The 57,070-nt window shown below is 63.0% G+C and carries 50 protein-coding genes and 1 tRNA gene (2 of these 51 running past the window's edge); 28 read left to right on the top strand and 23 right to left on the bottom strand.

The genetic code is table 11. The features are described 5' to 3' along the window. From DCO45_RS10225 to DCO45_RS10210, 4 genes are all read left to right on the top strand, one after another. A protein-coding gene (locus DCO45_RS10225; protein WP_116925732.1) for an acyl-CoA carboxylase subunit beta crosses the window boundary here: on the top strand, positions 1–974 show its 3' portion. The gene continues 559 nt to the left of window position 1, outside the view; the window shows 974 of its 1,533 coding nt (coding positions 560–1,533); its start codon lies beyond the left edge, outside the window; it ends in the stop codon at positions 972–974. A gap of 15 nt (positions 975–989) precedes the next feature. Next, the gene (locus DCO45_RS10220; RefSeq protein ID WP_116925731.1) at positions 990–2,180 is read left to right on the top strand and encodes a hypothetical protein; all 1,191 of its coding nucleotides are present in this window, start codon (positions 990–992) and stop codon (positions 2,178–2,180) included. A gap of 50 nt (positions 2,181–2,230) precedes the next feature. Beyond that, positions 2,231–4,279 (top strand): acetyl/propionyl/methylcrotonyl-CoA carboxylase subunit alpha, encoded by a 2,049-nt coding sequence (locus DCO45_RS10215; protein WP_116925730.1) that lies wholly within the window; start codon positions 2,231–2,233, stop codon positions 4,277–4,279. Between the two features lie 83 nt (positions 4,280–4,362). After that, on the top strand, positions 4,363–5,133 hold the full coding sequence (locus DCO45_RS10210) for a YdcF family protein (protein WP_116925729.1): 771 nt from the start codon (positions 4,363–4,365) through the stop codon (positions 5,131–5,133). A gap of 18 nt (positions 5,134–5,151) precedes the next feature. Here DCO45_RS10210 and DCO45_RS10205 read toward each other — a convergent pair whose 3' ends face one another. Beyond that, complete coding sequence (locus DCO45_RS10205) at positions 5,152–6,219, bottom strand: LacI family DNA-binding transcriptional regulator (RefSeq protein WP_232539678.1); 1,068 nt, start codon at positions 6,217–6,219, stop codon at positions 5,152–5,154. Positions 6,220–6,411: 192 nt separating this feature from the next. On the opposite strand from DCO45_RS10205, the gene DCO45_RS10200 reads away from it, so the two are divergent. The 3 genes from DCO45_RS10200 (at position 6,412) to eda (ending at position 9,538) form a co-directional block, all read left to right on the top strand. Then, entirely contained in the window at positions 6,412–6,951 is a 540-nt protein-coding gene (locus DCO45_RS10200) for a gluconokinase (protein ID WP_232539347.1), read from the top strand. 113 nt (positions 6,952–7,064) lie between these two features. Beyond that, entirely contained in the window at positions 7,065–8,912 is a 1,848-nt protein-coding gene (edd, locus tag DCO45_RS10195) for a phosphogluconate dehydratase (RefSeq protein WP_116925777.1), read from the top strand. Further along, entirely contained in the window at positions 8,897–9,538 is a 642-nt protein-coding gene (gene eda, locus DCO45_RS10190) for a bifunctional 4-hydroxy-2-oxoglutarate aldolase/2-dehydro-3-deoxy-phosphogluconate aldolase (RefSeq protein ID WP_116925727.1), read from the top strand. Before edd ends, eda begins: the two co-directional genes overlap by 16 nt. 281 nt (positions 9,539–9,819) lie before the next feature. Here eda and DCO45_RS10185 read toward each other — a convergent pair whose 3' ends face one another. Then, positions 9,820–10,089: a DNA-directed RNA polymerase subunit alpha C-terminal domain-containing protein gene (locus tag DCO45_RS10185; protein WP_021028115.1), complete on the bottom strand. Its 270-nt coding sequence runs from the start codon at positions 10,087–10,089 to the stop codon at positions 9,820–9,822. A gap of 572 nt (positions 10,090–10,661) precedes the next feature. Here DCO45_RS10185 and DCO45_RS10180 point away from each other — a divergent pair. Then, complete coding sequence (locus DCO45_RS10180; RefSeq protein ID WP_116925726.1) at positions 10,662–12,386, top strand: diguanylate cyclase; 1,725 nt, start codon at positions 10,662–10,664, stop codon at positions 12,384–12,386. Positions 12,387–12,487: 101 nt separating this feature from the next. On the opposite strand, the gene gloA is transcribed toward DCO45_RS10180, so the two are convergent. The 6 genes from gloA to DCO45_RS10150 form a co-directional block, all read right to left on the bottom strand. Beyond that, positions 12,488–12,901 (bottom strand): lactoylglutathione lyase, encoded by a 414-nt coding sequence (gene gloA, locus DCO45_RS10175; RefSeq protein ID WP_116925725.1) that lies wholly within the window; start codon positions 12,899–12,901, stop codon positions 12,488–12,490. A gap of 177 nt (positions 12,902–13,078) precedes the next feature. Then, complete coding sequence (locus tag DCO45_RS10170; protein ID WP_116925724.1) at positions 13,079–13,864, bottom strand: peptidylprolyl isomerase; 786 nt, start codon at positions 13,862–13,864, stop codon at positions 13,079–13,081. Positions 13,865–13,911: 47 nt separating this feature from the next. Next, the gene (locus DCO45_RS10165) at positions 13,912–14,196 is read right to left on the bottom strand and encodes a BolA family protein (RefSeq protein ID WP_021028111.1); all 285 of its coding nucleotides are present in this window, start codon (positions 14,194–14,196) and stop codon (positions 13,912–13,914) included. A 76-nt stretch (positions 14,197–14,272) separates the two neighbouring features. Further along, on the bottom strand, positions 14,273–14,818 hold the full coding sequence (locus tag DCO45_RS10160; protein WP_116925723.1) for a septation protein A: 546 nt from the start codon (positions 14,816–14,818) through the stop codon (positions 14,273–14,275). 272 nt (positions 14,819–15,090) lie between these two features. Continuing rightward, positions 15,091–15,501, bottom strand: a complete 411-nt coding sequence (msrB, locus tag DCO45_RS10155) for a peptide-methionine (R)-S-oxide reductase MsrB (protein ID WP_021028109.1) — start codon at positions 15,499–15,501, stop codon at positions 15,091–15,093. Then, entirely contained in the window at positions 15,498–17,039 is a 1,542-nt protein-coding gene (locus DCO45_RS10150; protein ID WP_116925722.1) for a protein adenylyltransferase SelO, read from the bottom strand. Before DCO45_RS10150 ends, msrB begins: the two co-directional genes overlap by 4 nt. 342 nt (positions 17,040–17,381) lie before the next feature. Here DCO45_RS10150 and smc point away from each other — a divergent pair, with 342 nt between their 5' ends. From smc to DCO45_RS10130, 4 genes are all read left to right on the top strand, one after another. Then, positions 17,382–20,909: a chromosome segregation protein SMC gene (gene smc, locus DCO45_RS10145; protein ID WP_116925721.1), complete on the top strand. Its 3,528-nt coding sequence runs from the start codon at positions 17,382–17,384 to the stop codon at positions 20,907–20,909. Positions 20,910–20,932: 23 nt separating this feature from the next. Next, positions 20,933–22,066 (top strand): cell division protein ZipA C-terminal FtsZ-binding domain-containing protein, encoded by a 1,134-nt coding sequence (locus DCO45_RS10140; protein ID WP_116925720.1) that lies wholly within the window; start codon positions 20,933–20,935, stop codon positions 22,064–22,066. A gap of 153 nt (positions 22,067–22,219) precedes the next feature. After that, the gene (gene ligA, locus DCO45_RS10135) at positions 22,220–24,313 is read left to right on the top strand and encodes an NAD-dependent DNA ligase LigA (RefSeq protein WP_116925719.1); all 2,094 of its coding nucleotides are present in this window, start codon (positions 22,220–22,222) and stop codon (positions 24,311–24,313) included. Positions 24,314–24,474: 161 nt separating this feature from the next. Next, positions 24,475–25,281, top strand: coding sequence for a hypothetical protein (locus DCO45_RS10130; RefSeq protein ID WP_133248129.1), 807 nt, complete (start codon positions 24,475–24,477; stop codon positions 25,279–25,281). A 108-nt stretch (positions 25,282–25,389) separates the two neighbouring features. Here the strand turns inward: DCO45_RS10130 and DCO45_RS10125 are convergent, their stop codons facing one another. From DCO45_RS10125 to DCO45_RS10115, 3 genes are all read right to left on the bottom strand, one after another. Continuing rightward, complete coding sequence (locus DCO45_RS10125) at positions 25,390–25,938, bottom strand: hypothetical protein (RefSeq protein ID WP_116925717.1); 549 nt, start codon at positions 25,936–25,938, stop codon at positions 25,390–25,392. 14 nt (positions 25,939–25,952) lie between these two features. Next, on the bottom strand, positions 25,953–26,564 hold the full coding sequence (locus DCO45_RS10120; RefSeq protein ID WP_116925716.1) for an NUDIX hydrolase: 612 nt from the start codon (positions 26,562–26,564) through the stop codon (positions 25,953–25,955). 86 nt (positions 26,565–26,650) lie between these two features. Continuing rightward, the gene (locus DCO45_RS10115; RefSeq protein ID WP_116925715.1) at positions 26,651–27,349 is read right to left on the bottom strand and encodes a fumarylacetoacetate hydrolase family protein; all 699 of its coding nucleotides are present in this window, start codon (positions 27,347–27,349) and stop codon (positions 26,651–26,653) included. Positions 27,350–27,540: 191 nt separating this feature from the next. On the opposite strand from DCO45_RS10115, the gene maiA reads away from it, so the two are divergent. The 7 genes from maiA (at position 27,541) to DCO45_RS10080 (ending at position 33,474) form a co-directional block, all read left to right on the top strand. After that, positions 27,541–28,212, top strand: coding sequence for a maleylacetoacetate isomerase (gene maiA, locus DCO45_RS10110; RefSeq protein WP_116925714.1), 672 nt, complete (start codon positions 27,541–27,543; stop codon positions 28,210–28,212). Then, on the top strand, positions 28,209–29,090 hold the full coding sequence (locus DCO45_RS10105) for a polyphenol oxidase family protein (RefSeq protein WP_116925713.1): 882 nt from the start codon (positions 28,209–28,211) through the stop codon (positions 29,088–29,090). The genes maiA and DCO45_RS10105 overlap by 4 nt, the downstream gene beginning before the upstream one ends. A gap of 133 nt (positions 29,091–29,223) precedes the next feature. Continuing rightward, positions 29,224–29,535: a helix-turn-helix transcriptional regulator gene (locus tag DCO45_RS10100; protein WP_116925776.1), complete on the top strand. Its 312-nt coding sequence runs from the start codon at positions 29,224–29,226 to the stop codon at positions 29,533–29,535. A gap of 29 nt (positions 29,536–29,564) precedes the next feature. Next, positions 29,565–30,878, top strand: a complete 1,314-nt coding sequence (locus tag DCO45_RS10095; RefSeq protein ID WP_116925712.1) for a HipA domain-containing protein — start codon at positions 29,565–29,567, stop codon at positions 30,876–30,878. A gap of 126 nt (positions 30,879–31,004) precedes the next feature. Continuing rightward, positions 31,005–31,433, top strand: coding sequence for a PaaI family thioesterase (locus DCO45_RS10090; RefSeq protein WP_116925711.1), 429 nt, complete (start codon positions 31,005–31,007; stop codon positions 31,431–31,433). Between the two features lie 82 nt (positions 31,434–31,515). After that, the gene (locus DCO45_RS10085; protein ID WP_116925710.1) at positions 31,516–32,019 is read left to right on the top strand and encodes a GNAT family N-acetyltransferase; all 504 of its coding nucleotides are present in this window, start codon (positions 31,516–31,518) and stop codon (positions 32,017–32,019) included. A gap of 48 nt (positions 32,020–32,067) precedes the next feature. Beyond that, on the top strand, positions 32,068–33,474 hold the full coding sequence (locus DCO45_RS10080; protein ID WP_116925709.1) for an MFS transporter: 1,407 nt from the start codon (positions 32,068–32,070) through the stop codon (positions 33,472–33,474). On the opposite strand, the gene DCO45_RS10075 is transcribed toward DCO45_RS10080, so the two are convergent. Next, positions 33,471–33,752, bottom strand: a complete 282-nt coding sequence (locus DCO45_RS10075) for a hypothetical protein (protein WP_232539346.1) — start codon at positions 33,750–33,752, stop codon at positions 33,471–33,473. The two genes, DCO45_RS10080 and DCO45_RS10075, sit on opposite strands and share 4 nt — an antisense overlap. Positions 33,753–33,814: 62 nt before the next feature. On the opposite strand from DCO45_RS10075, the gene phaC reads away from it, so the two are divergent. From phaC to phbB, 3 genes are all read left to right on the top strand, one after another. Beyond that, positions 33,815–35,572, top strand: coding sequence for a class I poly(R)-hydroxyalkanoic acid synthase (gene phaC / locus DCO45_RS10070; protein ID WP_116925708.1), 1,758 nt, complete (start codon positions 33,815–33,817; stop codon positions 35,570–35,572). A gap of 138 nt (positions 35,573–35,710) precedes the next feature. Continuing rightward, positions 35,711–36,892 (top strand): acetyl-CoA C-acetyltransferase, encoded by a 1,182-nt coding sequence (locus DCO45_RS10065; RefSeq protein ID WP_116925707.1) that lies wholly within the window; start codon positions 35,711–35,713, stop codon positions 36,890–36,892. 371 nt (positions 36,893–37,263) lie between these two features. Then, positions 37,264–38,001, top strand: coding sequence for an acetoacetyl-CoA reductase (phbB, locus tag DCO45_RS10060; protein WP_116925775.1), 738 nt, complete (start codon positions 37,264–37,266; stop codon positions 37,999–38,001). Positions 38,002–38,056: 55 nt separating this feature from the next. On the opposite strand, the gene DCO45_RS10055 is transcribed toward phbB, so the two are convergent. From DCO45_RS10055 to DCO45_RS10045, 3 genes are all read right to left on the bottom strand, one after another. Further along, positions 38,057–38,130, bottom strand: a tRNA-Gly gene (locus DCO45_RS10055). A 76-nt stretch (positions 38,131–38,206) separates the two neighbouring features. Continuing rightward, entirely contained in the window at positions 38,207–38,773 is a 567-nt protein-coding gene (locus tag DCO45_RS10050; protein ID WP_232539345.1) for a GAF domain-containing protein, read from the bottom strand. A gap of 198 nt (positions 38,774–38,971) precedes the next feature. After that, positions 38,972–39,565 carry a YigZ family protein gene (locus DCO45_RS10045; RefSeq protein ID WP_116925705.1) on the bottom strand — a complete coding sequence of 198 codons (594 nt, stop codon included), beginning with the start codon at positions 39,563–39,565 and terminating at the stop codon, positions 38,972–38,974. A 216-nt stretch (positions 39,566–39,781) separates the two neighbouring features. On the opposite strand from DCO45_RS10045, the gene DCO45_RS10040 reads away from it, so the two are divergent. Together DCO45_RS10040 and DCO45_RS10035 are read left to right on the top strand one after the other, a co-directional pair. Then, a complete protein-coding gene (locus DCO45_RS10040; RefSeq protein ID WP_021028080.1) occupies positions 39,782–39,964 on the top strand; it encodes a hypothetical protein in 183 nt (60 codons plus the stop codon). 403 nt (positions 39,965–40,367) lie between these two features. After that, on the top strand, positions 40,368–42,881 hold the full coding sequence (locus DCO45_RS10035; protein ID WP_116925704.1) for a YgiQ family radical SAM protein: 2,514 nt from the start codon (positions 40,368–40,370) through the stop codon (positions 42,879–42,881). A 171-nt stretch (positions 42,882–43,052) separates the two neighbouring features. Here the strand turns inward: DCO45_RS10035 and DCO45_RS10030 are convergent, their stop codons facing one another. Both DCO45_RS10030 and DCO45_RS10025 read right to left on the bottom strand, forming a co-directional pair. Continuing rightward, on the bottom strand, positions 43,053–44,207 hold the full coding sequence (locus DCO45_RS10030) for a YncE family protein (RefSeq protein WP_165841172.1): 1,155 nt from the start codon (positions 44,205–44,207) through the stop codon (positions 43,053–43,055). Between the two features lie 291 nt (positions 44,208–44,498). Beyond that, positions 44,499–47,027, bottom strand: a complete 2,529-nt coding sequence (locus DCO45_RS10025) for an EAL domain-containing protein (protein WP_116925702.1) — start codon at positions 47,025–47,027, stop codon at positions 44,499–44,501. 386 nt (positions 47,028–47,413) lie between these two features. Between DCO45_RS10025 and DCO45_RS10020 the strand changes: the two genes are divergently transcribed. The 3 genes from DCO45_RS10020 (at position 47,414) to bioB (ending at position 49,829) form a co-directional block, all read left to right on the top strand. Next, a complete protein-coding gene (locus DCO45_RS10020; RefSeq protein ID WP_116925774.1) occupies positions 47,414–47,881 on the top strand; it encodes a VOC family protein in 468 nt (155 codons plus the stop codon). A 14-nt stretch (positions 47,882–47,895) separates the two neighbouring features. Beyond that, entirely contained in the window at positions 47,896–48,315 is a 420-nt protein-coding gene (locus tag DCO45_RS10015; RefSeq protein ID WP_116925701.1) for a glyoxalase superfamily protein, read from the top strand. Positions 48,316–48,794: 479 nt separating this feature from the next. Continuing rightward, complete coding sequence (gene bioB, locus DCO45_RS10010; protein WP_116925700.1) at positions 48,795–49,829, top strand: biotin synthase BioB; 1,035 nt, start codon at positions 48,795–48,797, stop codon at positions 49,827–49,829. An 87-nt stretch (positions 49,830–49,916) separates the two neighbouring features. Here the strand turns inward: bioB and DCO45_RS10005 are convergent, their stop codons facing one another. Further along, positions 49,917–50,972, bottom strand: coding sequence for a quinone-dependent dihydroorotate dehydrogenase (locus DCO45_RS10005; RefSeq protein WP_116925699.1), 1,056 nt, complete (start codon positions 50,970–50,972; stop codon positions 49,917–49,919). Between the two features lie 54 nt (positions 50,973–51,026). Here DCO45_RS10005 and rpiA point away from each other — a divergent pair, with 54 nt between their 5' ends. Beyond that, positions 51,027–51,698, top strand: a complete 672-nt coding sequence (rpiA, locus tag DCO45_RS10000; RefSeq protein WP_116925698.1) for a ribose-5-phosphate isomerase RpiA — start codon at positions 51,027–51,029, stop codon at positions 51,696–51,698. A gap of 89 nt (positions 51,699–51,787) precedes the next feature. Here rpiA and DCO45_RS09995 read toward each other — a convergent pair whose 3' ends face one another. The 5 genes from DCO45_RS09995 to DCO45_RS09975 form a co-directional block, all read right to left on the bottom strand. Continuing rightward, the gene (locus DCO45_RS09995; protein ID WP_232539344.1) at positions 51,788–52,447 is read right to left on the bottom strand and encodes a glutaredoxin family protein; all 660 of its coding nucleotides are present in this window, start codon (positions 52,445–52,447) and stop codon (positions 51,788–51,790) included. Positions 52,448–52,551: 104 nt separating this feature from the next. Beyond that, positions 52,552–54,609: a M3 family metallopeptidase gene (locus DCO45_RS09990; RefSeq protein ID WP_116925697.1), complete on the bottom strand. Its 2,058-nt coding sequence runs from the start codon at positions 54,607–54,609 to the stop codon at positions 52,552–52,554. 200 nt (positions 54,610–54,809) lie between these two features. After that, complete coding sequence (gene folD, locus DCO45_RS09985) at positions 54,810–55,658, bottom strand: bifunctional methylenetetrahydrofolate dehydrogenase/methenyltetrahydrofolate cyclohydrolase FolD (protein WP_116925696.1); 849 nt, start codon at positions 55,656–55,658, stop codon at positions 54,810–54,812. A 162-nt stretch (positions 55,659–55,820) separates the two neighbouring features. Beyond that, on the bottom strand, positions 55,821–56,453 hold the full coding sequence (locus DCO45_RS09980) for a response regulator transcription factor (RefSeq protein ID WP_116925695.1): 633 nt from the start codon (positions 56,451–56,453) through the stop codon (positions 55,821–55,823). Positions 56,454–56,489: 36 nt separating this feature from the next. Next, on the bottom strand, positions 56,490–57,070 hold the 3' end of the coding sequence (locus DCO45_RS09975) for a PAS domain S-box protein (protein ID WP_116925694.1). The gene runs 1,939 nt beyond the window's last position; 581 of the gene's 2,520 nt are visible here — the last part of the coding sequence; the start codon falls outside the window, past its right edge; the stop codon is at positions 56,490–56,492.

Genomic DNA, 57,070 nt, shown 5'->3' with positions numbered 1-57,070 from the left:
CGAGCTACATGTTCGTCACCGGCCCCGAAGTGGTCAAAACGGTGACCCATGAGCAGGTCACCGCAGAAGAGCTGGGCGGCGCCGTCACCCACACCAGCAAGAGCGGTGTGGCCGACATGGCCTTTGACAACGATGTCGAGGCGCTGATGATGCTGCGCCGCCTCTACAACTACCTGCCGCTCAACAACCGCGAAAAGGCGCCGGTTCGTGCCACCACCGACCCGGTCAGCCGCGCCGATATGTCGCTCGACACCCTGGTGCCCGAGAACCCGAACAAGCCCTATGACATGAAGGAGCTGATCATCAAAACCGTGGATGACGGCGATTTCTTTGAGCTGCAGCCCGAGTACGCGAAGAACATCCTGATCGGCTTTGCCCGCATGGCCGGCCAAACGGTGGGCATTGTGGCCAACCAGCCACTGGTGCTGGCCGGTTGCCTGGATATCAAGAGCTCCATCAAGGCCGCGCGCTTTGTGCGCTTTTGCGATGCTTTCAACATCCCCGTGGTCACCTTTGTCGATGTGCCCGGCTTCATGCCCGGCACCAGCCAGGAGTTCGGCGGCATCATCAAGCACGGCGCCAAGCTGCTCTACGCGTACGCGGAGTGCACGGTGCCCAAAATCACCGTCATCACGCGAAAGGCCTATGGCGGTGCCTATGACGTGATGGCTTCCAAGCACCTGCGCGGCGATGTGAACCTGGCTTGGCCGCAGGCGGAAATCGCGGTGATGGGCGCCAAGGGCGCCGTCGAGATCATCTTCCGCGAAGACAAGAACGACCCGGATAAGCTCTCCAAGCGCGAGGCCGAATACAAGACCCGTTTTGCCAACCCCTTTGTCGCAGGCGCCCGGGGCTTTATCGACGATGTGATCCTGCCGCACGAGACGCGCAAGCGCATCTGCCGCAGCCTGGAGATGCTCAAGAACAAGCAGCTTGAGAACCCCTGGCGCAAGCACGGCAATATTCCGCTCTAAGCACTGCAGGCCCGGATGCGTTCCACCCCCGCCAACTCCCGCATGGCCGCAACGCGGCTGGCGCAGCGCTGGCTGGCTCAGCGCCTGCTGTGCGCAGCCGTGCTCGGCGCGGGTGTGGCTGCGGGCGCGCAAACCCAGCCGGGCATGCCGGCAGCGCCGGGCAGCAGCTGCGTCGCCCGCAGCGGCGCGCCACTGGCCCAGTCCTGGCAATACGTGTTCTCGTACCAGGGTGGCTGTGAAAACGGCCTGGCCCAAGGTGAGGGCCGGGCGCAGTGGCTGCCGCGCAGCGATACGGGCGCGGCGCCGATTGTCTGGCAGGGCCGCTTTGACCGGGGCATTTTCCTCAGCCGACCGGCCATGCGCGCTGCCAGGCCCTTGGCCGATAGCCAGGTGCTGCTCGATCTGGGCCCCTTGGCGGACAGCGAAGGCAAGGGCGGGCGCCTGTGGGTGCAGGCGGCATTGGACGGCAACACGCCAGCCGATGCCTGCGCGCCGATGGCGCTGCATGTGCTGGTCGATATCCATTCACCGCTGGGCTCCGAGCAGGTGGCGCGGCAATGGCTGCAGGCGGCCTTGCAGCATTGGCAGCGTGCCTGCCCTGCTGCGGCGCAGAGCCTGGTGCGGCTGATGCTCTACCAGGGCTTTGAGCTGGCGGCAGACGCCGATGGCCATTTGCCCGCGCCGGTGGTGCGGGCCACGGCCTCGCTGCAGGGGCGCGAGCTGCTGTTTCAGCAGTACAGCAACAATGCAGCGGCCCAGCAGCAGCACAATGCCGGCCAGCCCGAGCAGCGCCGCGAGTACAGCGCCAATGCCCAGCGTCTGCAGGCGATGGTGCGCCAGTACCAGGCCCGGCGTGTGGTGGACCTGCCGACCTTGGACAAAAACCTGGCGGGCTTGCGCGGACAGGTGGTGCTGGTGGGCGTGCGGCCCGAGCGCATCCTCTCGCGCCGGCTGGCAACGGTGCGCACCGCGCACCGCGAAGGCTGGGACAGCACGGCAGCCGTGGTCGAAGGCCATGAGATCGCCCGCTGGGGCAAGGACAGCCGCCTGCTGGCGGTGAAAGTGCAGGGGCGCTCGACCGATGTGCGCACCCAGGACCAGGTGATGCTGCAATTGCTCGGCAGTGTGCGCTGCAGCGAGATCGATTGCGAAGACTATTTGCTCATGCCCGGCGGGCAATGGGCGCATGACAAGGCGCTGCCGTAAGCACGGCAGCATGGTGGCCAACCGAGAGATTCAACCAAGAGACGACAACCATGTTCAGCAAAATCCTGATTGCCAATCGCGGCGAGATTGCATGCCGCGTGATCGCTACGGCCCGAACCATGGGCATCCAGACCGTTGCGGTCTACTCCGATGCGGACAAGGAAGCGCGCCATGTGAAGCTGGCCGATGAGGCCGTGCATATCGGTGCGGCCCCCAGCCGCGAGTCCTACCTGCTGGCCGACCGCATCATCGATGCAGCGCGCAAGACCGGCGCGCAGGCCATCCATCCGGGCTACGGCTTCTTGTCCGAGAACGAAGCCTTTGCCAAGCGCTGCGAGGACGAGGGCATCGCCTTCATCGGCCCCAAGGCGCATTCGATTGCTGCGATGGGCGACAAGATCGCCTCCAAGAAACTGGCGAACGAGGCCAAGGTCAACACCATCCCCGGCTACAACGATGCCATCGAGAACGCGGAAAAAGCCGTTGGCATTGCGCAGGGCATTGGCTACCCGGTGATGATCAAGGCATCGGCGGGCGGCGGCGGCAAGGGCCTGCGCGTGGCCTACAACGACAAGGAGGCGCTGGAGGGCTTTACCGCCTGCCAGAACGAGGCGCGCAACAGCTTTGGCGATGACCGGATCTTTATCGAAAAGTTCGTGCAGGAGCCGCGCCATATCGAGATCCAGATTCTGGGCGACAGCCACGGCAATGTGGTCTACCTCAATGAGCGCGAATGCTCGATCCAGCGCCGCCACCAGAAGGTGATCGAAGAGGCGCCATCGCCCTTCATCAGCGATGCCACCCGCAAGGCGATGGGCGAGCAGGCCGTGGCCCTGGCCAAGGCCGTGCAGTACCAGAGCGCTGGCACGGTGGAGTTTGTCGTCGGCAAGGACCAGGACTTCTACTTTCTGGAAATGAACACCCGCCTGCAGGTCGAGCACCCGGTGACCGAGTGCATCACCGGCCTTGATCTGGTCGAGCAGATGATCCGTGTGGCCGCGGGCGAGCAGCTCTCATTCAGCCAGGCCGATGTCAAGCGCGATGGCTGGGCGATCGAATGCCGCATCAATGCCGAAGACCCGTTCCGCAACTTCCTGCCATCGACCGGCCGTCTGGTGCGCTTTGAGCCGCCCAAGCAGACCATGTGGCAGGCCGATACCGCCCATTTGCAAGGCGTGCGTGTGGACACCGGCGTGTACGAGGGCGGCGAGATCCCCATGTACTATGACTCGATGATTGCCAAGCTGATCGTGCATGGCAAGGACCGCAACGAGGCGATTGCCAAGATGCGCGAGGCGCTCAACGGCTTTGCGATCCGGGGCATCAGCTCGAACATTCCTTTCCAGGCGGCGCTGCTGGCCCATCCCCAATTTGTCTCGGGCCAGTTCAACACCGGCTTTATTGCCGAGCACTATGGCCAGGGCTTCCATGCCGAAGATGTGCCGCACGAGGACACCGATTTTCTGGTGGCGCTGGCGATGTTCCGCAACCGCCGCTACCGCGCGCGCGCATCCACCATCAGCGGCCAGATGCTGGGCCACCAGGTGCGCGTGGGCCACAGCTATACTGCGGTGGTGCTGGGTGCCGAAGGCGAGCACAGCTTTGTCTCGGCGGAGGTGACCGATTTTGACGACGAGGCCCGCGTCTGCAAGGTCAGCATTGGCGACAAGACCTACCAGTTCAGCAGTGAAGCGGTGCTGCGCGATGTCGTCACCCACGGCACTTGCAACGGCCAGCCCTTCACCGCACAGATCGAGCGCGGCACGGCCAAGAACCCGCTGGCCTTGCGGGTGATCCACAATGGCACGCAGCGTGACATCCTGGTGCTGTCGCAGCGCGGCGCCGAGCTCTACCAGCTGATGCCCTACAAGGCACCGCCTGATCTGTCCAAGTTCCTGCTCTCGCCGATGCCCGGCCTGCTGGTCGATGTGGCGGTGCAGCCCGGTCAGAAAGTGCAGGCGGGCGAGAAGCTGGCGGTCATCGAAGCGATGAAGATGGAAAACATCCTGTTTGCCACGCAAGACGGTGTGGTGAGCAAGGTGAGCGCCGCGAAGGGTAATTCGCTTGCGGTGGACGATATCATTCTGGAATTTGAATGATCTGAGTGCTTGGCCACGACGCAGACCCGCTGCCCCGCAGCGGGTTTTTTTGTGATGGCTTGGGTGCGACTAGAGGAATGGGAATGCAACGAGGTTTATTGGCGGCGGCCGCCCTGGTGCTGCTGGGACTGGGCATCGTGCCCTTGGCGGCTGGGCACTTGCACCTGGGGGCGCTGGTGCCTGTGGGGCTGGGCCTGGCGGGTGGCTATGTGGTCTGGCGCTGGTCGGCGGTGCGCGCCTGGCGTGCTGCTGCGCCCTGGCGCCGCGCGCTGTGGCATGCGGCCTGGTGGGGCTTGGCCTTGTGGGTGGTCAGCGTAGGCTGGCTCTGGCATGGGATTGCGGGGCTGGGGCAGACGCCAGCGACAACGCCACCGGTGGCCGCCATTGTGGTGCTGGGCAGCGGCACGCAAGACGGCAAGCCGCGCCCGGCGCTGGCCATGCGGCTCGATACCGCTGCGCAGCTTGCCAAATTGCAGCCGCAGGCGGTGCTGGCGGTCACCGGTGGGGTGGACTTTGGGCAGGACGAGAGCGAGGGCGCCATCATGGCGCGTTACCTGGCGCAAGTCCATGGGCTCGATCCTGCCACGATGGTGGTGGAAGAGCGCAGCACCAGCACCGTGCTGAACCTGGAATGGACCGGCCCCATGCTGCAGCAGCGCGGTGTGGACCTGGCCCAGCCCATTGCCATTGTCAGCAGTGATTTTCACCTCTGGCGTGCGCTGCATATCGCCCGCAGCCAGGGCTTTGGGCAGCCCATTGGCGTGGCAGCCCCCACACCGCTGCTGACCCGTTTCAACGTTTGGCTGCGTGAGTATTTTGCTGTCGCCAGCAGCTGGGCCTTGGGCGAGTGGTAGCGGGTTTGAACGCCCCGGTCAGGTGCTGGCGCGCCGCACCAGGTGGTAGCCCAGATCCAGCCGGTTCTGCGCCACCGGCTGGCCTTGCACCAGCTGCAGCAGCATCGTGGCCGCCTGGGCACCGATGGCGCTGCGGGGCGTGTGGATGGTGGTGAGCGGCGGCACCATTTGCGCGCTGCCTGGCAGGTCGTTGAAGCCGGCAATGGCGATTTGCGTTGGCACGGCCAGCCCCAGGCGGTTGGCGGCCAGCAGTGCGCCCTGGGCCAGGTCATCGTTGCAGAAAAATACCGCATCCACGCCACCACCGAGCTGGAGCACCTGATCGAGCAACTGCGCGCCCAGGGCCAGCGATGAGCGCTCGGGGCTCAGAATCTCCAGGCCCGGCTCTGCCAGGCCCGCCCGCTGCAAGGCCTGGCGGTAGCCCTGCAGGCGCTGCATGACGCGGGCATCGAGCTGGGCGCCGCAAAAGGCGACGCGGCGGTAGCCCTGGGCCAGCAGGTGTTCCGTCATCGCCGCCCCGGCATCGACCTGCGAAAACCCCACGCTGTGCAGCGCAGTGGTAGCGCTGGCAGGGGGGAGCTCCATCAAATGCACGCAGGCCGTGGCACTGGCGGCCAGCAGCTGGGCGCTGCCGGCGCTGCGCTCATAACCGGTCAGCATCAGGCCCGCTGGCCGCATCGGCAGGTAGGCGCGCAGCAGCTGCTCTTCTTCGGCCGCGCTGTAGTGCGACACGCCAATGAGCAGGTGGTAGCCGGCGGCAAACAGCACCTTGTGGGCCGCTTCGATCAGATCGACAAACAAGGTGTTGGTCAGCAGCGGCACGATGACCAGCACCTGGTTGCTTTTTTGCGAGGCCAGCGCGCGCGCGGCCGGGTCGGGCACGTAGCCCAGGCGCATCGCCGTCTCGCGCACCTTGTCGGCCAGTGCTGGCGCCACCCGGCGCTCACCGCGCAGCGCGCGGGATACCGTCATGGGGCTGACGCCTGCGGCATCGGCCACATCCTGCAAGGTGACACGCCCGCTGGCACGCGAGCGGCGGCTGTTGGGCTCGGCAGTCGGCGCGGGCAAAAGCGGGGAAGGGGGCAGGGGCAAGCGCATCTCCGGTCGGCTTAGCAAGCAATATCCAGTATGATAGCGCTATCCCACATTAAATGGGGAAGGAAGGCAATGCCCGCAGACGTCGCAAGATCAAGACCGATGGTTTGAAACGGTTTGCGCAAACGACGTGGTCCAAAGGCAGTGCTTGTTTTTTTACCTGTATTGGATAGCGCTAACCCAATGACCAAGTCCTCTGTTGAATCTCCGCATCGGCGTCCCGTAGCTCTGGTGGTGATGGGGGTGTCGGGGTGTGGCAAATCCAGCGCCGGTGAAGCCATTGCGCTGCACCTGGGTTGGCACCTGGTTGAAGGCGACAGCTACCATGCCGCTGAAAGCGTGGCCAAGATGCAGGCGGGCATTGCGCTGACCGATGCCGACCGCGCCGGTTGGCTGCAGCGCCTGGCGCAGTTGCTGGCTGAGGCGGACGATGGCCAAGGGGTGGTGCTGACCTGCTCGGCGCTCAAGCGCCAGTACCGTGAGCTCCTGCGTGCCTCCCAAAGCCGGCTCGGCTTTGTGTTTCTGGATCTCAGCTACGACACAGCCTTGGCGCGGGTGCAGCAGCGCGCGGGGCATTTTTTCTCGCCCGAGCTGGTGGCCAACCAGTTTGCCACCTTGGAAGACCCGCGCGATGAGGCGCAGGTGCTGACCGTGGATGCCGATACCCCGCTGGACCGCATTGCCCGTCAAGTGCAGCAGTGGCTGGATGCTCAGCAGCCTTAAGAGCCTACAAAGCCTAGTGCCAGCGCTGTATGCGGCTGCTGTGCTATAAAAATTACATAAATAAAGGGGGCAGCCTTGTCTGCGTGCCCCTGTGATGCAAAGGATTCCCCATGATGCAGATCCACCCGGTTCTTCAAGCTGTCACTGACCGCATCCGTGCCAAGAGCGCTGCCACGCGCAGCGACTATCTGGCCCAGGTTGACGCCATGGCCCAGCGCCCGCCGCAGATGCGCTCGATGGGCTGCGCCAATGTCGCGCATGCCGTGGCCGGTGTACCGGTCAACGACAAGCTGCGCATTGTCGAGGTCAAGGGCCCGAACGTGGGCATTGTCACGGCCTACAACGATGTGCTCTCGGCCCATGCGCCGCTGCAGCGCTACCCCGATATCCTGAAGGACGAGGCGCGCAAGCATGGCGCCACCGCGCAGGTGGCAGGTGGTGTGCCCGCCATGTGCGATGGCGTGACCCAGGGCATGCCGGGCATGGAACTGAGCCTGTTCAGCCGCGATGCGATTGCGATGGGCACCGCCGTGGCGCTGACCCATGACACCTTTGATGCGGCGCTGATGCTGGGCGTCTGCGACAAGATCGTGCCGGGCCTCTTGATTGGCGCGCTGCATTTTGGCCATCTGCCGATGGTGTTTGTGCCTGCAGGGCCCATGACCTCGGGCCTGTCCAACAACGACAAGGCCAAGGTGCGCGAGCTGGCCGCGCAAGGCCTGGTGGGACGCGAGAAGCTGCTCGAAGCCGAGATGGCCGCCTACCATGACGCGGGCACCTGCACCTTCTACGGCACCGCCAACAGCAACCAGATGCTGCTCGAAGCGATGGGCCTGCATGTGCCGGGCAATGCCTTTATCAACCCGGGTGATGGCGCGCGTGAGCTGCTCACCCGCGAGGCCATGCGTACCGTGCTGGGCATCACCGCTGGCAAGCGCTTTGCGCCCATTGGCCGCGTGGTTGACGAGCGCTGCATTGTCAATGCCATGGTGGCACTGCTGGCAACGGGCGGCTCGACCAACCATTTGATCCACTGGGTGGCGGTGGCGCGTGCTGCCGGCATCGTCATCGACTGGAATGATTTTGAGCAGCTGTCCTCGGTCGTGCCCTTGCTGGCACGCGTCTACCCCAATGGGGCGGCAGACGTGAACCAGTTCCAGGCAGCTGGCGGCCCGGGCTATGTGATTGGCCAGTTGCTGGCGGCCGGCCTGATGCACGGCGACGTGCTCACGGTGCGCCCCGAGGGCCTGGCGGCTTACGCGACTGTCCCGCGCGTCGAAGCGGGCCAACTGGTCTGGCAGGCGGCCACCGAATCCGGTGACGACAGCGTGCTGCGCCCGGTGAGCGCCCCTTTCAGTGCTACCGGTGGCCTCAAGCTGCTGACCGGCAACCTGGGCCGCAGCGTGATCAAGGTCAGCGCCGTGCCGCTCGACCGCCATGTGCTGCGCGCGCCGGCCTGGGTGTTTGACTCGCAGGATGCGCTGCAGGAGGCCTTCAAATCGGGCGCGCTGGAGCAGGCCTGCCAGACCAATGGGCACAACGGCGTCGTCTGCGTGGTGCGCTGGCAGGGCCCGCAGGCCAACGGCATGCCCGAGCTGCACAAGCTCACGCCGCCCTTGGCCGTGCTGCAAGGCAAGGGCTTCCAGGTGGCGCTGGTGACCGACGGCCGCATGAGCGGTGCCTCGGGCAAGGTGCCCGCTGCCATCCATGTGTCACCTGAAGCACTGGCAGGCGGCCCCTTGGCCAAAATTGAGAGCGGCGATATGGTGCTGCTGGATGCTGAAACCGGTATCATGCAGGCCGAAGTGGATGCCGCCATCTGGGAGGCACGCCCACTGGCCACGATACCGGCCGAGCAGCTGCGCGCCAATGGCCGCGGACTGGGCCGAGAACTGTTTGCCGGATTCCGGCGCAATGCGCTGAGCGCAGAAGAAGGAGCCTGCACATGGCTGAGCAACTGACCGCTTTATCGATCATGCAAGACGCACCGGTGATCCCGGTGATCGTGCTGCGCGACGTCAACCACGCTGTGTCCATGGCCAAGGCCCTGGTTGCTGGCGGCATCCGGGTGCTCGAGGTGACCTTGCGCACGCCACAAGGCCTGGCCGCGATCGAGGCGATTGCCAAGTCTGTGCCTGAGGCGATTGTGGGCGCGGGCACCGTGCGCAATGCCACCGATGCGCGTGCCGCTGCGGCGGCTGGGGCCCGCTTTGCGGTCAGCCCCGGCTACACCACGAGTGTGGGTGACGCCTGCCGCGACGCGCGCCTGGCGCTGCTGCCCGGCGTGGCCACCAGCAGCGAAATCATGCAGGCCCAGCAAGACGGCTTCAATGAGCTGAAGTTCTTCCCCGCGCTGCAGGCGGGCGGCATCAACATGCTCAAGGCTTGGCAAGGCCCTTTTGCCGAAGTGCGCTTTTGCCCCACCGGGGGTATCACGACGGCGAATGCGGCGGAGTTTCTGGCGCTGAAGAATGTCGTCTGCGTGGGCGGATCCTGGCTGGTGCCCACCGACACCTTGGAGCGCGGTGACTGGGAGCACATCACCTTGCTGGCCCGTGAGGCTGCCGCCTTGCCACGCAAGGCCTGATACCACAGCCATCAGAGCAATTCCGGGCGGCCATCCAAGCCGCCAAGTGGCTGCGTTCCATACCCCATCCCCACAAGCGGGATGAACATTGATCCATAGGCCATGCCGCTGCGCTGCACCCGGGCGCTAGCGCACAGCGCCCGGCATGGCGTTTCTGCCCCGTGGCCGGGCCACAGACCTTGCGTGTACATGCCAGCAGGCGTGCAGTGCAGGCCTGCATGGTGTCCGCTAAAAGCAGGGAATTGGGCAGAGGAGCAGGGCGGTGCCCCGGGGGCGCACCTTTAGTCCTTGGACTGCGCCTGCTCAGCATGCGGCTGGTTGGCTGCGTCTTCCGTCCAGGCCTTGTAGCGGCCTGAGTGCGGCTGGAACTGCTGTCCGGGAAACAGCGTCCGCTCGATGTCGCGCAGCACCGTCATCCCCACGCCATTGAGCTTGAGCAAGCGCTCGGGATATGCTTCGACGACCTGATCCACCGTGGTGATCGCATGTCGCCCCAAGCTGTTGAGGGTTCTGCGAGAGAGCCTTTTGTTCAGAAGCAGTTCAGTAGCCATGGGATCATCAATCTATAAACAAAGCGGCAACGTCCATCGTTGGACTGAAGACTGAGGCCAAGCACCACCAATTCAGCGGGAGTTGCTATGCCCGAGCCCTCGGCAATGAGGACAGGAGTGGATACAAATCATGCTAAATCGCATTTTGTTATTCATTGATTCTATCAGCTTATAGCTAATTTGTAACTCAATGATGGGTGATTTCCGCTGATCCGAGATTGATTTATGCCGAATTAATGTAATTAAATGTATTTGATTGGTTATACTGAGGCCGCCCGGCAAGGGAATCAGCGGCATTTCTTCCGGCCTCTATTCTCCACCCAAAAAAAGAATCTCCAGAGCAACTATCTTTTTACCAGGCTGAGGGTAATCGATGGATCTGTCGCTTGCGCGCCAGAAAAATTCCAGCGATGGCCTGGGGTTGCCGTGGCAACATGGCGCTGCCAAGTTGAGTTATTACGCAGATCTATCGTGCGATGTAATTCATAAAAACGGTTAAAGTAAGAATTAACTGACAGTATCTATACCAATACCTGCCCACCGCGCCATCCAAGCCTTCCCCATCTCTGGTTATGCCCGTCCGTAAAGCTTCGTCGTTGACGATCACCCTGATTTTGCCCTTTGTGATGCTGATTGCATTGCTGACCGGGGTGCTCGGCGTGCTGTGGTACTGGACGGGCAGCAAGACGGTATCGATGCTGTCGCAGCAGCTGATGGTGGAGATGGCCGAGCGCATCAGCCAGGCGGTGGACCGGCACATCTTCAGCTCGGGCTCCATCATCGAGGCAAGCTTTCCAGCGGGCCTGCAGGCCCCCGACAGGATTGAGAACGACATGCCGGCGCTGCGCACCCGCCTGTGGGCCGCCACGTCACTCACTCAGCACCAGGGCGACTATGTCTATTACGGCAATCGCCATGGGCAGGGCATAGGCCTGCTGCGCAGCAATGACACCCAGGCAGAGCTGCGCATCAAGTTGCATGCGCAGGAGGTGCGCAGCCGCTACCTGTTGCCAGGGATCCAGGCCGAGCCCATCTTCTTGTCAAAAGAATCCAATTTGTTCGATCCGCGCACGCGTCCCTGGTACCGGCTCGCGCAGGGCGTCGTCGGCCATATCTGGACGCCGGTCTATATCGATTTCAATGCCAAGGACCTGGTGATGACGCGGGCGCGCAGGGTGTTCGGCCCTGACGGCCAGCCCAGCGGTGTGGTTGCCACCGATGTCTCTTTGAGCGAGCTGCGGCTTTTCGTCGACGGCCTGCATTTGTCCGAGGGCGCGCAGGCTTTCATCATGGAGCCCAATGGGGACCTGATTGCCGGCACGCGCATGGACAATATCCGCGAGAACGGCGAGCAGCCGCCCAGCCGGGTCAACGCCGCCAGCGCCGGCAATCCCTTGCTCAAAGTGGTGTACCGGCAGCTGGTGCATGAGTTCTCGCAGTCCAATGAGGTGGCGCGCACGGCGCTGATCTTTGATGCCAAGGACCATGCGATCGAGGTAGCCTACCGCCGCGTGACCGATGAGGCGGGCCTCAACTGGCTCGCTGTGGTCGCTGTGCCGCACCAGCAGATGCTGGCAGGCATCCGCGCCCATGTGGTGCTGGTGGTGGCCTTGGGCCTGCTGGCCCTGGGTATTGCATTGGCGCTGGGTTTGCGCATTTTTGGCGGCTTGGCCAAGGACATGCGCTCACTCACCTATGCGGTGCGCCGCGTCGGGCAGGGCGAGATCGATGTGCCCATTGGTGTGGAGCGCAATGATGAGATTGGTGAACTGGCCAGCAATGTCCACCATATGCGGCATCGCTTGTTCACCGATGCGCTGACCGGCGCTGCCAATCGCAGCGCGCTGAACCATATTCTGGAGACCCTGACCCGGCCGAACGCGCCCAAGCAGGCGGTGTTTGCCATTCTCTTTATCGACCTCAACCAGTTCAAGCCGCTCAATGACCGTTGGGGGCATGAGAACGGCGATTTGGCCCTGATCGAGGTAGTGCAGCGCCTCAAGGAAGTGCTGCGCAGCAACGACGTACTGATTCGCCTGGGAGGGGATGAGTTTGTGGCTGTGCTGCAGGGCATCCACAGCGACGAGCAGATCCAGGTGGTGAAAACCAAGATCCTGGAGGTTCTCGCCCCTGCGCTGCAGACGCTCAAGGGCTTGCCTGAGGGCGAGGTGGTTCATCTGGGTGCTTCCATCGGGCAGGCCATCTATCCGATCGATGGTGCCGACCCACAAAGCCTGCTCAAGCACGCCGATCTGGACATGTACAAAAACAAGCAGCACAACGGCCATAGCCGCTGACCAGCGCCGATGGCCCTTGGTGGCTGGAATGCAAAAAGCCAGGTATGGGCCTGGCTTTGGCTGAGGTGGGGCGTGATTGAAAGACGCGCCCCGGGCTGGCCTTAGCGCAGACCGCCGCCAGAGCCGCTTTCATCGCGTTGGATGAGCTCAATTTTATAGCCATCAGGATCGGTCACAAAAGCGATCACCGTGGTGCCGCCCTTCACAGGGCCGGCTTCGCGGGTGACGTTGCCGCCATTGGCCTTGATCTTCTCGCAAGCGGCATAGGCATCGGGCACGCCTAGCGCAATATGGCCATAGGCCGTGCCCAGGTCATAGCTCTCGGTGCCCCAGTTGTAGGTCAGCTCGATCTCGGCCTGGCCAGGGTTGCCGCCTTCGTAGCCGACAAAGGCGAGCGAATACTTGTACTCGGGGTTTTCCGAGGTGCGCAGCAGGCGCATGCCCAGCACCTGGGTGTAGAAATCGATGGAGCGCTGGAGATTGCCAACGCGCAGCATGGTGTGCAAAAGACGCATGGGGTTTTCTTTCTTGTAAAGGCAGCAGCAGCACAGGGCTGCCGCAAGGAAGAAGGCTGACCTTCAGGGGCCAGCCAGAGCCATCCGAGTGTAGCGCCGCACAGTGGCAGGCTGCAGCCCACAAAGCACAACCCCTGCACGGGGCAGGGGTTGCAAGTAGAAGCGAAGTGGCGAGAATTACTCGACCTTGGCCTTTTCACGCAGCTCTTGCTGGTACTTCTGGATTTGTTGCTGGCGCAGTTGCTGCTCGATCTGGGGCTTGACTTCCTCGAACTTGGGCAGTTGCGCTTCGCGCACATCGTCCACACGGATGATGTGGTAGCCGAACTGGGTCTTGACCGGGGTATCGGTCATCTGGCCCTTCTTCAGCTTGGTCATCGCTTCGGAGAACTCAGGGACGTAGTTGGCGGCATTGCCCCAGTCCAGATCACCACCGCGCTGGCCCGATCCAGGATCCTTGGACTCCTTCTTGGCCAGGTCTTCGAACTTGGCACCCTTCTTGATTTGGGCGATCAGGGCCTTGGCCTTGTCTTCGCTGTCCACCAGGATGTGGAAGGCGTGGTATTCCTTGCCTTGGTTGGTCGCAACAAACTTGTCGTACTCGGCCTTGGCAGCGGCGTCAGAGATAGGATGCGCCTTTTCGTAGGCAGCAAACAGCTCCTGGGTCAGGATGCCTTGGCGCGCCAGCTCGACCTGGCCCTTGAAGGACTCGGTCGCGTCCAGGCCTTGGGCCTTGGCAGCCTGGGCATAGATTTCGCGCTCAATGATGGCTTCCTTGATCTGGCCTTCTTGCTCGGCGCTCACCGGGCGACCGCTGCGCTCCATTTGTTCCTTGAAGGTCTGCAGCAGGGATGAGGGCACTGGCTTGCCATTGACGATGCCAATGTTTTGGGCCACTGCAGGCAGCGCGGCTGAACCAAGCAGGGCAGCTGCAACCAGACCGGACAAGAGCTGTTTTTTCATGCGAAATCCAAATTGTTTATCTATGAAGGAAATATACACCAGTGATTTCATTGTTTTGGTGTATGCAGGACTTCAATGGCAAGGGCATGTAAACCCGCGTCAATGAATGCTTGGAGCGCATCATACACAAGCCGATGCTGGGCTATGCGTGATGTGCCAGTAAATAAGGGTGAAGCGATGCGCAGCCGGAAATGGGTGCCAAATCCGCTGCCATTGGCGCCCACATGGCCGGCGTGCAGACCGCTTTCATCGATCACTTCCAACTGGGTGGGCGAGAGTTTGTCGCGCAGCACCGCTTCAATGGCGGTGGCGGTAATGTCCTGGGCTTGCATAAAAAAGGAGTGAATGCGGGCGGGCTGGGAGCCTTGGCGAAGCGCTGCTATCGGCACCTCAGGCTCAGGCGCCTGCTCAGGGTTGGTCTTCCGGGTTGTGCTGGATGTGGCGGCTGAGGTACATGGCCTGGCCCAGCACAAAGACCAGCATCAGGCCCAGGCCGCCGAACATCTTGAAGGTGACCCAGGTATCGAGGTCAAACTGGTAGGCGACCCAGATGTTGACAATGCCCATAAGGGTAAAAAAGATGGCCCAGCTGTAGTTAACCGTGTTCCAGACGGGCTGGGGCAGCTGCACCTGCCCCGACATCAGCTTTTGCATCAGGTTCTTGTTGAAGAACCACTGGCCGCCCAGCAACACGGCCGCCATCACCCAATACAGCACGGTCGGCTTCCACTTGATGAAAGACTCGTCGTGAAAAAGCAGGGTGGCGCCACCAAACACCACGATCACGCCCAGGCTGATCCACTGCATGGGTTCTACCTTGCCGACCTTGAAGCGCAGGTAGGCGATTTGCGCAATGGTCGCCACGATGGCCACCCCGGTGGCCACAAACACCCCCCAGACCTTGAACGCTGCGAAAAACAGCAGGATGGGGAAAAAATCAATCAAAAATTTCATATCAGGCGATGCGGGCTGTGCACGGCATGGCTCAAAAGCCGGAGCGCAGTGCGGACAAGAGAGCAGGGCTTTGGGTGCTTGTGTTTGGTTGAAGAGCGCGTCTGCAGGCAAGCGGCCAATGATACGCGAGCTATTTTGCTGCCAGCTTAAGCCGGGCTGAAGTGCTCGCCTCGGCTTGCCGGGGTGTCAGAGCGCTGGCGGCAGCCAAAGTTCCGTGCCGCGCCTGCCACCGGCCTGTCATGGCAGGGGCAAGCCAGGCTTAGAACAGGTTCTTAGTCCTGCTTTTCAAAGTCCAGCGCAGCCGAGTTCATGCAGTAGCGCAGGCCGGTAGGCTGGGGGCCGTCCGGGAACACATGGCCCAGGTGGGCGCCGCACTGGGCGCAGACCGTCTCCACCCGCACCATACCATGGCTGCGGTCCACGTTCTCCTGGATCGCTCCGGGGATGGCTTCGGAGAAGCTGGGCCAGCCGCAGCCCGCGTCAAACTTGGTGTCGCTGTCAAACAGCTTGGCGCCGCAGCAGATGCAGTGGTAGCTGCCATCGGCCCAGTGGGCCTCGTACTTGCCGGTAAAAGGGCGTTCGGTGGCGGCGTGGCGGGTGACCTGGTAGGCCACCGATTCGGCTTGCTTGGATGCGAGTTCGGCCTGCCATTGGGCATCCGATTTTTGGACGGGAAAGCTCATGATGAACAGCTGATTTCAATATGTTGCGCCCAGTCGGGCGGGAGGGCGGCCAGGTCTTCGCAGCCGGGATGGTCTGCATATGGTGTCGCCAGCACGGTTTGCAAGCGGGTAAACGGGGTCCAGTCGCCCCGCTGGGCAGCAGTGATGGCTTGCTGGCCCAGGTGGTTGCGCAGCACATAGCGCGGGTTGGCGGCGAACATGCGCGCAGCGGTGGCTGCTGCATCGCCGGGCTGCAGCAGCGCCTGGTACTGCTCGCGCCAGGTCTCAAAGGCTGCATCGCCATTGAACCATGGGGCCAGCGCCGGCAGGCTGTCATCGGCCACTGCTTGCGACAGCGCGCGCCAGAACAGGCTGTAATCGGTGCGGTGCTGCTGCATCAGGGCGAGCAAGGGGTTGACCACAGCGGCCACCGCTTCGGGCGCGGTGCTGCGGGCGGGATCGAGGCCCAGCTTGGCGCCCAGTGCGCGCTGCATCGCAGGCTCCAGCGCGGTCTTGTAGCGCTCCAGCGCCGCCAAGGTGGTCGCTTCGTCTTCAATCAGCGGCAGCAGCGCCTGGCCCAGGCAAAACAGGTTCCAGTAGGCCACCTGCGGCTGGCGGGCAAAGGCGTAGCGGCCACCGGTATCGCTGTGGTTGCAGATATGGTTGGCGTCGTAGTGGTCGAGAAACTGGAAGGGGCCGTAGTCGATGGTAAGGCCCAGAATGCTCATGTTATCGGTGTTCATCACGCCATGGCAAAAGCCATGGGCCTGCCACAGCGCCATCATGCGCGCAGTGCGCTCGGCCACCTCGGCCAGCAGCGCGGCATAACGCTCGGTGCTGCCGCTGGCGTGCTGGGCAACAGCCGGCATGTAGCGCTCGGCGACATAGTCCGCGAGCTTGCGCAGGCTGTCCTGGTCATCGCGGGCCGCGAAATGCTCAAAATGGCCAAAGCGCACAAAGCTGGGCGCCACGCGGGCGACGACGGCAGCGGTCTCCACCGTCTCGCGGTAGATGGGCTGGGGCGAGGTGACGAGCGACAGCGCACGCGTGGTGGGCACGCCCAGGCCGTGCATGGCCTCGCTGCACAGGTATTCGCGGATGGACGAGCGCAGCACCGCGCGCCCATCGCCCATGCGGGAATAGGGCGTCTTGCCCGCGCCTTTGAGCTGCAGCTCCAGGCCCTCGGGGGCGCTCGCCGAGCGGATCTCGCCGAGCAAAATGGCCCGGCCGTCGCCCAACTGGCCAGCCCAGTGGCCAAACTGGTGGCCGCTGTAGACGCTGGCCAGGGCGTCCATGCCCGGCAGCAGCGCATTGCCGCCCAGCACCTGGGTGGCCTCGCTGCTGGCCAGCCATTCGGGGCGCAGCCCCATGTCCTGGGCCAGCGCGTCATTGCGCGCCGGCATCGCCAGCTGCGGCATGGGGGTGGGTTGCAGGCGGGTGTAGAAGACCGGCGGCAGGCTGGCAAAACCGTTGTGCCACTGGGCACCGGGCTGCAGTGCAGACACTGCTGTGCTCGGGGTGGATGCGGTGACCGCGGCAGCCGCCGGGCGCGTAGACATGCTTGAATCCATGCAGCCATTGTCTGTCTTGCGGCTTTCCCTGCGTGGCCCTGTGTCTATATAGCAAGCCTGGCCCCTGCAGGGCGCAGCGCTGCGGCGGCGCAACATTATTTGACCCTGCCCAGGGCGCAAAACCGCAGCAGCAGGCGCTTTTGTCCCTGGTGGGCCAGGAGGGCCGGTTATTATGTCGGCCTGAGTTCTACCGCTTGCTTCATCAGAAGAGATCCCTGGGACCTCAGGCACCTGCCGGCCATGCCGGGCCAGCTCCACCTTGCGTGGCCGGGCCCGCTTGCGACAACGCCAGGCAGGTGATCACCGCCCATCCAAGAGAAAACGAGCACTGTGCGCCTCAATTCCATCAAGCTTGCTGGCTTCAAATCGTTTGCGGAGCCCACCAATTTCATGCTGCCAGGGCAACTGGTGGGCGTGGTCGGCCCCAATGGCTGCGGCAAGTCCAACATCATGGATGCGGTGCGCTGGGTGCTGGGCGAGTCCAAGGCGAGCGAGCTGCGCGGCGAGTCCATGCAGGATGTGATCTTCAATGGCACCACGCACCGCAAGCCGGCCAGCCGCTCCAGCGTGGAGCTGGTGTTTGACAACAGCGACCACCGCGCCGGCGGCCAGTGGAGCCAGTACACCGAAATTGCGGTCAAACGCGTGCTCACGCGCGACGGCAGCAGCAGCTACTTCATCAACAACATGCCGGTGCGCCGGCGCGATGTGCAGGACGTGTTTCTGGGCACGGGCCTGGGCCCGCGCGCCTACGCCATCATCGGCCAGGGCACCATCAGCCGCATCATCGAGTCGCGCCCCGAAGAGCTGCGCCTGTTTCTGGAAGAGGCCGCTGGCGTCTCCAAGTACAAGGAGCGCCGCCGCGAGACCGAGAACCGCCTCAACGACACACGCGAGAACCTGACCCGGGTCGAGGACATCCTGCGCGAGCTCAACGCCAACCTCGACAAGCTGGAGAAGCAGGCCGAGGTGGCGGCCAAGTACAACGCGCTCAATGCCAGCGCCACCTTGAAGCAGCACCAGCTGTGGTTCCTGAAACGCAGTGATGCCGAGCAGGAGCAGGAGAAGGTGCGCATCGATGGCCTCAAGGCCGTTAATGACCTGGAGTCGCGCCTGGCCGATCTGCGCCATGTCGAGGCGGACCTCGAGACCATTCGCCAGTCGCACTATGCCGCGGGCGACATCGTCAACCAGGCGCAGGGCAAGCTCTACGAGGCCACGGCCGAAGTGGGCCGGCTCGAAGCGGAGATCCGCTATGTGGTCGAAGGCCGCCAGCGCGTGGAAAACCGCCTGGTGCAACTGGCCGAGCAGATTGCGCAGTGGACCGTTCGCAAGGACGAATCCGAGGCCGAGCTGGAGAACCTGGCCGGCCAGGGCATGGATGCCGAAGAGCGCGCCGAGATGCTGGCCGCCCAGCTCGAAGAGCAAAACCTGCAGCTGCCCGATATGGAAGAGGCGCTGCGCCTGGCCCAGCAGCGCGCCAATGAGCAGCGCAGCTCCGTCACCCAGGTGCAGCAGCAGATCCAGGTGCTGGCCGCCGAGCAGCGCAGCCTGAACGAACAAAGCCGAGGCCTGGAAGTGCGCAGCGAGCGATTGCGCAGCGACCGCAATGCGATGGCCGCGCCCGACGAGACCCGCCTGGCCAACCTGCAGCAGCAAAACGAGGAAGCAGCCGAGGCCGCCGAGATTGCCGAAGGGCGCCTGCTGGAGCTGCAAGACAGCGTCCCCCAGCTCGATGAGGCGCGGCGCAGCAAGCAGCAACAGGTCAACCAGGAAGGCGCCAAGCAGGCCGATCTGTCGGCACGGCTCGAGGCCCTCAAGGCCTTGCAGGAAAAGGTCAAGACCGATGGCAAGCTGCAGCCCTGGCTGGCCAAGCATGGGCTCGATGGCCTCCAAGGCCTGTGGAGCCGCATCCAGGTCGAGCCCGGCTGGGAAAACGCCCTCGAAGCGGCATTGCGCGAGCGCCTGGCTGCGCTGGAAGTCAGCCGCCTTGATATGGTGCGCGGTTTTTTGGGCGCAGGTGCCCAGGATGCGCCCCCCGCCCGCCTGGCTTTCTACAGCGTGCCCCAAGCTCCGGCCGCAGCTCCTGCTGGCAAACTCGCGCAGCTGTCCGACTTGCTGCGCGTCCATGATGCCGGCCTGCGCGCCGTGCTGGTCGATTGGCTGAGCGGCTGCTACACCTGCCCGAGCCTGGACGAGGCGCTGGCCCAGCGCAGCCGCCTGCAGGCGGGTGAAACCATTTTTGTGCCAACTGGGCACTCGGTGAGCCTGCACAGCGTGAGCTTTTATGCGCAGGACTCCGAGCAGTCGGGCATGCTGGCCCGGGCCCAGGAAATTGAACACCTGGAAAAGGAGCTGCGCGCCCAAGCGCTGATTGGCGAAGAGGCGCGCAATGCGCTGGTGCGTGCCGAGAGCGCCTACGCTGATGCCTCGCAGCGCCTGGTGGCCGTGCGCGCCGAGGCTGCGCAAACCCGCAACCGCGCCCATGAGCTGCAGGTCGAGACCTTGCGCCTGACCCAGTTGGCCGAGCAGGCCCGGGCCCGCACCGCGCAGATCGACACCGACCTGGGCGAAGTGGTGCAGCAGCTCGAAGAGATCCAGGAGCGCCGGATTGCGGCCGAGGCCCGCTTTGAAGAGCTGGACATGCAGCTGGCCGACAGCCAGGAGCGCCATGCCCAGCTCGATGAGACCGTGTATGAGTCCGAGCGCAAGCTGGCCAGCGCCCGCGAGCAGTTGCGTGCACTGGAGCGCCAGTCGCAGGAAGCGGTGTTTGGCCAGCGCAGCATGGAAGCGCGCCGCGCCGAGCTCAACCGCACGATGGAGACGGCGTTGCAGCAGGCCAAGGCCCTGGGCGATGAACAGCTGCGCGCGCAGGAGGAGCAAAAGCGCCTCAACGACGCGGCCGCGCAAGGCGGCCTGCAAGATGCGCTGAACCTGAAGATGGAGCGCGAGAAGGACCTGGCCGCGCGCCGCAGCGAGTACGACGACCTGACCGCCCGGCTGCGCAGCAGCGATGAGCGCCGCCAGCAGTTTGAGCGCGAGCTGCAGCCGCTGCGCGACCGCATCACCGAGTTCAAGCTCAAGGAGCAGGCCGCGCAACTGGGCCTGGAGCAGTACACAACCTTGCTGCAGGAAGCCCAGGCCGATCTGGAGGTCATTGCCGCCTCGGTCAAGGACGGCCAGGTGCGCCTGACCGGTCTGCAAGGCGAGATCGACCGCCTGCACCGCGAGATTGAAGCGCTGGGCGCCGTCAATCTGGCCGCGCTCGATGAGCTCAACCACGCCCGCGAGCGCAAGACCTTCCTCGACTCGCAGATGGACGACCTGACCCAGGCCATGACAACCTTGGAAGACGCGATCAAGAAGATCGATGCCGAAACCCGGCAGCTGCTCTCGGGCACGTTTGACACCGTCAACAGCCATTTTGGCCGCATGTTCCCCGAGCTCTTTGGCGGCGGCCAGGCCAAGCTGATCATCACCGGCGACGAGATTCTGGACTCGGGCGTGCAGGTGATGGCCCAGCCGCCGGGCAAGAAGAACCAGACCATCCATCTGCTGTCGGGCGGCGAGAAAGCGCTGACCGCGATTGCGCTGGTGTTTGCGATCTTCCAGCTGAACCCGGCGCCGTTCTGTCTGCTCGATGAGGTGGACGCGCCGCTCGACGATGCCAATACCGAGCGCTATGCCAAGCTGGTGGCCTCGATGAGCCGCAGCACGCAGTTCCTCTTCATCAGCCACAACAAGATCGCGATGGAGATCGCCCAGCAGCTGATTGGTGTGACAATGCAGGAGCAGGGCGTCTCGCGCATTGTGGCCGTGGATATGGAATCTGCCTTGTCGATGGCCGATTCGGCGTGAAAGATTTTTAAAAACGAAGTCTTATGAGTAATTTTCAACTGGCGTTGGTGATCACCTTTGGTGTCATTCTGGTTTTGTACATCGCCTACAACACCTGGTCGGCACGCCGCAACGAGCCCAAAAAACCCCGGCCCGAGGAGCCAGGCCAGAGCAGCGACTCCGAGCTACGCTACGAGCCCGGCTTTGATGGCCGCGCGGCATCGTCAGCCACCGGTGACCCGGTGCTCGATGCCCAACTGGGCGGCCAGGGCCCCCGCCTGAGCGGCCACAGTGCCGATGCCTTTGGTGCAGGCGCGGTGGCACGCAGCGGCAACCCCGGCACCTACTTGGGTGACCGCCAGCAGATTCTCGACCCGCTCACCGATGCGATTGCCACCATCCACACCGACGGCATCGTCTCCGGCAATGCGGCCATCGCAGCCATGCCCAGCAGCTTTCGCGCCGGCAACAAGGCCTTCAACATCGAAGGCATGAACGAGACCAGCCAGACCTGGGAGCTGCCACGCGCCGGCGCCCGCTACACCGGATTTCAGGCCGGCGTGCAGCTGGCCAACCGCCATGGCCCGATGAACGAGATCGAGTTTTCCGAGTTCGTCACCAAGGTCCAGCAGTTTGCCGACAGCATCGGCGCGGCGCACGACACGCCTGACATGCTGCAGGAAGTGGCCCGTGCTCGCGAACTTGACGCCTTTGCCAGCGAGCATGATGCGCAGCTGGCCTTTATGCTGCGTGCCAAGCGCGCCTCCTGGAGCCCCGGCTATGTGGCCCAGGTTGCGGCCAAGCATGGTTTTGTGCCGGCTGGCCCTGGCCGCATGGTGATGCCTTCGGGCATCGAGCAAATGCCTGCCATATTGGCGCTGACCTATGACGCGCAGGCTGCACTGGCCGACGATCCGGAAGCCAGCGCCTTGCGCGATGTGCTGCTGAGCCTGGATGTGCCCCATGTGGCACGCAGCGAAAAGCCCTTCGACAAGATGCGCACTGCCGCCGAGGCGCTGTGCGCCGAGATGGACGGTGTCATCTGCGACCAAAATGGCACGCCCCTGCCGATCATGGTGGTGGACCCCATCGCCCAGGATCTGGAAAACTTGTACGACCAGCTCGAGCAGCGCGACCTGGCAGCGGGCTCGCTGGCTGCACGGCGTTTGTTCAGCTAAGCCGCACCCGTTTTGCCAAAGGCTGCCTGTGCAGCCTTTTTTGCGTTCTGGGCGCCGCTGTTTACGCAATGAATGCGCGGCTTTGGCCGTATAGTCGCAGGCATCAGACCACGCAGAGCCCCGCGCTTTGCCAGATTTTCGGAGTCAAGCCGCATGGCTGAGAATATTGATCTTTTCGCGTCGCCCGCTGGTGACGCCCCACAGGATGCTGCCGCCCAGGTGCAGGCCTTGCGTGCGCAGCTGGTGCAGTGGGCGCATGAGTACTATGTGCAGGACGCGCCCACAGTGCCCGATGGTGAGTACGACCGCGTCTACCAGCAGCTCGAAGCGCTGGAAAAAGCCCACCCCGAGCTGCTCAGTCCCGACTCGCCCACCCAACGCGTCATTGGTGCCATTCTGGAAGGCCTGACCCCCGTGCGCCATGCGGTGCCGATGCTCAGCATCCGCACCGAGACCGACAACGAAGCCAGCGGCGCGCAGGCCTTTGATGCGCGCATCCGCAAGGAGCTGGGCCTCGATCCCAGTGACCCGCCGGTTGAGTATGTCGCCGAGCCCAAATTCGATGGCCTGGCGATGAACCTGCGTTACGAGGGCGGGCGCCTGGTGCAGGCCACGACGCGCGGCGATGGCGAAGTGGGCGAGGACGTCACCCACAATATCCGCACCATCCGCCAGATACCGCTGCAGCTGCGCCAGGATGCCGCCGTGCCACCGGTGCTGGAGGTGCGCGGCGAAGTCTATATGCGCCGCGATGATTTTGACGCGCTCAACCGCAAGCAAGAAGCTGCGGGCGGCAAGACCTTTGTCAACCCCCGCAATGCGGCCGCTGGCGCGGTGCGCCAGCTTGACTCCAACATCACCGCCCGGCGCCCGCTGTCGTTTTTTGCCTATGGCCTGGGTGAGGTGACGCCGGTGGCCCAAGGCGGCATGCAGTGGGACAGCCACTACGCAATGCTGATGCAGCTGCGCGCCTGGGGCTTTCCGGTGGCGCCGCAGGTCTGCGTGGCCCAGGGTGCCCATGCGCTGGTGGCCTTTCACCAGCGCATGGGCGCTGAGCGCGCCAACCTGGGTTACGAGATCGATGGCGTGGTCTACAAGGTCAACAGCCGCGCGCTGCAGCTGGAGCTGGGCTTTGTCAGCCGCGAGCCGCGCTGGGCCGTGGCCCACAAGTACCCGGCCCAGGAGATGGTGACGCGGCTTGAAGGCATCGAGGTGCAGGTGGGCCGCACCGGCAAGCTGACGCCGGTAGCGCGTCTGGCACCGGTGTTTGTCGGTGGCGTCACTGTCACCAATGCCACCCTGTCCAATGTGTTCGACATCCGCAAAAAGGGGGTACGGGTGGGGGACGATGTCATCGTGCGCCGCGCGGGCGACGTGATCCCCGAGGTGGCGGGCCGGGTGCCTGGCCTGCGCTCGCAGTATGTGCCCAACTTCTCGATGCCTAGCCAATGCCCGGTCTGCGGCAGCGATGTGGTGCGTGAAAAAGGCGAGGCCAACCACCGCTGCACCGGCGGCCTGTTCTGCGTGGCCCAGCGCAAGGAGGCCATCCTGCACTATGCGCACCGCCGCGCGATGGACATCGAAGGTCTGGGTGACAAGCTGGTCGACCAGCTGGTCGACAGCGGCGTGATCCGCAGCCTGCCCGACCTCTACAAACTGGGCATTGCGACCTTGTCGGGCCTCGAGCGCATGGCAGAGAAATCCGCACAGAATGTGCTCGCGGCGCTGGAGTCCTCGAAGAAAACCACGCTGGCTCGCTTTGTGTTTGGCCTGGGCATTCGCCATGTGGGCGAATCCACCGCCAAGGACCTGGCCAAGCACTTTGGAGTGCTCGACGCAATCATGGATGCCTCGGTCGACGAGCTGCTGCAGGTGAACGACGTGGGGCCGGTGGTGGCCCATAGCCTGCACACCTTTTTTGCGCAGCCGCACAACCGCGAGGTGGTCGAGCAACTGCGTGCAGCCGGCGTGCACTGGGACGAAGCGGTGCCTGCCGAAAAGCCCGCGCAGATTCTGGCCGGCATGACCGTGGTGCTGACCGGCACCTTGCCCACCATGGGCCGCGATGAAGCCAAGGACCTGCTGGAAGCGGCAGGCGCCAAGGTCTCCGGCTCGGTGAGCAAGAAGACCCATTACCTGGTGGCCGGCGCGGACGCCGGCAGCAAACTGACCAAGGCCCAGGAGCTGGGCGTGACGGTGCTGGACGAGGCGGCGATGCTGCGGCTGCTGCAAAACGGCGCGCCTTGATCTGACCCAAAAGGCTGGTCCTTCAGCACTGCATGGCAGCGGATGGGGCCATAGGGATAAGGGGGCTTTCTCTGACATCGCCACGCACCAGATGTCAATACGATGAAAAACGCCAGTGGCCGCTATCCGGCGGCCCTGCTTTTTTATGCAGAGGAGATGCCGTGAGCTATACCCTGAGACAAGTTCAGACCTTGCTGACCAAGCCTGAATTGGAATTGTTCCAAGCCAGCCGTGCCAATGCGATCAAGGATCTGACCGAGCGTCAGCTCAGCAGCAAGATCACCCGCAGCCGTACCTTGCGCGCCAAGTACCGCGATCTCTACCAACGCCAGTCGGTGAAAACCCAAAAGGGCCCGGCCGCCGCCCGCAGGCCCACTGGCAATGAGAACAGCCGCACCGAACTCAAAGCCGATGTGATGCAGGACGTGCTCGGCCGCTTTGAAGAGCGGCTGGCCAAGCTCCAGGCTACTGCTGCCAAGAGTACGGCAGGCGCAGCGACCCAACGTGCAGCTGCCCCTGCGAAGGCGGTAAAAAAGACTGCAACCAAAACTGCTACAAAAACAGCAAGCGAGACCGCGACCAAGTCCGCAGCCAAGAGCGCGGTGAAAAAGCCTGCGACCAAGACGGCGTCCGCAACGCCTGCTGCCGCGCCGCGCAAAGCAGCCAAGACCGCCGTGAAAGCGACCGCCCCTAAGAAGGCCGCTGCGGTCAAAAAACCAGCAGCCAAGTCCACCAAGGCCCCTGCGAAGAAAGCGGCAGCGGCACCGGCCAAAGCACGCAAAACCACCGCTGCCAATGCCGAGGTCGGCGGTAACGCAGCCGCTGCTGCGCGCGGCGCGGTGCCTACCCGCCAGCCGGCCGCGGCCAGCCGGGGCAACCCCATCAACGCCCAGCCGGTGAACAAGAAAATCAAGGCCAGCGGCCAGTCCAAAACCCGGGCGGCACAGGCCAAGCGCGACAGCCGCTAAATAAGCAGCCCATCAAAAATGCCGTAGCCACTTGGCAGTGGGTACGGCATTGTCGTGTCAGCGCGCGTTGCAGAATCACGCGCAAAGCAGGTGTGGTTCCCCTGCGACTCAGGGCTTGGGCTTTTTGGCCGAGGAGCTGGGTGCTGGGGATGGTTGCTGCGCCTTGGTATAGGCCTTGGCCATCATCTCGCGCAGCAGGCCCGAGCTCGACTGCTGCATCATGCGGTTGATGTCGGCCTGCTTGCTTTGCATCAGCTGCGCATGCGGCGATTGCGGGCCCTGGTCGAGCAAGGACTGCAGCTGGGCCTCGTTGAAATTCTGTGCGTAGGCGGCAGCCAGCTGCGTGTCCCAGCGCTTTTGGTAGTCGGCTGCGACCGAGCGTGTCGCTGCAATCATCGCCTGGCCCGCTTGCTGCTGGCCCATCTTGTCGATCAAGTCTTGGTACTCGGACGATTTGGCCGCAATCTGCAAACCCACCTGGGGCAGGCTGTGGCCAAGCTTGTATTTCTCGACCAGGGCCAGCGCCATGTCCTGCAGCTTGGCGGCATGGGCGAGGCCTGGCAGCCAGGCGCTGCTGGCCGCCACGGCGGGCAGTACCAAGCTGCCCAGCAGGCGGCGACGGATGGAGGAGGTGGTCGGGGTGAAGGTAGAAGTCATGGCTTGCACACTGGTCAGGAAGCGGCCGAGGTGGTGGACGCTTCGGTAGCCTTGGGGGGAACCAAGGGGCCGGCGGGTGTCTCCAGATCGATCACATGGATGCCGAATGCGCCGCGCTTGCGGTCTTCAAAATAGCGCTGCAACGTGACCTTGACGGTGCGAAAGGCGATCTGGTCCCAAGGAATCTCGGCCTCGCTGAAGAGCCGCGCTTCGATGGTCTCCCAGCCGGGCTTGAATTCGGTGCTTTGCAGCTGGGCCAGGTAGAACAGGTGTACCTGGCCGACATGCGGCACATTGACCAGCGAAAACAGCGGGCCCATCGCGATGTCGGCGCCCGCTTCCTCATCGGTCTCGCGCTCGGCGCCCTGGCCGGTGGTCTCATCGAGCTCCATGAAGCCGGCCGGCAAGGTCCAGTAACCTTTGCGTGGCTCGATATTGCGCAGGCACAGCAGCACCTTGTCGCCCATATAGGGGACGGTGCCCACCACGTTCAGCGGGTTCTCGTAGTGCACGGTATGGCAGGCCGGGCAGATCGCGCGGATCTTGGTGTCGCCGTCATCGGGCAGTCGGTGCTCAACCTGGGTGCCGCAGCGGCGGCAAAAATCAACGGGGGCGCGTGAGGTCATGCGGTCTATTGTGCGTCAAGGTCGCGCTGCTCGCGGCCAGGGACGAAAAAAAGCGCCACCGCAGCGGGTGGCGCGTTGTCCTGGCCTTACACCAGCTCGATTTTCAATGGGGGCAGGCCCGTCACGCCGCCTTCGAGCACATCGCCCTTGACGACTGCGGCCACGCCTTCGGGCGTGCCGGTGAAGATCAGGTCACCGGCTTGCAGCTCCCAGGCTTGCGAGATCACTTCAATGGTCTCGGCAATGTTCCAGATCAGCTTTTGCACATTGCTGTGCTGGCGTTCGGCACCGTTGACCTTGAGCCAGATCTCGGCGTTGTTGACATCACCGGCCTGGGCGGCGGGCACCAGGGCTGCGATGGGTGCGCTGCCTTCAAAGGCCTTGCCGATCTCCCAGGGGCGGCCTTGCTTTTTCATGTCGTTTTGCAGGTCGCGGCGCGTCATGTCCAGCCCCACGCCATAGCCCCAGATGTGCGCGGCGGCGTCCGCTGCAGCAATGTTCTTGCCGCCCTTGCCAATGGCCACCACCAGCTCGATCTCGTGGTGCAGGTTGCTGGTGAGCGTTGGGTAGGCGATCTGGCCGCTGCTACCTGTGGCCACGGGCACCACCGCATCAGCGGGCTTCATGAAGAAGAAGGGCGCCTCGCGGCCGGTAAAGCCCATTTCCTTGGCGTGATCTTCGTAGTTGCGGCCCACGCAGTAGACGCGGCGCACGGGGAACAGCTGGTCGCTGCCTTGAACAGGTACGCCGGTTGGCGAGGCTGGAGGGATGACGTATTGGCTCATGCTGGACTTTGGTTGGAGGCGGGAGGAAACCGCCCGGTTGAAGCGGTGCCAAAAATTATGCGGCAAAACAAACCGCTTTGCAGGATCGCGGTCTGCGCCCATGCTGGCCCTGGCATGCCAGGCAACGCCAGCTGTCATGCGGGGGACTGGATGACCGGCTGCTGCAGCGCCCTGCGTTATGCTCGGTTGCCATGAAGCTGCACAACTATTTCCGCTCGTCCGCGTCCTACCGGGTGCGCATTGCGATGCAGGCCAAGGGCCTGGCCTATGACTATCTGCCGGTGCACCTGGTCAAGGCCGAGCACCGCGAACCCGCCTTTGCCAGCCATGTGGGCGACGCGCTGGTGCCCGCGCTGGAGACCGATGACGGCCTGTGGCTGAACCAGTCGCTGGCCGTGATCGAGTGGCTGGACGAGGCCTACCCGCAGACGCCTTCGATGCTGCCGGGCAATGCGCTGGCCCGTGCCCGCATCCGCGCGCTGGCCCTGCAGGTTGCCTGCGAGATCCACCCGATCAACAACCTGCGGGTGCTGGCCTACCTGACCGGCGAGCTGGGCCACAGCGATGCTGAAAAAACCCAGTGGTACCAGCACTGGTGCCGTACCGGGCTGGAGGCCTTTGAGCGCCAATTGGTGCTGCTGGCGGCCGAGCGCCAGGCGCAAGGCTTGGCGCCATCGCGTTTTTGCTGGGGCGATAGCCTGACGATGGCCGACTGCGCGCTGGTGCCGCAAATCTTCAATGCCCAGCGCTTCAAGGTCAGCCTTGACGGTCTGCCGCTGACCATGGCCGCCTATGAGGCCGCCATGGCGACGGATGCGGTGCAAAAGGCCCAGCCTGCCGCCTGCCCGGATGCCCAGCCATGAGTGGCGCTGCGTCCAACCACTTTCCCGCCGACTGGCTGCTGCCCGAGTGGCCCACGCCACCGGGTGTGTTTGCGCTCTGCACCACGCGCGCTGGCGGCGCCAGCGAAGGCCTGTTTGGCACCACCAACCTGAGCTTTAACGTGGGCGATGTTCCCGGCCATGTGCAAAGCAACCGTCAGCTGCTCGCCCAGGCCATGCAGGCGCTGGAGCAGCAGGCCGGCTACGGTGCCGACCAGGCCCGCCCCCGTCAGCCGGTATTTGTGCGCCAGGTGCATGGCAGGCATGTGCAGGTGCTGGGTGAAGGCGGCGGCGAGGAGCAGCCGGCCGATGCCAGCGTCAGTGATGTGCCGGGGCTGGGCTGCACCGTCATGGCAGCCGACTGTCTGCCGGTCTTGTTCTGTCACCAGCAGCTGCCGGTGGTAGGCGCCGCCCACGCCGGTTGGCGGGGTTTGCTGGGACAGGACGGGTTAGGGGTGCTGGAGAACTGCTTTGTGGCCTATGCCGATCGGGTGCGCCGACAGGCGGGCCAGGCTGGCCTGAGCGATAACCAGATTGCCGCGCAGACCATGGCCTGGCTGGGTCCATGCATCAGCCAGCCCGCGTTTGAAGTGGGTGCCGAGGTGCAGGCCGCCTTTGTCGGGCCGGATCCGGATTGCGCGCCGCTGTTCGAACCCGGCGCGCCGGGCAAGTATTTTGCCAACCTGAGCGGGCTGGCCCGCTACCGCTTGCAGCGCTTGGGCCTTGCGCAGTTGTTTGGCAATGACGGCAGCCAGGACTGGTGCACCGTGGCCAACAAAGAGCGGTTTTTCTCGCACCGGCGAGATGGCTCACCCGGTGGGGGCACCGGGCGCTTTGCCGCTTGCATCTGGGTGGCCTAGGGGCTTCGTCATCGCTCAAGCTTTGCTCTTAAAGTACTCATTTATCTCACAATGAGTACTTTGTGAATCTTTCGTAATATCAAGTGTGCCATTTAATCTACTCATTTAATCAATAAAGAGTAGAATGTGCAGCATGACTACCCCCTTGATGGCCACCTTGGTGGCAGCCCGCAAAGCCCAGCAACTGACCCAGGCCCAATTGGCCGAGCAGGCGGGGCTCTCGCGCATGGCGGTGCAGCGCACTGAAACCGGCGATGTTGACCCGCGCTACTCGACCGTGGCCGAAATGGCCCGGGTGCTGGGCATGCAGCTTGTGGCATTGCCGGCAGATCTTTTGCCCGCGCTGCAAGCCTTTATCCAGTCGGGCGGCAAGTTTTTAGGCCAGCCAACCGGTGCGGAGGCGCCACCTTCGGTCGTGGACAGCCTGGCCGGTCGCCAGCCCTGAAGGATGGCTTTGGGCAAGCCATGCACTGAATGAGTACCTCCATCCGCTACCTGCGTCTTTATATGCACTTGCCTGGCAGCATGGGCGGAGGGCGGCGCGCCATCGGCTACCTGTCGCAGTACGGCGATATCCTGCGCGTCTCATTCGAGGACAGCTATATCGCGGATCCGGAGCGGCCTGTGCTCTCGCTCAGCTACCAGGGCGCGGCGGAGGCCGACACCCAGCGCATCTTGCATGCCGCGCGCGATGCCCGGCTGGTGCGCACCGATGGGCGCTGGCCGGTCTATTTCCAGAATCTGCTGCCCGAAGGCCACAACCGCCAGCGCCTGGCCGCTGAGCGGGGCTGCTCCCCCGATGACGAGTTTGAGCTGCTGGCCGCTGCCGGACACGATCTGATGGGCGGGCTGGAGGTGGAGCCGGTGCCCCGCGACGAAGCCATTCCCGACGTGGTGCGCCATTGGCATACCTCGCAAGGCCTCGATGTGCTCGAGCCCGGTTTTGTCGAGTTTCCGGTGGCCGATGCCGCGTCGCTGCCGGGCATCGTCACCAAGTTCAGCGCGGTGCAGGATGGCCGGCGCTACACCGTGCGCCGCCGGGGCGCGGCGGGCAGCGTGATCCTGAAGCTGCCCAGCACCCAGCACCCGGACTTGGTGGCCAACGAGTTCAGCTGCTACCAGCTGTGCCAGTCCTTGGGGCTGACAACGGCCGATGCACAGATCATCAGCCGCGCCCAGGCCGATCTGCCCGAGCAGCTGCCGTTTGACGAGATATTGGCCGTGCAACGCTTTGACCACCTGCCCGATGGCACACGCGTGCACATGGAAGAGTTCAACCAGGCGCTGGGCTATGCGCCGCGCCACAAGTACGGCAAGGGCCTGCAGCAGGACTGGCCGACGATGCTGCGCGTGCTCGACCGCTTGAGCCCGCAGCCTGTGGCCGATACCCGGGAGTTTCTGGCACGTACCGTGGCCGCGATCCTGATGGGCAATACCGATGCGCACCTGAAGAACTGGGCGCTGGTCTACCCCGATGGGCGCCAGCCGCGCCTGGCCCCCGTCTACGACTGTGTCTGCGTCGCGGCCTTCATCGACGGTTCGGCCCCGCAGCAGTATGCCGTCAACAAGGCCATTGACAGTAGTATGCGGGCGCTCAGCTGGGACGATGTGGCGGCCCTTCTGAAGGCCGCCGGTCTGCTGCGCGTGCCGCGCCATATCAGCCTGCTCAAGGACATGGTGCGGCAGGCGCAGAGCGCCTGGCCCGCCTTGCTGGCCCAAGCGCCTGCCGGCATGGCGACCGTGGTGCAGCAGCGTTTGCGCGGGGGCGTGGCCATCGCCACGCTGTAAGAATCGGTTCAGATGGCGCTCGCCAGCGTATTGCCCGACTGGCTGTCGCTTGTATGTCAGGGTTTGCCCCAGGGCAGCGCCCAAAGGCGGTATGCTCCACGCTTGCCTGTTGCTGGAGCCTGTGCTGTGCTGCCCTTTGAAGTTGAAATCCCCTTTGTCAGCCACCTGGGCTTTCGCTTGCACCGCTGGGAAAACGGCGAGGCGGAGCTGCATTACCGGGCCCGGCCCGAACACCTCAATAGCTACGAAGTCACCCATGGCGGTGCATCGATGACCTTGCTTGATGTGACGATGGCCCATGCGGCGCGCAGTGCCATCCCCGGCAGTGGCGCGGTGACGATTGAGATGAAAACCAGCTTCATGGCGCCGGCCAAAGGCGCCTTGGTGGCCAAGGGCAAGCTGCTCTCGCGCAGCAGCCGCATGGCGTTTTGCGAGGCCTGGCTCTATGACGAGCAGGGTGCCTTGTGCAGCCATGCAACGGGCACGTTCAAGTACGTGATGCCCGAGGTCGTGCAGTCTTTGCAGGCCGCCAAAAAGCAGATCAAGACCGACTGATTTCCACGCTCGCGCAATGGTGCGCGAGCGCGCAGCTGGGCCTGTGGCCACTGTCCCCAGGCCCTCGATAGATGGACAGAACATGCCAAAGCCTTCTTCAACAGTGGACCAGCTGAGCTGGTCCTTCCAGCCCTTCTCGGCACTCAATCTGCAGCAACTCTATGACCTGCTGCATGTGCGCTGCCAGGTCTTTATTGCCGAGCAGGTCGCCTTCCAGGACCTGGACTACAAAGACCAGGACGCCTGGCACCTGCTGGGGCGTGATGCGCAAGGCGTGCTCCAAGCCTATGTGCGGGTGCTGCCGCCGGGACTGGCCTATGCAGAGCCGTCGATTGGCCGCGTGGCCGTCATGCAGGCGATGCGCGGCACGGGGGCTGGCTGGGAGCTGATGCGCCACGCGATGGCCGAAACCGACCGCCTGTGGCCAGGCACCGCCATTCGCATTGGCGCGCAGGCCTATTTGCAAAAATTCTACGAAGGCTGCGGATTCGACGTTGTCTCCGAGCCCTATCTGGAAGATGGCATTCCCCACCTGACCATGCTCTACCCGGGCAAGCCCCAGGTGGTGGAAAGCGTCGCCATATGAAAACTGCCCATCCACAGATGCCGGTGATCTGCCGTGGCTGAGGCACGCATGCAACCGGCCTCGCTGAGCGAGGGTCTGCCCATGCCCGAGCGGCGCCTGGCGATGCTGGTCATTGTGCTGGGCCTGATCGTGGCCGTGCTCGATGGCAGCATCATGAACCTGGCGCTGCCCACGGTGGCCAAGGAACTGCAGGCATCGCCTGCCGAGGCGATCTGGGTCATCAATGCCTACCAGCTGGGCACCTTGGGCCTGCTGCTGCCCTTGGCCGCGCTGGGCGAGCGCATTGGCTACCGCAAGGTCTACCTGGTGGGTCTCGTGTGTTTTACGCTGGCATCGGCCGTGGCCATGCTGGCCCAGTCGCTGTGGCTGCTGATTGCAGCGCGCGGCCTGCAGGGCATGGGCGCGGCCGGGGTGATGGCCGTCAATGCCGCACTGGTGCGCCTGACCTACCCGGCGGCCAAGCTGGGCAAGGGCATGGCGCTTAACTCGCTGGTGGTGGCCATCTCGTCGGTGGCCGGCCCTGGTGTGGCGGCATTGATTTTGTCGGTGGCCAGCTGGCCCTGGCTGTTTGCCATCAATGTGCCGCTGGGCATTCTGACCTTGTGGCTGGGCCGCAAGGCCTTGCCGCGCAACCCGCAGCAGCTGCTGGATGCACCGCATGCCAAGCTGACCCCCATCGATGTGGCGCTGAACTTTGCGATGTTCTCGCTGGTGTTTCTGGGTGCCGAGCGCATCGGCGCGCGCCATGGCATGGAGTCGGGCGGCGCGTCCGCCTCAGGCTGGCTGATGCTGGGCCTGGGCCTGCTGCTGGGCGCCTGGTATGTGCTGCGCCAACGCAAACTGAGCCTGCCTTTGCTGCCGCTGGACTTGCTGCGTATTCCCGTTTTTGCGCTGTCCATGGGGGCGTCGATTGGGGCCTTTGCAGCGCAGATGCTGTCCTTTATTGCGCTGCCTTTCTTGCTGCTCGATGCGCTGCAGCGCAGCCATTTTGCCGCCGGCATGCTAATGACGGCCTGGTCGGTGGCCATCGTGATAGTGGCCCCGCTGGCTGGCCGGCTGATTGGCCGGGTGGAAGATGGCCTGCTGGGCGGCATCGGCATGGCGATTTTGGCGCTGGGCCTCTTGAGCCTGGCGCTGCTGCCGGTGGACCCGAGCGATCTCAACATCGGCTGGCGCATGGCCTTGTGCGGCCTGGGATTTGGGCTGTTCCAGTCGCCCAACAACCACACCATCGTGACCTCGGCGCCGCTGGCCCGCGCAGGCGCTGCCAGCGGCATGCTGGGCACGGCGCGGCTGACTGGGCAATCGCTGGGCGCTGTGCTGGTGGCCATCATCTTCACCTTGTGGCCAGTGGCCAGCGGCCATGGCACGACGGTGGCGCTGTATCTGGCAGCCGGCTTTGCCGCGATGTCGGGTGTGTTCAGCAGCCTGCGACTGCGGCATTCAGCGCATTAATGGCTATCGGGCGGCGGTGGGGCAGGGGCCTGTTGCGCCTCGGCTTCGGCCCGGTGGCGCATCCGGCGCCGCGCTGGCGTGCCGGCAATGAACAGCAGCAGACCCAGCGGCAGCGCGCCGTAGAGCATCAGGGTGAAAAAGGCGCCCAGCAGGCTGCCCTGGGGGCTGGCGGCCTCGACCACCGCCATCAACACCACGACATAAAGCCAGGCTATCGCTATCAGGTACATGCCCTGGAATTTACCCGAACTTGCAGCACGCCAGCACACGGCTGCCATTTTTTGCGCCTAAGATGCACACAAGCCCATGCCCGGCATGGAGCCTGTTCAGGGAGACGACGATGACGCAGCAACCGTATTGGGGACTGGGCAGCGACCAGTTCCAGCAACTCAGCCAGATGACCCAGCAATGGATGGAGCGCATGCAGTCCATGCAGACCATGGCATCTCCCTTCAATGCCGTTGGTGCCCCCCAAGGCTTCACCGCCGGTCTGGGGGCCCTGCCAGCGGGCGCGCCCCCCGTCAGCTTTGACATGGAAAAGCTGCAGGCCATTCAGGCGCAGTACGCGCAAGCGGCCTTGGCGCTGTGGACCGAAGGTGCCAAGGGCGAGGTGTCCCTGCCCAAGGACCGGCGCTTTGCCGGCGACGCTTGGCAGCACAACCCTGTGTCGACCTTCACCGCCGCCAGCTACGCGCTGCATGCCAAAACCATGATGGACATGGCGGACGCCGTGCAAGGCGACGAGAAAACCCGCGCCCGTGTCCGCTTCGGCGTGGAGCAGTGGCTGGCGGCCACGGCGCCCAGCAATTTCCTGGCCTTCAATGCCGAGGCGCAGAAAAAGGCGCTTGACACCCAGGGCCAGAGCATTGCGCAGGGCTTGCAGAACATGCTGGCTGACATCCGCCAGGGCCATGTCTCGATGACCGATGAGTCGCTGTTTGAAGTAGGGCGCAATGTGGCCACCAGCGAAGGGGCCGTGGTCTTCCAGAACGAGCTGTTCCAGCTCATCGAATACAAGCCGCTGACCACCCAGGTCTATGAGCGCCCCATGCTGTTTGTGCCCCCGTGCATCAACAAGTACTACATCCTGGACTTGCAGCCCGACAACTCGCTGATCCGCTACAGCGTGGCCCAGGGCCACCGCACCTTCGTCGTCAGTTGGCGCAACCCGGATGCCAGCCTGGGGGACAAAGGCTGGGATGACTATATCGGCGGCGCGGTGCTCGAGGCGATCGAGGTGGTCAAGGCCATCTCCGGCAAACCCCAGATCAATGCCTTGGGCTTTTGCGTGGGCGGCACGATGCTGGTCAATGCGCTGGCGGTGCTGGCCGCGCGCGGCGATGACTCGGTGGCCAGCGCGACCTTGCTCACCACCCTGGTGGACTTCCAGGACACCGGCATTCTCGATGTCTTCATTGACGAGAACTTCGTCAAGTTCCGCGAGCTGACCATGGGCCAGAAAGGCCTGATGCCTGGCCAGGAACTGGCCTCCACGTTCAGCTTTCTGCGCCCGGTCGATCTGGTGTGGAACTATGTGGTGGGCAACTACCTCAAGGGCGAGACGCCGCCGCCTTTTGATCTGCTGTACTGGAACAGCGATTGCACCAACCTCCCCGGGCCTTATTACGCCTGGTACCTGCGCAACTTCTACCTGGAAAACAAGCTGGTGCAGCCCGGCGCGCTCAGCGTCTGCGGGGAAAAGCTCGATGTCGGCAAGATCGATATGCCCCTGTACATCTATGGCTCGCGCGAAGACCATATTGTGCCCATTGGCGCGGCCTACGCGTCCACCCAGGTGCTGGGAGGCGACAAGCGCTTTGTCATGGGAGCTTCGGGCCATATTGCCGGCGTCATCAACCCACCCGCCAAAAATAAGCGCAGCCACTGGCTGCGCGAGGATGGCCAATTGCCTGCCGACATCGACGCCTGGATCGACGGCGCCGACGAACTGCCGGGCAGTTGGTGGACAGACTGGAGCCAGTGGCTGGCCCAGCATGCCGGCAAAAAGGTGGCAGCGCCCAAAAGCTATGGCCGTGCGCGCACCGACTACTGGGAGCTCGAGCCTGCGCCTGGCAGCTATGTGCAAGCCAAAGCATGATTGGTAAGCCCCTAGAACAGGTTCTAGCAGTCTGGTTGCAATTTCTGCATCGCAATTCAAATGCTGCGGTGCAATAATTAGCATCGCATGGCCGTCAGAGACAACGGCATCCGTGCCCATTTTTTAAAAGGAAGAATCATGGAAGACATCGTCATCATCTCCGCCGTGCGCACGGCAGTTGGTAAGTTTGGCGGCTCGCTGGCCAAAGTGCCCGCGACGGACCTGGGTGCCACCGTCATCGAGGAGGCGCTGGCCCGTGCCAACGTGGGCGCCGACCAGGTCGATGAGGTCATCATGGGGCAGGTGCTGGCCGCGGGTGTGGGCCAAAACCCCGCACGTCAGGCGATGATCAAGGCCGGTGTGGACAAGAAGACGCCGGCGCTGACCATCAACGCCGTCTGCGGCTCGGGCCTCAAGGCAGTCATGCTGGCAGCGCAGGCTGTTGGCCAGGGCGATGCCGAGATCGTGGTGGCCGGCGGCCAGGAAAACATGAGCCTCTCGCCCCATGTGCTCAATGGCTCGCGGGACGGCCAGCGCATGGGCGACTGGAAGATGACCGACACGATGATCGTCGACGGCCTCTGGGATGTGTACAACCAGTACCACATGGGTATCACGGCAGAGAACGTCGCCAAGGAATTTCAGATTGATCGCGACAAGCAGGACGCCTTTGCGCTGGCCAGCCAGCAAAAGGCAGCCGCTGCGCAGGATGCCGGCAAGTTTGACGAAGAAATCGTCACCGTGCAGATCCCGCAGCGCAAGGGTGACCCGGTCGCCTTCAAGGCCGATGAATACATCAACCGCAAGACCAATGGCGAAGCACTGGCCAGCTTGAAGCCCGCTTTTGACAAGGCTGGCTCGGTGACTGCCGGCAATGCCTCGGGCCTCAATGACGGTGCCGCCGCCCTGGTGATTGCCAGCGCCAAAAAGGCCAAGGAGCTGGGTGCTGAGCCGCTGGCACGCATTGTCGGCTTCGCCACCGTGGGCCTGGACCCCAAGATCATGGGCATGGGCCCCATGCATGCCGTGCGCAAGGTGCTGGCCAAGACCGGTTGGAAGGCCGAGGAGGTCGATTTGTTCGAGCTCAATGAAGCCTTTGCGGCCCAGGCCTGCGCCGTGAACCAGGAGCTGGGTCTGGACACCAGCAAGGTCAATGTCAACGGTGGCGCGATTGCGATTGGCCACCCCATTGGTGCATCCGGTGCGCGCATCCTCGTGACACTGCTGCACGAGATGAAACGCCGTGGCTCCAAGCGCGGTATTGCCGGCCTGTGTATCGGCGGCGGCATGGGCGTGGCACTGGCGGTGGAACGCGCCTGAGCGTTCACCGCCCCGCGTGCGCACAAACCGCCTCCCGAGGCGGTTTTTTGATGCGTTCCCGTAGCCGCTCAAAAGCGTTGCATGGCGCAGGCAGACGCATTCCTTTGCTGGAATCGATCGCCGTTAGTCTGTCATAAAAATACCTGACTATGGCTGTCTGCTTCGTGATAGGGTTTGCGCTGATGCGGCGCGAAAACGATCAAAACCGCGCGTTAATCTGGCGCGTTTCTGTTGCAATACCCGGTCAAAATCGCCGAAATTGAGAGGTACTGCAAGAATTTGTACCCTTGGCGTAAACGAGCGTTTGCACACCTCGTTTCTTGGTTACAGTGGTAGTGCACAAGCATTTCAAGCAAAACCAAGGAGATGTGATGAGTCAAAAAGTGGCCTACGTAACCGGCGGTATGGGAGGCATTGGGACGGCCATTTGCCAGCGTTTGCACAAAGATGGATTCAAGGTGATTGCGGGCTGCGGGCCCACGCGCGATTTCCAAAAATGGTTGGGCGAGCAAAAGGCGCTTGGCTATGAGTTCCACGCTTCGGTCGGCAATGTCGGCAACTGGGAATCCACCGTGGAAGCCTTCGCCAAGACCAAGGCGGAGCACGGCAGCATCGATGTGTTGGTGAACAATGCCGGTATCACCCGGGACCGCATGTTCATCAAGATGACACCCGATGACTGGCAAGCGGTGATCGAAACGAACCTCAACTCCATGTTCAATGTGACCAAGCAGGTCGTCGCCGATATGGTGGAAAAAGGCTGGGGCCGCATCGTCAATATCAGCTCCGTCAACGGCGCAAAGGGCCAGGCGGGTCAGACCAACTACTCTGCCGCCAAAGCAGGCATGCATGGCTTCTCGATGGCCCTGGCCCAGGAGATGGCCGGCAAGGGCGTGACCGTGAACACCGTGAGCCCCGGCTATATCGGCACCGACATGGTCAAGGCCATCCGTCCCGATGTGCTGGAGAAAATCGTTGGCACCATCCCGATGAGGCGCCTGGGTGAGCCCACCGAGATCGCGGCGATCATCGCCTGGCTGGCATCGGAAGATGGCGGCTATGCGACTGGCGCGGAGTTCTCGGTCAATGGTGGTTTGCACACGCATTGATCATCCGGCCGCAGCCCATGAAAAACGCGCCTAGCAAGGCGCGTTTTGTTTTATCTGGAGCGGGTGATGGGAATCGAACCCACGTTATTTGCTTGGGAAGCAAGAGTCCTACCATTGAACGACACCCGCGAACCGGCCGATTGTAGCGCTAGAAGCCCCCGTTCTTGTCTCGGTGCTGCTCCATTGCTACAGCAGCTTTTGCAACTCAGTTTCCCTTCTTGCCAGGGAACGCCCAAGCCTGCTTTTTCTCATCGATTGGCTGCAGCTTCCATTTCTCGAGCTCGGCGTCGCGCGCGGTCTCGCGGCGCACATCGATGCGGCGTGCCGTGTGCTTGGCAACGACGGCGAGTTTTTGCAGATCGGTATCGCGCAGACTCGGGTCGGGCTCGGTGCTGAAGCAGCACAGGGTGCCGTAGATCTCACCATTGGCCAGCACAATGGGGGTGCTCAGGTGGGCGCCAACGCGGAAAGGGGTGGCAGGGAGTTTGGCCGACTCGATGTGCTCTGCCGCGTCATGCACCAGCGGCGGCAGGCGGCCGTCGAGCACGCATTGGCAAAAGGATTGCTCCAGCGAGGAGCCGCCTCCGGTTTCAATCAAGGCCTTGCCGGCGCTGTGGTCCACATGCTTGAAGGTGCGCTGGCCATTGCGGATCTCCGAGACAAAGATCACATCCATTTTTAGATGCTCGCGCAGGCCGTGCAACACCTCTTTGACGTTCTGGTCAATCAGGTCGTCGGAGCCTTCGGCGGTGGCCACCAACAGCTCGCTCATCGATACTTCCAGTGCGTCAGGTGCGTAATCCCATAAATGAATCGCCATAGTTACTCTCGCTATTTCCATGCGCTACCCGCTAGCGCATACCCGTGCGCGTTTGATGATAACGGCACTGAAAAGCACGCGCATGTCTCGCCGCAGGACTGAATTACTCTTTTACATGGACGCGAGCGCACACGCGGCAGCCGGCCAGATTCAAGCCGGATCATCAAGCCAGAGGATGCGGCCCTGGCCAAGTTCATTCATCCGGGCGACAAAGTCAGGGGCGTGCGACGCGACCAACTCGATCTCGGCGAGCACATCATCGCCGTGGCTCACGTGCAGCAACTGTGCGTTGGCGCTGGCAACCTCGCGCCGCATGCCCCCTTCGAGCGCGTAGGGCAGGCGGCATTGCAGGCGGGTCATCGCCTGGCGCTCGATTTTTTCTGCTTTCAGCATCGCCTGGGCAATGGCGTCGGTGTAGGCCCGCACCAGACCGCCGGCGCCCAGCTTGACGCCGCCAAAATAGCGCACCACCGTTGCCAGGGCGCCTTCGATCTGCTGGTGGCGCAGCACATCGAGCATCGGGCGCCCCGCTGTGCCGCTGGGCTCGCCATCATCGACGGCGGCAGACTGCCCGCCCGCCATCAGCGCCCAGCACACATGGTTGGCGCCGGGGTGTTGCTCGCGCAGGCTTTGAACAATGACCAAGGCCTGTGCACGATCCTGCACAGGCTGAACACAGCCGATGAAACGGCTTTTCTTGATGATCAGTTCGCTGTGAACGGGCTGGGCCAGGGTGTAGGGCATGCGTTGCGGGGAGAAGACGTTTGCTTACACTGTCATGCGTCAACGTCGCCTAGATGTCATGCGTTAGACACATATCATTGTTTCAATGACGGGAGCGCTCCAGTGATGGAGTGGCTTGCCGCAGCGGAGACCTCAGGCGCAGCCAGGCGCGAGTCTACCCCGATTTTTCCAAGAACCATTCCATACCACCGACTGACACATTACCCGGGAGCGACCATGCAACACCAACTGCAAACCAATTTGGATTCCTTGAACAACCATGGGTTCGGACGTGCAGGTTTGGAGACGCCCGCCTATGTGACTGAAGTACTGGCAGCCCTGCCAACGACTCCCAGTGCCAATGACGATGGCAGCTATGTGGACCTGGCCCAACGCGTGCGCGAAGGCGGTGAGTGGTAAGGCGCTGAGCAAGAGCGCCAGGATTGGGTACCGGTTAAGAAACATCACTCGTATCGCGTGACCGCCATAGGCAGCTTGGGCTGCCTTTTTTATTTGCGGTGCAGCGCTTAGCCATGCGACAATGGCAAGCTATTTGATGCAGCGCAAAAAATGCGGTTTTAATACCCCATGCTGGTGGCCATAGCCCCCGCCAGCCAGGGGCCGGTGATTATCCCAGCCTGGCGCCGCGCTGCAATGCCTTGACCGCCCTGGTCTGAACTGGGGCCTTGCCCCCGCAGATGCTTCCAAATACATAGCATCAATACCCGTACAAGTGCGCGCTACGGGCTATTTTTTTAGAATATCGGACCCCGCCACCCTGGCGCCGAGCCCCGCGTGCATTACTCCACGACTGTTGTTGCCCATGTCTGCCCCGATTGATGTTTCTTTTTTTGAACGTGCTGCCAAGCCGCTGACCAGCTACAAGCCGTACTGGGCCAAGCGCTTTGGTGCTGCGCCATTTCTGCCGATGAGCCGAGCCGAGATGGACCAGCTGGGCTGGGACAGCTGCGACATCATCCTGGTCACCGGTGACGCCTATGTGGACCATCCCAGCTTTGGCATGGCCGTGATTGGCCGCGTGCTGGAGGCCCAGGGCTTTCGCGTGGGCATCATTGCGCAGCCGGACTGGCAAAGTGCCGAGGCCTTCAAGGCGCTGGGCAAGCCCAACCTGTTCTGGGGCGTGACGGCGGGCAATATGGATTCGATGATCAACCGCTACACGGCTGACCGCAAGATCCGCTCGGACGACGCCTATACGCCGGGCGATGTGGGCGGCAAGCGCCCGGACCGCGCGGCCATCGTCTACAGCCAGCGCTGCCGTGAAGCCTACAAGGATGTGCCCATTGTGCTGGGCGGCATCGAAGGCTCGCTGCGCCGCATTGCCCACTACGACTACTGGAGCGACAAGGTACGTCGCTCGATTGTGGTGGACAGCAAGTGCGACATCCTGCTCTACGGCAATGCCGAGCGTGCGCTGGTCGAAGTGGCCCACCGCATTGCCGCGCGCGAGCCGGTGGAGAACATCACCGATGTGCGCGGCACCTCGTTTTTCCGCCGTGCATCGGAGGAGGGCTGGTTCGAGGTGGACTCCACGACGGTCGATGAGCCCGGTGAGGTCGAGCCCCACATCAACCCTTACATGACGACCAGCGAGCAGGCAGAAGCCCAGGGCCAAAGCTGCGCCAAGGAAGATGCAGAAAAGCAGGGCGCCAATGCGTCCGCTGCGGCTCCCGCCGCCGCCTGTGGCTCGGCTGCTGCCAGCGCAAGCGCGCCCACGCTGTCGAATGTGCAGCCGCTGCAGTTTGTGCCCAATCTGTCGCTGCGCCACAAATCCAAGATGCCGGCGCGCGACCGCACCGTGCTGCGCCTGCCCAGCTTTGAAGAGGTCAAGAGCGACCCAATTTTGTACGCCCATGCCAACCGCGTGCTGCACCTGGAAACCAACCCCGGCAATGCCCGTGCGCTGGTACAGGCCCATGGCGAAGGAGCCACGGCCCGCGATGTGTGGATGAACCCGCCGCCCATTCCGCTCACCACCGCCGAAATGGACTGGGTGTTCGGTCTGCCGTATGCCCGCAGCCCGCACCCGGCCTATGCCGACGAGAACGGCAGCCACGAAGGCGCGACCAAGATCCCCGCCTGGGAGATGATCCGCACCTCGGTCAACATCATGCGCGGCTGCTTTGGCGGCTGCACCTTCTGCTCGATCACCGAGCACGAAGGCCGCATCATCCAGAGCCGCTCGGAAGACTCCATCATCCAGGAGCTCGAAGACATCCGCGACAAGGTCAAGGGTTTCACCGGCACCATCTCGGATCTGGGCGGTCCCACGGCCAACATGTACCGCCTGGGCTGCAAGAGCCCGCAGATCGAGGCGGCCTGCCGCAAGCCCAGCTGCGTGTTCCCTGGCATCTGCCCGAACCTGCACACCGACCACGGTCCACTGATCAAGATCTACCGCCGCGCGCGCAAGCTCCCTGGCATCAAGAAGATCCTGATCGGCTCGGGCCTGCGCTATGACCTGGCGGTCAAGTCGCCCGAGTACATCAAGGAGCTGGTGCAGCACCATGTGGGCGGCTACCTGAAGATCGCCCCCGAGCACACCGAGGCAGGACCGCTGGGCAAGATGATGAAGCCCGGCATTGGCAGCTATGACCGCTTCAAGCAGCTGTTTGAAAAGTTCAGCGAAGAGGCGGGCAAGAAGCAGTTTCTGATTCCCTACTTCATTGCGGCCCACCCGGGCACTAGCGATGAGGACATGATGAACCTGGCGATCTGGCTCAAGAAGAATGGCTTCCGCGCCGACCAGGTGCAGACCTTCTACCCCAGCCCGATGGCTACCGCCACCGCGATGTACCATAGCGGCCGCAATACGCTCACCAAGGTGCGCCGCCAGATGCGGGACGAGGCCGAAGAGCGCGTCGATATCGTGCGCGGTGAAAAGCGCCGCCGTCTGCACAAGGCGTTCTTGCGCTACCACGATCCCAACAACTGGCCGCTGCTGCGCGAAGCACTCAAGACCATGGGGCGCTCGGACCTGATCGGCAATGGCAAGCAGCACCTGATCCCGACCTTCCAGCCGCTCGTCGATGGCAGCTACCAGAGCGCGCGCAAAAAGAACAGCACTGCCTCCAAGGGTGGCACCGGCCTGGGCTACACCACCAACAAAGACGGCAAGGCCGTAGCGATGGCGCCGCGCCGCCCGCAAGAGCAGCAGGAGCCCAAGGGCGATGTGCGCTTTCGCACTGCGCAGCCCAAGCCCGGCCAACTGTTGACCCAGCACAGCGGCTTGCCGCCAAGGGCTGGCGTGCGCGCCGGCGCAGGCAAGCCTGGGCAGGCCAAGAAGTCAGGCCCCGCGCGCAAGGGCAGCCGCTAAGACTGCGACGTTGTTGCACTCAGATCGCCGCAAAGACGCCAAGCGAAGGCTTGGCGCCTTTGTTTTTGGCCGGCTGGGGCGGAGGCCGCCACCAGCCAGCCTGCTGGAGCGATGGTCTGCACAACCCTTGCTCCATGGGACGGCCAAAGCAGGGGTTTTTGCAGCGGGTGCTTAGCCCATCAGCTTCTGCCCATGGCGGTGCAGTGCCGTCATGCCCACGACCAGCAGCAACAAGCCGGCCCAGACGCCGCTGATTGGAATGGGTTTGCCTGCCACGACGCTGCCCGCTTCCAGGCCATTGGTACCCTGTGGGGTGGCGGTCTCGCGCCCATTGCTGGCCAACGCAACCCCCCAAGGGGCACTGCCCACCGTCACGGCGCCATGCACTTCCTGGGTAGCGGTATCAATAATAGACAGGCTATTGCGCTGCGGATTGCTCACATAGGCATGCGTTCCTGCAGGATGGAAGACGACATGCTGCGGTGTCTGGTCCACCTCGATCACACCGACCACCGCGTGGCTGGCGGTGTCGATGACTGAGACCGTGCCGTCGCCGCTGTTGGTGACATATGCCTGGTTGCCTGCGGGGTGAAAGGCGACGCGACTGGGGTGCTTGCCGACAGCGACCGTGGCGGCGACGGCGTGGGTCCGCGTATTGATCACGGTGACAGTGCCATGGGCCTGGCGAGACTCGCGGTTGACCACATAGGCCAGGGTGCCAGCCGGGTGAACCTGGATATCGCTGGCATCCGTGCCAACGCCGATGCGTTCGAGCACCGTGCCACTGCTGGGGTCGATCACCGCGACTTGCCCGACATCGGGGTCGCGGTGTTGTTCGAGCGCATACAGGCGTGAACCATCGGGGTGGATGGCCATGCCACGGGTGTTGTGGGGGCTGACGGGAAAGGTGCGCACGAGTTGGTGGGTGGCCGTGTCAATGACAGCAATCGCGCCGCCGCCAGGGGTGTTGGTATCGATATAGGCCAGCGCTCCGGAAGGGCTGAAAACAACACCGTTGCTGACCTGGTTCAAAGGGATGCCAGCGAGCAGCTGGTGCTTGCCCAGATCGAGGACCGCAATGGTGGCGGACCAGACGCTGGAGAGATAGGCAAGGCATCCGTCCGGGCTGATGGCAATCTCTTGGGGCATGGCGATACCGGCAGGAATGGTGGTGACGGTGCGCTTGTTGACCACATCGACCACGGACACGTTGCTGTCATCCCGGTTGACCACATACGTCAGCGGTGTAGCCTGGGCCGCGCACCAAGCGCAGCACAGCGCAAGGGCACTGGCCCAGCGCAGACATCCTTTCACATTGACTAACACGATTGAAATTATGAAATTAATTAATTATATTAATGTAAATCATAAGTTCGAGAAAAATGCTTGCTGATTCAGGGGATTAAGATTGTTGGCAATTAGACACTGCTGGCCCAACGCAGCGGGGGAGACGGCAAGTCTCTTGCCCACAAACGCGCAGGTCCAAGCCCGTGCCAGAGCGATAGCTGCAATGGTCTGATTTCCTGACTGCCTCAAACACGGTGACAAGCAAGCCGCCCGAGGCCAGGCGACGCGGTGCCAGCAGTTGAAGCTAGGAGGCAGCCAGGACTGCAGCGGCTAATGCACGCAGTTGGAAGATGGTACCGCGATCGTGTTGGAGAAAGGCTGAGGGCGGCCCACCGCATAGCCCTGCGCATAGTCGATACCCATGCCGCGCAAGGACTCCACAATCTCAGGCGTAGATGCGAACTCGGCAATGGTCTTCATGTCCAGCGCGTGGCCCAGGTGATTGATGGCATCCACCATGGCGCGGTGGGCAGGCTCATTGAGCATATCGGCGACGATGGCGCCATCGATCTTGAGAAAGTCCACGGGCAGGTTTTTGAGCGAGCCAAAGGACGAGACGCCCGCGCCAAAGTCGTCCATTGAGAAGCGACACCCCAGTGCCTTCAAGGCCTTGACCAGGCGGATGGCGTTGGGCAGATGTGTGATGGCAGCGGTCTCGGTGATCTCGAAACACAGCGTGCGCGGGTCCACGCCATGGCGTGCGATCTGATCTTGCAAAAAATCCAGCAGACGCTCGTCACCCAGAGAGGTGCCTGACAGGTTGATGGCGCAGCAGGAGATGGCAGGGCTTTGCGCGGTTTTTTGCAGGTGGGCCAGAGTCTGCAAGGTTTGCTTGACCACCCAGCGGTCGACCATCGGCATCAGCCCGTAGCGCTCAGCTGCAGGAATGAACAGCACGGGGCTGATGATGTTGCCATCGGGCAGGCGCATGCGTATTTGCACCTCAATGTGCAGGCCGCCCCCGGCGATCTCGTCGGCGGCTGTGCTGAGTGCTTCAATGGCTTGGGCATACAGGCAGAAATGCCCACCTTCCAGTGCTGCTTTGATGCGCTCGACCCATTCCATCTCTCCCACATAACGGGCGATCTCCTGGTCCACACCCGGGTCGTAGGCATACACATTGTTGCGGCCCCGCTGCTTGGCGCCGTAGCTGGCCATGTCGGCGACGCGCAGCACTTCTTCCACCGAGGTGAGGGGCGCGGCGAGCTTGACCAGGCCGATGCTGATGCCTGCACTCAGACTGCGCTCACCCCATTGAATGCGCACATTCTGTGCGGCATCGCGGATCTGCTCGGCAATGCGCTTGGCGTCATCAAAGGAGCAGTGCTTGAGCAAAATGGCAAATTCGTCGCCGCCGACACGGGCCAGCGTGTCCCCGGCCCGCAGGCAGCGCTGCAGCATGGCGCTCATCGCGCGCAGCATGGCGTCCCCGGCAATGTGGCCTGCCGTGTCGTTGATGACCTTGAACTGGTCCAGGTCCAGGTACATGATGGCATGGTCGCCGGGCGCTGTGTCCTCGTGCTTGGTCTGCTCCAGGAGCACACCGAGCAGGCGCTCAAACTCATAGCGGTTGACCAGGCCGGTCAACTGGTCATGGGTGGCCTGCCAGGCCAGCTCGCGGATATAGCGTTGCTCCTGGCTCACATCGTGCAACACAAACACCGCTTCGGTCGTGCCGATGTCGTCCCCGATCGGGGTAAAAGCGAGTTTGACCTCGCGCACATGGTGCTGCGCATCGCAAAGGCGGAAAATCGTCTCACGCGGGTGCTCGCGCCCTTGCAGGGCATCGGCGATGGCCGTTTGTACCCATGCAGAGGCGCCGTCTTTGTCGCTGCCGGCAGAGGAGGGCGACGCATGCATGTGCTGCACCAGTTCACTGGTCACCAGCTGCTCCAGGCTCACGCCCAGCAGCTCCTCGGCCGCGCGGTTCATGTACATCACATGTCCGGCGGCATCGGTGGTGATGACCGCTTCGCCAATGGCAGCCAGCGTGGTGGAGGCGCGCTCGCTGACCAGATCCAGTGCATCCTCGGCGCGGGCCGTCTTGCGCTGCAGTCGCCAGGTATGGCCCATCAGCAGGCTCAGCATGGCCAGCGCGATGCCGATGTTGATCGACCACAGCCATTTGTTCATCGCCCGTGATGTATCGCCCAGCACCTTGTTGAAGGCGCGCTCGGCCTCGGACAGCTGTATCTGCAGCGCATTGATCTGGGCCAGCCAGCTTTGCTTTTGTACCGGGGTCGGGGGAGCCAGCTGCATGCTGGCATAGATATCGCCCGCCAGCGTCTGGAGTTCCTGCAAGGGCTCATCGGCGTCTTGCCAGCGGGCCAGCAACTGACCAATCGACTCGGTGTTTTTGAAATAGACGGTCAACCAGATCAGCGCATTGATCTCTTCGGGTTCGTTGTGGCCTTGCAGCAGCAGCAGGGCTGCCTGGGGCCTGGCAGCATAGCCCTGGTCTTCCAGCATCAGGCGCGCCCGCATGTCGCTCATGGGGATATGCAGGCCTTGGTGGAACTGATCATAGGCGGCAGGGTCGCCGCTCACCGCATAGCGTGCCAACGCATAGGTCGCGTCTTTCTGGCCCTTGCTCCACTGGCTCTCGCCGGAGCTGAAAGCCCGCATGGCCCCCAGTATGTGCAAACTGGAGATGGCCAAGACCGTCTGTACGATCGCCAAAGCCACAAAGGGCCAGATGCTCAACAGCAAGCTGCGCTTGCGCTTGGGCAGGGCATAGCGTTGCACAGGCGTTGCGTCGCTATGCGTCGCTGTGGGTATCGGCGGGCTTAGACGGGGCATGGTTGTCCCGGTAGGGATCTGAGGTATGCCAACCCCACTTCAGGCTGAAGAGGCGATCTGGGTAGGGGGCAGGACAGGTCAGCAAACATGGTGGACGCAATGCGGGGACGGCGAGACCAATGGGTCTCTAAAAAATCATTCAAGCATAGTAATATGCTATTTGGTGATTGAGTTCTTTAAATTGTAGTTATTTGGGGTAAATACGGGGAGTTTTTCTCCGATGGTGTTGGCGGCAATATGTAAGCAATGTTGACCATTTCGCGAAGATGCGCAAGAGCGATCATGGCATTGTTTGCGTCGCACGCACTACCGCCATTGCTGCCAAGCCTTGGCACAATGGCAGCTGCGGCACAAGCGCCACACATCTACACAAGGAGCCATACAGCATGTCAGCACAGCGTCCGTTCAAGGTTTTGGGAATCCAGCAAGTAGCGATAGGCGGCACCGATAAAGAGCGCATGAAAAAACTCTGGGTGAACATGCTGGGCCTGTCGCAAACGGGCAGCTTCCGCAGCGAGCGTGAGAATGTCGACGAGGATATCCTGGCGATAGGCAAAGGGGCCTTTGCAGTCGAGGTCGACATCATGCAGCCGCTGGACATCGACAAGAAGCCTGCCGTACACGCCACGCCGCTCAACCACATCGGTCTGTGGATTGACGACCTGCCCAAGGCCGTGGCATGGCTGACTGCCCAGGGCGTGCGTTTTGCGCCTGGCGGCATCCGCCCTGGCGCTGCGGGCCATGACATCTGTTTTCTGCACCCCAAGAGCAATGACGAATTCCCCATCGCTGGCGAGGGCGTGTTGATCGAGCTGGTGCAGGCGCCCGCCGATGTCATTGCGGCGCTGGGTTGAGGAGGCTGGCTGCCATGACCGACACCCCGCGTTTTCAACCCTGCGTGATTCCCGTGCTGCGCAGCTTCGATGCCCAAAGGGCGGCGCAGTTCTACCAGGAGTTTCTGGGCTTTGTGCAGGACTGGACACACCGCTTTGGCGACGACTTTCCGCTCTACCAGCAGCTGAGCCTGCACAGCGCTGCGGGCCTGGCCTGCCTGCTGCATCTGAGTGAACACCATGGCGATGCCTGCCCCGGCAGTACGGTACGCATTGCCTGGCCGCAACTCGAGGCCTTCCAGCAAAGCCTGCTAGCCAAAAATTACCGCCATGCCAAACCGGGGCTGGAGCGCATGCCCTGGGGCATGCTCGAGATGCGCATTGCAGATCCGTTTGGCAATCACCTGGTGTTCTTTGAGGAGCTGCCAGCGGCGCCAGAAGGCACCGCTGCCTGAGAGACCTAGCTGACCCCCACAACTGCCGCACTGCGTTGCGGCTTTTTTTATGCGCGATTTTTGCAAAGACCCTCAAAGGCGCTGGGATGCAAACACGGCTCCCGCGTCAATAAGCTCCCAAATTCTGCCAGTGGTATTTGGCGAATGGGGCCAAGGGAGGACGGCTAGGGCCAAGAGGAGCATCTGCCAGCCTTCCTGGCACCTTATCTGCAGCTATCTGCATGCCTTGTTGCGGCGGCGTAGCCTTCTGGTCAACGTACAATACGAGCAGTTGACTGCATATTGGCAGACATTGCGGTAATCTGTGTGCTTCATGCTGGCAATGCACCTGCAACAGCGCCTTAAGTTAACGGCGCAGCAAATCTGCCACGCAGGGCCGGAACAGGCGGTTATGCATGGGGCCGATGCGGCCTGGCATTGGACACAATAAGTGCCATACCCAGGCATACCGCACCGGGTAGTGATTGAGGAGCTTTCCCATGTCCGGACCGTACACACCCTACACATCCGATACCACGTCGGCTTTGCATTGGCACCCACAGGCGGCTGCGATCCCACAAGCGACAGCAGCAGATCCCTGGCCCGTAGCGCAGGTACAGGCCCTGTTTGAGATGCCGTTTATGGCGCTGATGCTTCATGCACAAACGGTGCACCACGCGCACTGGCCGGCCGGCGATATCGAACTGGCCACGTTGCTCTCGGTCAAGACGGGCGGTTGTCCCGAAAACTGCGGCTACTGCCCACAATCTGCGGCATACGACACTGGCGTCCAGGCGGGCAAGCTGATGGACCTTGCCGAGGTCACCCGCGCGGCGCAAGCAGCCAAGGAGGCAGGTGCCAGCCGCTTTTGCATGGGCGCGGCCTGGCGTGCGCCCAAGGACCGGGATATTGCCCAGGTCAGCGCGATGATTGCGGCGGTGAAGGCGCTGGGCCTGGAGAGCTGCGCCACCTTGGGCATGTTGGCACCCCACCAGGCGCAGGCGCTGAGCGATGCCGGACTGGACTACTACAACCACAACCTGGACACAGGACCGGACTACTACCGCGATGTCGTCAGTACCCGCCAATACGAGGAGCGGCTCGATACGCTGAGCCATGTCCGTGCCGCAGGCATACGCGTGTGCTGCGGCGGTATTGTCGGCATGGGCGAGACGCCGGTGGACCGTGCCGCGCTGCTGGCCCAACTGGCCAATATGCAGCCTTACCCCGAGTCCGTGCCCATCAACAGCCTGGTGCGCGTTCCCGGCACGCCACTGGCTGACAGCGAGCCGTTGGACCCGCTGGATTTTGTACGCGTGATTGCCGTGGCGCGCATTGTGATGCCCCAGGCCCGCATCCGCCTGTCCGCCGGCCGCCAGCAACTGGGCGAGGCGGTGCAGGCGCTGTGCTTTATGGCGGGCGCCAATTCGATTTTCTATGGTGACAAGCTGCTGGTCACTGGCAACCCGGAGGCGGACAGCGACGCCAAGCTGCTGGCCAAGCTGGGCTTGGCGAGCTTGAAAACTGCGGCCTGAGCGAGGCGCTTGGACGCATCGGCGCAGCAGGTGAGCGCAAAAAAGGCCAGCGCATGCGCTGGCCTGTTGCGGGTTCCGATGGCTGAATCAGCGCCGGCCGCCTTGCGCTTTCAGCGCCTGCGCAATCTCGGTGACCAGGCCTGGGCCGCGGTAGATCAGGCCCGTGTAGATCTGTACCACATCGGCGCCGGCCTTGATCTTCTCGACCGCGTCGGCTCCGCTCAAGATGCCGCCCACGCCAATGATCGGGAACTGCGGACCCAGCGCTGCGCGCAACTGGCGCACCACGGCATTGCTGGCCTCGAACACCGGGCGGCCCGATAGGCCACCGGTTTCTTCTGCATGCTGCAGGCCTTGCACCGCATCGCGGCTGATGGTGGTGTTGGTGGCAATCACGCCATCCATACCATGGGCCTTGAGGCTGTTGGCAATCACGATGACCTGCTCTTCGCTCAGATCGGGGGCAATCTTCAAGAACACCGGCTTGTGCTTGCCATGCTCGCGTGCCAGCTGCTCGCGGCGCTGCACGAGCGCGCTCAGCAGTGCATCGAGCGCCTCATCGCTTTGCAGTGCGCGCAGGTTCTTGGTGTTGGGCGAGCTGATGTTGACCGTGATGTAGTCGGCATGGGGGTAGACACCATCGAGGCACTGCAGGTAGTCGCTGGTGGCGTTTTCGATCGGCGTGGCCGCATTCTTGCCAATGTTGAGGCCCAGCAGCAGCGGTGATGCCTGCTTGCGGAACTGGGCCTTCTTCACATTCGCGACAAAAGCGGCCAGGCCTTCATTGTTGAAGCCCAGGCGGTTGATCAGCGCGTCGCGCTCGGGGATGCGGAACATGCGCGGCTTGGGGTTGCCCGGCTGCGCCAGCGGCGTGACCGTGCCCACCTCGACAAAGCCAAAGCCCATGGCGCCCAGGCCATCGATGGCGCGGGCGTTCTTGTCCAGGCCCGCTGCCATGCCCACCCGGTTGGGAAACTGCAGCCCCGCCAACGTGATGGGGTCGCTCACCCGGCTTTGGCGCCAGGCGCAGGCCAGCGGCGTGTTCTGGCCCTTGGCCAGCATGTCCATCGTGAAGTCGTGGGCAGCTTCGGGCTGCATGCCAAACAGAACGGCGCGGGGGAGGGAATAGGGGATCAGGGACATGGGATGGGATAATCAAGGCGTTATCTGTATTTTCGCTGATCTGATCGCACTACCATGACACAAGACGAATTAAAGGCCGAGGTTGGCCGCGCAGCACTGCAATATGTGGTTGCCGGAGAAATCGTAGGCGTGGGCACGGGCTCCACCGTGAACAAGTTCATTGATGCGCTGGCATCCATCAAGGACCAGATCCCGGGCGCTGTCTCCAGCTCCGTGGCCAGCACCGAGCGTCTGCGCGCGCTGGGCATCCCGGTGCTGGATGCCAACGAGGTCGAGCGCCTCGCGGTCTATATCGATGGCGCCGATGAAATCGACCACCAGGGTTTCATGGTCAAGGGCGGCGGCGCGGCCTTGACGCGCGAGAAGATTGTGGCGGCGCTTGCCGACCGCTTTATCTGCATTGCGGACGCCTCCAAGCAGGTGAAGACCTTGGGCGCTTTCCCGCTGCCGGTGGAAGTCATCCCCATGGCTGCGGCCCAGATCGCCCGCCGCTTTGCTGCCAAGGGTGGCCATGCGACCGTCCGCCTCAAGGATGGCCAGCCGCTGGTCACCGACAACGGCCAGCACATCCTCGATGTCACCGGTTTGGCGATTGCCGACCCTGCCGCTTTTGAATCCGAAGTGAACCAGTGGCCAGGCGTGATCACCGTCGGCGTGTTTGCGCACCAAAAAGCGGCTGTCTGCCTGCTGGGCACCGAGCAAGGCGTGGAAACGCTGGAGTTCTAAAACCGCCAAGCCCTCCACGCCTTAAAGCAATGGCCCGATCCAGCTAATACCGGGTCGGGCCATTTTTTTTGTAAACGGATGGCGTTTGCTTAGAACACAATCCCGGTGGGATTGCTGGGCGTAACGCGATCGGGCTCGACGCTCTGGTTACCCGACGCTGGCTCGGCACTGCCGTCTGCCGGCTGCGCGGCGGCAGGAGCGGCCGGGGCAATCACCTTGGGAATCAAAGGCTGTGCAGGTGCGGGGCGGTAGCTGGAGGGCAACTTGGACTGGGCTGGGTAGCCGGCTGCGTCCAGGTATGCGCTCCAGTCGTTTTCATTAAAGCCACTCAAATGCTGGCTTCCCAGCGTGGCAAAGGGGATGGTGCCATCGGGGTTGAGCTTGCGCAGCGCCTGGATTTCGGCGTTGGAGGTTACCGTCTTTTCTGCAAAAGGCACACCCCGGGTCAGCAGATAGCGGCGAGCCACATCACAGGCACCGCAGTCCTTGCTGGTGTAGAAGGTCAGCGGGTACTTGGTGGCTGCTTGCTTGACTTCCAGCGGCAGGTCACTGGTGCGGGTGCCCGCAGGCTCGGTGACGGCGCCGGTGGTGACCGATTGACTCGGGGTGTCGGACGTGGGTGCACGGTCCGAGAAAGTGACCCGGCCATCGGGGCCCACAATGCGGTACACCGTTTGCGCGCCTGCCAAGCCTGCAGCGCAAGCGATGGCGGTGCCAACGAGCATGCTGCCCAAAGCCTTTTTCTTCATGCCTATCCCTCTCTATAGCTGTTGTAGCGCCATTATGCCTGCGCAGCACTGCAGCTGGCTGTGGGCTGCCGGGCACTGAAGGAGTGACCGGCAGCCGGAGCCGGTCAGGCCGCCAGCGGCTCGGCCATGCCCTGGTGGCGCAGCAGTGCGTCGAGCTGCGGCTCACGGCCCCGGAAGGCCTTGAACGATTCCATGGCCGGGCGGCTGCCACCGGCTTCCAAAATCGCATGCAGGTAGCGCTGGCCCACCTCGCGGTCCACCACATCGCTGCTGCCGCGCTTTTGCGCTGCTTCTTCAAAGCTGGCAAAGGCGTCGGCCGACAGCACCTCAGCCCACTTGTAGCTGTAGTAACCAGCGGCATAACCACCGGCAAAGATGTGGGTGAAGGTGTTGGGCATGCGGTTGAAGTCTGGCTGATCGAGCACCGCCACCTGGCGGCGCACATCGCGCATCACGCCATAGATGGCGTCCGCATTGATGCCTTCACCCGACAGCTCGGTGTGGATGCGCATGTCAAACAGCGAGAACTCGATCTGGCGCAAGGTCTGCATGCCCGATTGGAAGTTCTTGGCCGCAATCATCTTGTCGTAGAGCGCGCGGGGCAGCGGCTCGCCGGTGTCGACATGGGCCGTCATATGGCGCAGCACTTCCCACTCCCAGCAGAAGTTTTCCATGAACTGGCTGGGCAGCTCGACCGCATCCCATTCCACACCACCGATGCCGGAGACATCGCGCTCGTTGACCTGCGTGAGCATATGGTGCAGGCCGTGGCCGGTTTCGTGGAAGAGGGTGATCACGTCGTCATGGGTCAGCAGCGGCGGCTTGCCATCGACGCCAGCGGCAAAGTTGCAGACCAGGTGTGCGATCGGGGTTTGCAGCTCGCCGTTGTCCGGGCGCAGCCAGCGGGTGCGCACATCGTCCATCCAGGCGCCACCGCGCTTGCCATTGCGCGCTGGGGGGTCCAGGTAGAACTGGCCGACCAGCACGCCATCGCGCTCGATGCGGTAGAAGGCCACGTCCTGGTTCCACACGGGAGCCAGGTCGCCCTTGATCTGCACGCCGAACAAGGTCTCGACAATGCGAAAGAGCCCGGCCAGCACCTTGGGCGCCGGAAAGTACTGCTTGAGCTCCTGCTCGCTGAACGCGTAGCGCGCTTCTTTGAGGTGCTCGCCAATGTAGCCCCAGTCCCAGGCCTGCGGGTTGTCCAGGCCCAGCTCGGTGCGGGCATAGTCGCGCAGGTCTTGCACATCCTTTTGGCCATAGGGCTTGGCCTTGCTGGCTAGCTCCTGCAAAAATTCCAGCACCTGGGCGGAGGACTGGGCCATCTTGGGCGCGACCGACAACTCGCCAAAGCTGGGGTAGCCCAGCAGATGCGCTTCTTGCTCGCGCATCTTCAAAATCTCGACCATCAACGGCGTGTTGTCGAGCTTGGTATCGCCAAACTCGCTGGCCCGCGTGGTGTAGGCGCGGTAGAGCTTCTCGCGCAAGGCGCTGCTCTTGGCAAACTGCATCACCGGCAGGTAGCTGGGGATCTTCAGGGTCAGCTTGTAGCCGGGCTTGCCTTCGGCTTCGGCTGCAGCGCGGGCAGCCTGGATCACGTCTTGCGGCACGCCAGCCAGCTCGTCCAGCTCCGCATAGTAGGCAAACTGGTCGGTCGCATCCATCGCGTTCTCGCTGTACTTCTGGCAGGCGATGGCGCTTTTTTCTTGCAGCTGCGCATAGGTCTCGCGCGCCTGGCCCTGCAGCTCGGCACCACCGAGCACAAAGTTGCGCATCGCGTTGTCCCAGGCCTGCTTTTGCTCGCTGTTCAGCGTAGCCGGGTCAATGGCCTTGTATTTGGCATACAGCGCCTCGTCCGCGCCCAGTTGCGTCCAAAAGGCGGTGACCTTGGGCATCTCGGCGTTGTAGGCTGCGCGTAGCGCAGGCGTATCGGCCACGGAGTTGAGGTGACCGACCATGCCCCAGGCGCGGCCCAGCTTTTCGGTGCTGACATCGAGCACCTTGGCGATCTCGTTCCATTGCGCCGGGAACTCGGGCGCTGTGACCGTCTTGAGGGCCGCTTCACTCTCGGCCAGAAGCTGGTCGATGGCGGGGGCGATGTGTTCAGGTTGGACCTGGTCAAAGCGGGGCAGGCCGCTGAAATCGAGCAATGGATTGGTCATGGTGCTGTATATGGGGCCTGGCGCCCTGCAATCAATGCCATGTTGGCACTTGGAACGTAATCGCGATCCGGAGATCATTGCCTGTCATTTAAGCACAAAAAAAAGCTGCTGGCACCGGCAAGGCGGATGCCAACAGCTATCGTTTTCATAGTTTTACCGCCGCGATAAATCGCGGCGGAATCGAGGCGGTTTTGGGCAGATCAGGCGCGCTCGGCCGACTCCAGCGTGTTGACCATCAGCATCGTGATGGTCATCGGGCCTACGCCGCCGGGCACGGGGGTGATGTAGCCTGCCACTTCCTTGACGCCGTCAAAATCCACATCGCCGCAGAGCTTGCCTTCGGCATTGCGGTTCATGCCCACATCGATCACCACGGCGCCGGGCTTGACCATGTCGGCGGTCAGCACATTGACCTTACCCACGGCCGCCACAATGATGTCGGCCTGGCGGGTCATCGCAGCCAGGTCGGCTGTGCCGCTGTGGGTGATGGTGACTGTGGCGTTGGCCGCCAGCAGCATCATCGCCATGGGCTTGCCCACGATGTTGGAGCGGCCGATCACCACCGCATGCTTGCCGCGCAGGTCCTTCATGCCGATCGATTCGAGCATCTTCATGCAGCCGTAGGGCGTGCAGGCCTTGAAGCCCACTTCTCCCACCATCAGCGCGCCGGCGCTGGCCACATGGAAGCCGTCCACGTCCTTCTTGGGCGAGATGGCTTCGATGACCTTGTGGTCGTCGATGTGCTTGGGCAGCGGCAGCTGCACCAGGATGCCGTGGATGCTCGGGTCGTTGTTGAGCGCCTCGACCCGGGCCAGCAACTCCGCCTCGGTCATGCTCGCGTCGTACTTCTCCAGCACCGAATGGAAGCCGCACTCCTCGCAGGACTTGACCTTGTTGCGCACATAGACCTGGCTGGCCTGGTTGTCACCGACCAGGATGACGGCCAGACCCGGAACGATGCCCTTGGCCTTGAGCTGGTCGGCACGCGCCTTGACATCGGAGCGCAGTTGCTGGGAGAGGGCCTTGCCATCGATCAATTGAGCAGTCATGTGGTCATCCAAAAAGGGTTGCGCGTGGTCCAGCAGCCGGGCGAGCCCCCAGCATGGCGCGCGGAATTGAAAAATGCGCCGTACCGAAGCCGGTACCGGCGCATTGCGCTTTGAGAAGCGTTGTTGGAACGTTGTCCTTAGGGCGCGAAGGCCGCTAATTTATCACGTTGCCTTGGCCCCTGCATTGGAGCCCAGCGCAATCTTGAGCAGATCAGCGACGGTATTGGCGCCGAGCTTTTCCATGATGTTGGCGCGGTGCGCTTCGACGGTCTTGATGCTGATGCCCAGGTCATCGGCGATCTGCTTGTTCAGGCGACCGGCCACAATGCGTTCGAGCACCTGCGACTCGCGGCCCGTCAGCTTGGCCAGCAGCGCATCGCGGCTGGCCGCTTGCTGGTGGCCTGCGAAGGCATCGCGTGCTTGGTCCAGCATGCGCTCGACCAAGGCATCGAGCTGGGCTTCGTCAAAAGGCTTCTGGATGAAATCCATGGCGCCTTTTTTCATCGTGTCCACCGCCATGGGCACGTCGCCGTGGCCGGTGATGAAGACGATGGGCAGCGGCGACTTGTTCTCGATCAGGCGGTCCTGCAGTTCCAGGCCGCTCATGCCACCCATGCGGATATCGACAATCAGACAGGCGACCTCGCGGGCATCGTAGCGTGCCAAGAAGGACTCGGCCGAATCAAAGCAGCGCACCCGGTAATCCTTGCCCTCCAGCAACCATTGAAGCGAGTCACGCACCGCCTCATCGTCATCGACTACGTAGACCGTGCCCTTTTTGGGGATCAAGCTCATGCACAATTCCTTCTATCAGTATTGGTATAGCGCTGGCTATTCAGCCGACTCCGCGGGGCTGGCCACCGGAATCCAAAAGCTGAAATTACAACCTGTCACCTCCGGCCCATTGTAGAGGTTCTCAGCCTGCATCCGGCCATGGTGAGATTCGACAATGCTGCGGCAGAGATTGAGCCCGATTCCCATGCCTTCACTCTTGGTAGAGAAGAAGGCCTGGAACAGGCGCTCCAAAGCCTCGGGTGACAGACCGCGCCCCGTATCTTGAACGGAAAACTCTATCACATCCGTGGCGTCGATCTTGCGAGGCACGACGCGCAGTTCAACCATGCGCTGGTGGGCCGGGCGCTCGGCATTGGCAATGGATTCGGCGCCGTTCTTCATCAGGTTGATGAGCACCTGCTCGATCAGGATGCTGTCGACCTTGACCTTGGGCAGACGTGCGGCAACGTGGTGCGAAAGCCGCACATTGTGGCGCTTGAGCTCGATCGAGCCCAGCTCCACCGCTTCGCTGACGATGTCGCTGACATCGGCCAGCGCCCGGTTGGGCTCGCTGCGTTTGACAAAGGAGCGGATGCGGTGGATCACCTGGCCGGCGCGCTGGGCTTGGTGGGCGGTTT

This window comes from Comamonas sp. JNW, from assembly GCF_003105075.1.
GTDB classification, from domain to species: Bacteria; Pseudomonadota; Gammaproteobacteria; order Burkholderiales; family Burkholderiaceae_C; genus Comamonas; species Comamonas squillarum.
The sequence above is the reverse complement of the archived record's forward strand: the minus strand, read 5'-3'. Positions and strand labels throughout refer to the sequence as shown.

Coding starts and splice junctions, on each gene's coding strand:
- DCO45_RS10120 (WP_116925716.1), bottom strand. CDS start 26,564: ATGACCTCACGCGCCCCCGTTGATTTTTGCCGCCGCTGCGGCACCCAG.
- DCO45_RS10085 (WP_116925710.1), top strand. CDS start 31,516: ATGCCAAAGCCTTCTTCAACAGTGGACCAGCTGAGCTGGTCCTTCCAG.
- DCO45_RS10200 (WP_232539347.1), top strand. CDS start 6,412: ATGACCAAGTCCTCTGTTGAATCTCCGCATCGGCGTCCCGTAGCTCTG.
- DCO45_RS10170 (WP_116925724.1), bottom strand. CDS start 13,864: ATGAAAAAACAGCTCTTGTCCGGTCTGGTTGCAGCTGCCCTGCTTGGT.
- maiA (WP_116925714.1), top strand. CDS start 27,541: ATGAAGCTGCACAACTATTTCCGCTCGTCCGCGTCCTACCGGGTGCGC.
- phaC (WP_116925708.1), top strand. CDS start 33,815: ATGACGCAGCAACCGTATTGGGGACTGGGCAGCGACCAGTTCCAGCAA.
- folD (WP_116925696.1), bottom strand. CDS start 55,658: ATGACTGCTCAATTGATCGATGGCAAGGCCCTCTCCCAGCAACTGCGC.
- DCO45_RS10185 (WP_021028115.1), bottom strand. CDS start 10,089: ATGGCTACTGAACTGCTTCTGAACAAAAGGCTCTCTCGCAGAACCCTC.
- DCO45_RS10050 (WP_232539345.1), bottom strand. CDS start 38,773: ATGAGCGAGCTGTTGGTGGCCACCGCCGAAGGCTCCGACGACCTGATT.
- DCO45_RS10035 (WP_116925704.1), top strand. CDS start 40,368: ATGTCTGCCCCGATTGATGTTTCTTTTTTTGAACGTGCTGCCAAGCCG.
- DCO45_RS09980 (WP_116925695.1), bottom strand. CDS start 56,453: ATGAGCTTGATCCCCAAAAAGGGCACGGTCTACGTAGTCGATGACGAT.
- edd (WP_116925777.1), top strand. CDS start 7,065: ATGCAGATCCACCCGGTTCTTCAAGCTGTCACTGACCGCATCCGTGCC.
- DCO45_RS10210 (WP_116925729.1), top strand. CDS start 4,363: ATGCAACGAGGTTTATTGGCGGCGGCCGCCCTGGTGCTGCTGGGACTG.
- DCO45_RS10045 (WP_116925705.1), bottom strand. CDS start 39,565: ATGCCCTACACCCTGGCCCAGCCCGTTCACAGCGAACTGATCATCAAG.
- rpiA (WP_116925698.1), top strand. CDS start 51,027: ATGACACAAGACGAATTAAAGGCCGAGGTTGGCCGCGCAGCACTGCAA.
- DCO45_RS10075 (WP_232539346.1), bottom strand. CDS start 33,752: ATGGCAGCCGTGTGCTGGCGTGCTGCAAGTTCGGGTAAATTCCAGGGC.
- DCO45_RS10040 (WP_021028080.1), top strand. CDS start 39,782: ATGCAACACCAACTGCAAACCAATTTGGATTCCTTGAACAACCATGGG.
- DCO45_RS10005 (WP_116925699.1), bottom strand. CDS start 50,972: ATGTCCCTGATCCCCTATTCCCTCCCCCGCGCCGTTCTGTTTGGCATG.
- ligA (WP_116925719.1), top strand. CDS start 22,220: ATGGCTGAGAATATTGATCTTTTCGCGTCGCCCGCTGGTGACGCCCCA.
- DCO45_RS09995 (WP_232539344.1), bottom strand. CDS start 52,447: ATGAAGAAAAAGGCTTTGGGCAGCATGCTCGTTGGCACCGCCATCGCT.
- DCO45_RS10105 (WP_116925713.1), top strand. CDS start 28,209: ATGAGTGGCGCTGCGTCCAACCACTTTCCCGCCGACTGGCTGCTGCCC.
- DCO45_RS10115 (WP_116925715.1), bottom strand. CDS start 27,349: ATGAGCCAATACGTCATCCCTCCAGCCTCGCCAACCGGCGTACCTGTT.
- DCO45_RS10025 (WP_116925702.1), bottom strand. CDS start 47,027: ATGCCCCGTCTAAGCCCGCCGATACCCACAGCGACGCATAGCGACGCA.
- DCO45_RS10095 (WP_116925712.1), top strand. CDS start 29,565: ATGAGTACCTCCATCCGCTACCTGCGTCTTTATATGCACTTGCCTGGC.
- DCO45_RS10125 (WP_116925717.1), bottom strand. CDS start 25,938: ATGACTTCTACCTTCACCCCGACCACCTCCTCCATCCGTCGCCGCCTG.
- DCO45_RS10100 (WP_116925776.1), top strand. CDS start 29,224: ATGACTACCCCCTTGATGGCCACCTTGGTGGCAGCCCGCAAAGCCCAG.
- bioB (WP_116925700.1), top strand. CDS start 48,795: ATGTCCGGACCGTACACACCCTACACATCCGATACCACGTCGGCTTTG.
- DCO45_RS10065 (WP_116925707.1), top strand. CDS start 35,711: ATGGAAGACATCGTCATCATCTCCGCCGTGCGCACGGCAGTTGGTAAG.
- DCO45_RS10080 (WP_116925709.1), top strand. CDS start 32,068: ATGCAACCGGCCTCGCTGAGCGAGGGTCTGCCCATGCCCGAGCGGCGC.
- DCO45_RS10160 (WP_116925723.1), bottom strand. CDS start 14,818: ATGAAATTTTTGATTGATTTTTTCCCCATCCTGCTGTTTTTCGCAGCG.
- msrB (WP_021028109.1), bottom strand. CDS start 15,501: ATGAGCTTTCCCGTCCAAAAATCGGATGCCCAATGGCAGGCCGAACTC.
- DCO45_RS10140 (WP_116925720.1), top strand. CDS start 20,933: ATGAGTAATTTTCAACTGGCGTTGGTGATCACCTTTGGTGTCATTCTG.
- DCO45_RS10215 (WP_116925730.1), top strand. CDS start 2,231: ATGTTCAGCAAAATCCTGATTGCCAATCGCGGCGAGATTGCATGCCGC.
- DCO45_RS10165 (WP_021028111.1), bottom strand. CDS start 14,196: ATGCAAGCCCAGGACATTACCGCCACCGCCATTGAAGCGGTGCTGCGC.
- DCO45_RS10150 (WP_116925722.1), bottom strand. CDS start 17,039: ATGTCTACGCGCCCGGCGGCTGCCGCGGTCACCGCATCCACCCCGAGC.
- gloA (WP_116925725.1), bottom strand. CDS start 12,901: ATGCGTCTTTTGCACACCATGCTGCGCGTTGGCAATCTCCAGCGCTCC.
- DCO45_RS10020 (WP_116925774.1), top strand. CDS start 47,414: ATGTCAGCACAGCGTCCGTTCAAGGTTTTGGGAATCCAGCAAGTAGCG.
- DCO45_RS10180 (WP_116925726.1), top strand. CDS start 10,662: ATGCCCGTCCGTAAAGCTTCGTCGTTGACGATCACCCTGATTTTGCCC.
- DCO45_RS09990 (WP_116925697.1), bottom strand. CDS start 54,609: ATGACCAATCCATTGCTCGATTTCAGCGGCCTGCCCCGCTTTGACCAG.
- eda (WP_116925727.1), top strand. CDS start 8,897: ATGGCTGAGCAACTGACCGCTTTATCGATCATGCAAGACGCACCGGTG.
- phbB (WP_116925775.1), top strand. CDS start 37,264: ATGAGTCAAAAAGTGGCCTACGTAACCGGCGGTATGGGAGGCATTGGG.
- DCO45_RS10015 (WP_116925701.1), top strand. CDS start 47,896: ATGACCGACACCCCGCGTTTTCAACCCTGCGTGATTCCCGTGCTGCGC.
- DCO45_RS10220 (WP_116925731.1), top strand. CDS start 990: ATGCGTTCCACCCCCGCCAACTCCCGCATGGCCGCAACGCGGCTGGCG.